Origin of the sequence: Paraburkholderia graminis (genome assembly GCF_003330785.1) — a bacterium.
In the GTDB taxonomy this organism is placed as follows: domain Bacteria; phylum Pseudomonadota; class Gammaproteobacteria; order Burkholderiales; family Burkholderiaceae; genus Paraburkholderia; species Paraburkholderia graminis.
In genome coordinates this window covers 2645978-2703648 of the sequence record NZ_CP024934.1, presented here as the reverse complement: position 1 = coordinate 2703648, position 57671 = coordinate 2645978, and the positions used below count along the sequence as shown (strand labels likewise).

Here is a 57671-nt window from a genome sequence, read left to right as displayed (position 1 = left end):
CAATGCGCCAGCGCAGCGGGAACGTGATGTCGTTCAATGCATCACCTGCAAATAGCGTTCGCCGAAGCTCGCCTGCTTCTCGGCCATCTTGCCGAAGTCGACCGGTTTTGCGCGCGCATAGTCGCTGGCCGGCAGAAACTTCGCGGCGGTTTGCGCGCTCATCGCATTCGCGCGCACGGGACGCAGATACGCATCGGCCCACAGTTTCTGGCCTTCGTCGGAGAGCACGAAATCCAGCACCTTCTTGCCGTTCGCTTCGTGCGGCGCGCCCTTCACGAGGCTCATCACATACGGCACCGAGATCGTGCCTTCTTTCGGAATCACGAATTCGACGTTTGCATGGTCTTTATATTTCGCGCGATAGGCGTCGAAATCGTAGTCGAGCAGAATCGGAATTTCGCCGGACATGACGCGCGCGTAGGCCGTTTGCTTCGGCACGATCGGCGCGTTGGCCTTCAATTTGCGGAACCAGTCGAGGCCCGGCTCGAAGTTATCCAGCGTGCCGCCGAGCGCCTGATTCACCGCGACCGCGCCTGCATAGCCGACGAACGCGCTCGACGGATCGAGGTAGCCGATCATGCCTTTGTACTCGGGCTTGAGCAGGTCGGCCCACGAGCGCGGCACCGGCTTGCCTTCGAGCGCGTCCTTGTTGACGAAGAAGCCGAGCGTGCCCGAGTGAATCGTGAACCAGTAGCCTTGCGGGTCTTTCAGGTTCGCGGGAATGTCGTCCCAATGCGCGGGCTTGTACGGCTCGACCACGCCCTTGTCCTTCGCCTGGAATGCCGACGATACGCCGAGATACACGACGTCCGCGACGGGGCTTTTCTGCTCGGCCATCAACTGAGCAATCGACTGGCCCGAGTTCTTGTTGTCGAACGGCACGCGAATGCCGGTCTTTTGCTGAATGGCCTTGATCTGGCTGGCCCAGTCGGCCCATTCCGGCGGACAGTTGTAGCAGATTGCGGTTTCGTCGGCGCGGGCTGTTTGCGGCGCGATGATGGCAAGCGCGGCGAGTGCGGCGCTTGCCAGCACGCCGCCGGCGGCGAATACGGTGGACTGCGCGAGGCGGCGCATCAGCGAGCTTGGCGGCGATGCAAGTCGAAGGGGAGAGCGGATCACTGTAGTTATCCTCACGAAAAAAGATGGCGGGTGGTTGGATCGCCTGTTTTCAGGCAGTTGTTATTCAGGACGCTAGATGAAAGCGCGTATTCGTTTGCGGCGCGGCGGTGTCGTTACGGTTCGAAATCGCGGCGATGGTCGCGCCTTCGCGCAGACTGTGCGGCAGCGTCAGCGCGAGCGGCGCATCGCTCATGCCTTCGTCGCTGCTCGTGACGCGCGCGAGCAAGCGACGCCACGCCGCGCAGCCGATCTCACGGTTCGGCGCGCAGACGCTCGCGAGCGGCGGCGACAGCAGTTCGCCCATCGCGAGGCCGTCGAAACCGAGAATCGACATATCGCGCGGAATCTGCAGACGCGCGCGGCCCAGGCCGCGCATCACGACCATCGCGAGCAGATCGTTGCTGCAGAAAAGCGCGCTCGGGCGATTCGCGCCGTGCGTCAGATGCGCGAGCACCGAGGGCGCGAGTTCGTCCGCGTTGAAGTCGACTTCGAGCGCGGGGGCGGGCATGAGGCCGGCTTGCTGCATCGCCTGTGCATAGCCGAGGTGACGTTGACGCGCGCGGTCCGACGCGGCGAGCGTGCCGGCGAGCATCAGGATGCGGCGATGGCCGTGAGCGATCAGCATGCGCACGCCTTCGTACGCGGCCAGACGGTTGTCGACGGACACCGACGGACGCCGCACCGTGTCGTTGTGCATCAGCACATAGAGGAGGCCGTCGCGATCGAGTTCGTCGAGAAGCGGATGCGTGTCGGCGTCGGTGACTGTGAGGATCAACCCTTCCACGCGATGTTCGCGCAGCGTTTCGATCGCGCGTCGTTCGCGGTCGGCGTCGTATTGCGTGGTCATCAGCATGAGCCGGTAGCCGTGCGCCGCCGCGAGTTCGTCGATGCCCTGCAGGCATTCGGCGAACACCGGATTCGCGAGCGTCGGCACGATCACGCCGATCAGGCGCGTGCGCTCGCCGCGCAACTGACGTCCGAGCGGGTTGGGCCGGAAGCGCAGCGCGTCGATGGACTGCCGGACCTTGTCGAGCGTGACGGGATTCACGGTGTGCGGCGCGTTGATCGCGCGCGAGACCGTCGCGATGGAAAAGCCCGCGTGCGCAGCGACATCCTTGATCGTCGGGGTCATGGTTTCCGCTCGGTGGTGTCCGTTCGATGTAAACGTTTTCGGTGCCGATTATCGGGAACGTTTGTGACCGGGGGATGACTTCGGCGCGGCGGGGGAGTGGAGGGTTGTGAGGTGGCGGCTGGCGCGGTTGATTAGCCCGTTGGTTGGCCCGGCGGCCAATGGTAGAATGCGCGTCCACGCGGTTTTGCCTCCCTCGCCGGGATGATGAAATTGGTAAACATAGCGGACTTAAAATCCGCCGCCTAACGGCTTGCCGGTTCGAGTCCGGTTCCCGGCACCAGAGAACCAGGGCTTTCGGCGCGTGCGTCTCCGATTCAATTGACGCCGCCGCCACTTCAGCACTTCACCCATCTCCTCACGGCGGATTCGCCCATACTCCTTACACAATCTTTCCTGTGTGGTAGAGTTTTCGCTGCGGTCGAAGCGATGCTCATCTGCAGCGAAGGCGATTAATTCATTAATTGAGAATCCGCGAGAGAGATTTATCGATCATGCATAACCTGAATTGGAAGAGCGACACGGACTTCGAGATGGGTGGCTACATCTTGCGCATGAATTATGAGCACGGTGGCAGCAAATTGAAGTCCGAGGGAAATGAGTTCCTTCTCATGAAGGCAAAAAACTTCCTCGGGCACTACACATCGCTTCGTCCGGAAGAATGCCGAAAAGTACTTGAATTAGGCGTTTATCAGGGCGGCTCCTTCGTCTTTCTGGATCAGCTTTTAAAGCCCGAAAAGATCTCGGCTCTCGAGTTATCGACTACTCCCATCCCCGCGCTCGATGAATACGTCGAGAAGAATGCCGGCCGCGCCAGGCTTTACTACGGTACATCGCAAGACGACGTAGCTAAACTCCATCAAATCGTCGACGAAGATTTCGGCGGTGAACTGGACCTGGTGGTAGACGACGCTTCGCACTTTTACGAGCAGACGAAAACGTCGTTCAAGACGCTTTTCCCATTGGTTCGCCCTGGCGGTCTTTACATCATTGAAGATTGGAACTGGTCGTTTCAGGATGCATTTCAGGCATCCGATAATGGCTGGTTCCCCGTTCCGTCTCCGGCGAATCTGATGGTCGATCTGCTGGAAGACATGACCCGCAACCGCATGATTGCCGGGGTCGAAGTTCATCGCGAATTGTGGAAGATTCGCAGATCAGACGTTAATACCGGCGAAGTCTTTGCATCGCAAGGACGCAGAGGACGGTCGATAGGACTCTTGTGACAGCGATTCGCCGTGCCAACTGCTATTCGTTTGGCGCGGCTAAATCACAAACTCCGCACAAACCACCGCACAGAGCACCGCACAGAGCACCGCACAGAGCACCGCACTAACCGCCGATACGTTTCCCGCGTTGCCGGCGCCTGCTTGTGCCTGATTGGTGCCAGCCGGACAACACCGTGATCCCATCCGCGGGTCTACCGCGCCACACCACGTCGGCCTACGATGACTTCGTGGCGCTCATCGCCGCTCACGGCATCCGCCAGGCGCGAGCGTTCACCACAGCGTCCACTTCTTCCGTTCCTTGCCAACTTCGTCGCGCATGGGCAGGGCGCGCTATTTGAGAGGCACATCATGTTTTCACCAAAGAACACTGCAATCGCCATGCTCGTCGTCGCGGCTGCGCATGTCGGCGTGGCCGGTGCGGCGGCGCCCGAAGCCGTCGTGGCGCCGCTGATGGAAAAGGCGCTCGACGATTATCCCGGCAAGGAAGCGCTGATGATCACCGTGACCTATCCGCCGGGTTCCGTCGATCCCGTTCATCGGCATCATGCGCACGCCTTCGTCTATGTGCTGGAGGGATCGATTGTGATGCAGGTCAAGGGCGGCAAGGAAGTCACGCTCACGCCTGGGCAGACCTTCTACGAAGGGCCGAACGATGTCCATACCGTCGGGCGCAACGCAAGCCAGACGCAACCCGCGAAGTTCATCGTGCTTCTTCTGAAGGACAAGGGCGCGCCTGTTCTGGTGCCGGAGAAGTAAGCGCGTTCGTCATACGTCGATAGTCCAATTGTGCGACTGTGCGCAAACCGCGTCAGATTCACAGCGCACCAGCCAGCCACAGCGCGACGTTGACCGAATAGCGGTGAACGTCGCGCAACGCTTGCGGCTCGCTCTGCATCGTGTTTCCAGGAGGCTCGCTCACAAAGCTCGGGCAACCGAGTCGCGCATCCCAGTTGTAGTCCGCAAAATGATGAAAGGTACTTTGCGCGACTGCCGGACCTCCGCGGACCGAAGGTTCGAATGCGACTGCAAGATTGAAACTCTTGCCCGTTGCTTTGCTCTTGCCTCGTGCGATCACTCGGGCGGGTTCGTCCTCAGGAGCCTCGACGGCGCCTTCATGCGGATGTGCCGGCAGGAACCGGATTGCGCCGCCGGGAGAATCGGGGTCCGCCAACACGGGATGTGTGGGGCCCACGATCGTGATTTCCTGGAAGTCTCCGTTTCTGCCCGAGTGAAAATTGGGCCACGAGATGTGGGTCGAGAACGGGTCGTCGGCCACATGTCGCGATGGGTCGGGGTGCCGATTGCGCGTGTGAAAATGGTGCGCCTTGCCCACTCCGCCTAACGTGCAGAGTGAACTGCCCACATCCATGTGATCCCTCGTGACCAGCAGGCCGCGGCCCGCGCGTCGGAATCGCGTGATTCCCTCGCAATCTTCCGAGGTTAGACCGTCGCCTTCGTCGACGGCAAACAACCACAACTCGTCGAACTCGCTCTCATCGAGACGCGAAAGAATCGGGTCCGGCTCCCCGAGCCGCTCGCGGTCGCGAGCAACGACATTGAAGGCCACGCGCCCTTCGGGATCTCGATACGTCCGCAGCAATTCCGCGAGGCGGCTGAATCGCGCAATCGACCAGTCGTTGCTGCTGGGCAGGATGGTCGTTTGAAGCAGGATCTGGATGGTACGCATGATGGTGAATGAGTATGTCGGGACGAGGCGACCAATCGTAGCGCGGAACTGGCCGCCAGGTAGGCGTTAGATGAAGGCGGCTCTGAAATGCGTGCGCCCGGGCGTGAGCCGCCCGGGCAGGATTCGACGCGCACGCCAGTAATGTTTCAGGCTCCGGCCTGCGAGTGACGCAGCCATTCGTCCAGGCCGATGCGGCCCAAGCGCGCGTCGCCCAACGGCACCAGCGACTGGTCGTCGACCAGGCCGCCGAAGTATCGGGCCTCCGGGTCTCTCACGACCTCGCGCGGATCGCCGGCGGCCTTCAGATAGCGGGCGATGATTTCGTTGAACGGCGCTTTTTCCGGGCCGGCAATCTCGACGATGCCGTTGCGCGGCGCCGCAAGCGCCACGTCGGCCACGATCGCGGCAACGTCGTCAGCCGCGATGGGCTGAAACAGGCCGGGCGAGACCCTGATGACGTTTCCATCCGCACCCGACTCGGCGATGCCGCCGAGGAACTCCAGGAACTGTGTCGAGCGGATCACGGTGTAGGGGATGCCGGATTTCACGATCAGCTTTTCCTGCGCGACCTTGGCGCGGAAATAGCCGTTCTCCGGCGTCCGCTCGATTCCGACGATGGAGAGCGCGACATGATGCTGGACGCCCGCCGCTGCCTCAGCCGCAAGAAGATTGCGGGTGGAAACCTCGAAGAACTCCAGCACGGCCTTGTCTTCGAACGACGGTGAATTGGCGAGGTCGATCACCACCTGCGCGCCGGCCACCGCTTCGTTGAGTCCCTCTCCGGTGATGCTGTTGATACCGCTTCTGGGCGATGCAGCGACGACCTCGTGGCCGTTCTCGCGCAGAATGGCGACAGCCTTCGAGCCGATCAGGCCGGTGCCTCCGATCACGACGATTTTCATGATTGCTGTCCTTTATCGATCACTCGACACCCCATTCGGGTTCGAATGCAGTTGATGAAAGATCAGGGACGGTTCGCTGCCCTGAGCACGCGCTACGCTCGTTGAATCACACCACGATCATAGGCGGGCCCTGCCTGCTGCGGTAGGCATGCATGGAGACACATGGCGTTGCCGGCCCGGCACCAATCAGGGAACGGATCGGCATGGGATCACGACCGAACGAAACCTGTAGAAGCGGTGTTTGCGGAGGCAGGCTTGTCTGAAAAATCCCAAACTCTGCACAAACGACCCCCGTAACCACTCCAGACACTCGGGAATGCCTGCACTTGAGCCGCTGCCTTCGCGCGTCGTAGAATCGTCGCACATCGGTTTGGGGGTCCAGCAATGTGCCTGGCTTCTCGTTGCGATTTCAGTCGAACCACCGCGCGCCGTCCGGCGCTTTCGCGCTCCGCCTGCCGGGTTGAGGCGAGCGTTTGCCGTGCAGCCGTCGTCGGCGTCGCGCCATGACCCCGCTGATTTCCGTCAAAAAGCTCAGCAAGAGCTTTCCCGGCGTGCGGGCGCTTCACGACGTCCAGTTCGAACTGATGGCGGGCGAAGTCCACGCGCTGATGGGCGAGAACGGCGCCGGCAAATCGACGCTGATGAAAATCCTCGCCGGCGTGTACACGCGCGATTCCGGCGAAATCCTGGTTGGCGGCGAGCCGGCCGAATTCCTGAGCCCGCGCGACGCGCAAGCCGCGGGCGTCGGCATCATTCATCAGGAACTCCAACTGATGAATCACCTCACGGTCGCGCAGAACATCTTCATCGGCCGTGAGCCGCGCGGGCGGCTCGGCCTCTTTCTCGACGAAGACAAACTCAACATCGCGGCGCGCGAAATTCTGTCGCGCATGCATGTGAATCTCGATCCGCGCGCGATGGTCGGCGAGCTGACCGTCGCGAGCCAGCAGATGGTGGAGATCGCCAAGGCGTTGTCGTTCGACTCGCGCGTGCTCATCATGGACGAGCCCACGTCCGCGCTCAACGACGCCGAAATCGCCGAGCTGTTTCGCATCATTCGCGAACTGAAATCGCGGGGCGTCGGCATCGTCTACATCTCGCACAAGATGGACGAACTGAAGCAGATCGCCGACCGCGTCACCGTGCTGCGCGACGGCGAATATGTCGCCACCGTCGACGCCGCGAACACCACCGTCGAGGCGATCATCGGCATGATGGTCGGACGCACCTTGAGCGACGCAACGCCCGCCGCGCGCGATGCGGCGCAAGGCGAGACCGCGCTCGAAGTCAGGCATCTGAATGCCGGGCCGCTCGTGCGCGATGTGAGCTTCACGTTGCGCCAGGGCGAGATACTCGGCTTTGCCGGTTTGATGGGCGCGGGCCGCACCGAGGTCGCGCGCGCGGTGTTCGGCGCGGACCCCGTCGAGTCCGGCGAAATCTTCGTGAAAGGCGCGAAAGCGTCGATTAAAAATCCAAGCGATGCAGTCGCGCACGGCATCGGCTATCTCTCCGAAGACCGCAAGCGCTTCGGGCTTGCAACGGGCATGGACGTCGAGTCGAACATCGTCATGTCGAACCTGCGCAATTTCCTGTCCCTCAACTTCTTTTTGCGCCGCGCGCGGATGCGCCGCCGCGCGAGTCATTTCATCAATCTGCTGGCAATCCGCACGCCGTCGGCGAGTCAGGAAGTGCGGCTCCTGTCCGGCGGCAACCAGCAGAAGATCGTCATCGCGAAGTGGCTGGAGCGTGACTGCGACGTGCTGTTCTTCGACGAACCCACGCGCGGCATCGATGTCGGCGCAAAAAGCGAGATCTACAAACTGCTGCGCTCGCTCGCGGAAGAGGGCAAGGCGATCGTGATGATTTCGTCGGAGCTGCCGGAGATTCTGCGCATGAGCGACCGCATCGTCGTGATGTGCGAGGGCCGCATTACCGGCGAACTCAGCGCGAAAGAAGCGACGCAGGAGCGCATCATGCATCTGGCCACGCAGCGCCAAACCCTGAAAGCGGCGTGAGCCGCGAGAGGACGCTATGACAGTGCAATCCGATTCCTCCGCGCTCACCGGCGCGCGGCGCCTGAGCGGCCTGAAGGCCCGCATCTTCTCGCCGACGGCGTTGCAAAAGATGCTCGCCTTCGCGAGCCTCATTCTGCTGCTGGTGTTTTTCAGCTTCGCGTCGCCGGCATTCATGCAGATGGACAACATCCTCGGCATTCTGCAGGCGACGGCGGTCAACGGCGTGCTCGCCATTGCGTCGACCTTCGTCATTATCACGGGCGGCATCGATCTGTCGGTCGGCACGTTGATGACCTTTACCGCGGTGATTTGCGGCGTCTTTCTCACGTATTGGCATCTGCCGATGTGGCTCGGCGTGCTCGCGGCCATCGGCACGGGCGCGATCTGCGGGACGATCTCCGGCACGCTCACCGCGAAGATGAAAATCCCGCCGTTCATCGCGACGCTCGGCATGATGCTGCTGCTCAAGGGACTGTCGCTCGTGGTGTCGGCGGACAAGCCGATCTATTTCACCGACACCGAAAACTTCTACATGATTTCGCAGGACTCGCTGATCGGCTATTTCGTGCCGAGCCTGCCGATTCCGAACGCGGTGCTGATCCTGTTCTTCCTCGCGATCGCCAGCTCGATCACGCTCAATCGCACGGCGCTCGGACGCTACACGTTCGCGCTCGGCAGCAACGAAGAAGCGGTGCGGCTGTCAGGCGTGAACGTCGATCGCTGGAAGATCGCCATTTATGGCCTTGGCGGCGCGATTTGCGGCATCGCGGGTCTGCTCATCGCGTCGCGTCTAAACTCGGCGCAGCCGGCGCTCGGCCAGGGTTACGAGCTCGAAGCGATCGCGGCGGTGGTGATCGGCGGCACGTCCCTGTCGGGCGGCTCGGGGACGATACTCGGCACCATCATCGGCGCATTCATCATGAGCGTGCTGACCAATGGCTTGCGCATCATGTCGGTCGCTCAGGAATGGCAGATCGTGGTGACGGGCCTCATCATCATTCTCGCGGTCTACGCCGACATCCTGCGGCGCAGAAAACGCTGAACTCGCGCCGGACAATATCAACAAGGGAGGCGCGATAACGCTTCCCCGACGACTGTAGAAGAAGAAGGTCCACACCTTAGGAGGAGAGAGTCCATGTTGAATCGGAAAGCATTCGGCGTCGTGGTCGGCTTGAGCGCGCTCATCGGCGGGGCGAATCTCGCTCATGCCGACGACGTTTATATCCCGCTCATTTCGAAGGGTTTCCAGCATCAGTTCTGGCAGGCCGTCAAAGCCGGCGCGGAGCAGGGCGCGAAGGAACACAAGGTCAGAATCACGTTCGAAGGCCCGGAAACCGAGGCGATGGTCGACAAGCAGATCGACATGCTGTCGGCCGCGCTCGCGAAAAAACCGCAAGCCATCGGCATTGCCGCGCTCGATAGCAAGGCGGCCATTCCGCTCCTGAGACGCGCGCAGTCGGCGAAGATTCCGGTGATCGCATTCGACTCCGGCGTGGACAGCGACATCCCGCTCACGACCTGCTCGACCGACAATCTCGCCGCCGCCGCGCTCGCCGCCGACAAGATGGCCGACGCCATCGGCAATGCGGGCGATGTCGGCGTGATCGTGCACGATCAGACGAGCCGCACGGGCATCGACCGGCGCGACGGCTTCGTGAACCAGATGAAGAGCAAGCATCCGAATGTGAAGATCGTGTCCGTGCAATACGGCGGCGGCGACCACCTGAAGTCCGCGGAAATCGCCAAGGCGATGATTCAGGCGAACCCGAACCTGAAGGGCATTTTCGGCGCGAACGAAGGCTCCGCGGAAGGCGCGGCAATCGGCGTCAAGGAGTCGGGCAAGAAGCTCGTGCTGATCGGCTACGACTCGGGCAAGGAGCAGAAGGACGACATCAACTCAGGGCTGATGGCGGGCGCGATCACGCAGAACCCGATCGGCATCGGCAAATGCGTGGTGGATTCCGCGGTCAAGGCGCTCAAAGGCGAAAAGCTGCCGAAGAAAGTCGACACCGGCTTTTACTGGTACGACAAGAGCAACATGAACGATCCAAAGATCGCGGCGGTGCTCTACGATTGATCGTCGCCCGAATGCAGCCGTCGAGGAGCGTGTGACATGACCACCAGCACCACGATCACTACCATCACCCGGCTGTCGGTGCGGGACATTCGCTTTCCGACCTCGCGCTCGCTCGACGGCTCCGACGCAATGAACGCCGCGCCCGATTATTCGGCCACTTACGTGACGCTCGAAACGGACGCGCCGCAAGCGCTCGTGGGTCATGGCCTGACGTTCACGATCGGGCGCGGCAATGAAATCTGCGTGAGGGCGGTGGAGGCGCTCGCGCCGCTCGTCGTCGGTAAAACGCTCGAGGACATTGCCGCGAACATGGGCGCGTTCTGGCGCGCACTGACGTCGGACAGCCAGTTGCGCTGGATCGGTCCGGACAAGGGCGCGATCCATCTGGCCACCGCGGCGGTCGTCAATGCCGTGTGGGACCTGTGGGCGAAAGCGGAAGGCAAGCCGGTGTGGAAGCTGCTCGTCGACATGAGCCCCGAAGAACTCGTGCGCTGTCTCGACTTTCGCTATGTGACCGACGTCATCACGCCGCACGAGGCGATCGCGATGCTGCATCGTCACGCGGCAACCAAGGCCGTGCGCGAGAAGGAAATGCTCGCGCAAGGCTACCCGGCTTACACGACCTCGGCGGGCTGGCTCGGCTACGACGACGACAAGATTCGCCGCCTCGCGCGCGAAGGCGTCGCGCAGGGCTGGACGCATTTCAAGCAGAAGGTCGGCGGCAATCTGGATGAAGACATGCGCCGCGCCCGCATTTTGCGCGAGGAAATCGGCCCCGGCCGCAAGCTGATGATGGACGCGAACCAGGTGTGGGACGTCGATGAAGCCATCGCCAACATGCGGCATCTCGCGCAATTCGATCCGTGGTGGATCGAGGAGCCGACGAGCCCCGACGACATTCTCGGTCACGCGGCGATTCGCGCGCGGCTCGCACCGATCGGCGTAGCGACCGGCGAGCACTGTCATAACCGCGTGATGTTCAAGCAGTTGCTGCAGGCGCATGCGATCGACTTTTGCCAGGTCGACAGTTGCCGGCTGGGCGGTCTGAACGAAGTAATCGTCGTGCTGCTGATGGCGGCGAAGTTCGGCGTGCCGGTGTGTCCGCACGCGGGCGGCGTCGGTTTATGCGAGTACGTCCAGCATATTTCGCTGTTCGACTATATTTGCGTGTCGGCGTCGCTGGAGAACCGCGTGCTCGAATACGTGGATCATTTGCACGAGCATTTCGTCGATCCTGTTGTGATCCGCAACGGCCGTTATATGCCGCCGCAGCGTCCGGGCTACAGCATCGAGATTCACGCGGACTCGCTCGATCAGCATGATTTTCCTGGCGGCGCCGCCTGGCGCATCTGATGCACGCGAGGCAAGCGAAGAGACGGCCGTGTAAACTCGCCGTTTAGCGACCTGCTTGCGAAGTATTCGACACGCAGGCCGCCCACGCCAGGCCACGACCATGCATCATCATTTGAAATACCTGAGCGGCTATCCGCCCGCGCTGCTCGACAAAGTCACCAAGCTCATCGCCGACGATCAACTCGGCGCATACCTCGCTGCCCGCTATCCGAATACGCATGACGTGCAAACCGACCGTGCGCTCTACACGTATTGCGCGGAATTGAAGCGCGAGCATTTGCGCAGCGCGGAGCAGATCGACAAGGTCACGTACGACAGCAAGCTCGATGTGATGCGCCACGCGTTGGGTCTGCACACGAGCATCTCGCGTGTGCAGGGCGGCAAGCTGAAGGCGAAGAAGGAAATCCGCATCGCGTCGTTATTCAAAAACGCGGCGCCGGAGTTTCTGAAGATGATCGTGGTGCACGAACTCGCGCATCTGAAGGAAAGCGATCACAACAAGGCGTTTTACCGCCTCTGCGAGTTCATGCAGCCGGGCTACCATCAGTTCGAATTCGATCTGCGGCTTCACCTCACGCATCGCGCGTTGGCGAAGGCGCAGACCTGATGCGTCAGGCCGCGACGGCCTCGAGCGCCGACGCCTTCAACAACACGGGAATCGACTTCGAAGTCGGCGTGCCCGCGCCGTCCGCAACCGACGACAGCGGCACGAGCGGATTCGTCTCCGGATAGTAAGCGCCGAGGCAGCCGCGTGGAATGTCGTATTCGACCAGCAAAAAGCCATCCGCGTGACGCTCGATGCCGTCGGCCCACACGCTCGTGATGTCCACGCGCTGTCCGGCCGCGAAACCCAGCATCGCGATGTCGTCCTTGTTGGCGAACAGCACGCGCCGCTGTCCGTACACGCCGCGATAGCGGTCGTCGAGCCCGTAAATCGTCGTGTTGTACTGATCGTGCGAACGCGTCGTCATCAGCGTCATCAGGCGCTCGCCATGCTGCTCGCGCGCGCGATGAATCGGCGTGTCGAGCGCGATGGCATGCACGAGGAACTGCGCCTTGCCGCTCGGCGTTTTCCAGATCCGTTCACGCGATGCGACGCCGAGATGGAAGCCGCCCGGCCGCTTCAGACGCTCGTTGTAATCGTCAAAGCCGTCGATCACTTTCGCGATGCCGTCGCGAATCAGCGCGTAGTCCGCGGCATGCGCGAGCCAGTCGACCTTGTCGCTGCCGAGCGTCGCGTGCGCCATGCGCGCGACGATCGCGATTTCGGAGAGCAGATTTTCTGAAGCCGGCTTATTCATGCCGTACGAGATGTGCACCATGCTCATCGAATCCTCGACGCTCACGCCTTGCGCGACGCCGTTCTGCAAGTCGATCTCGGTGCGGCCGAGCGTCGGCAGAATCAGCGCATCGCGGCCATGCACGAGATGGCTGCGGTTCAGCTTCGTCGTGATGTGCACGGTGAGATCGCACGAACGCATCGCTTCCCACGTGCGCGGCGTGTCCGGCGTCGCAATCGAGAAGTTGCCGCCGAGACCGATAAACACTTTCACCTTGCGATCGAGCATCGCCTGAATCGTGTTGACGACATCGAGCCCATGCTCGCGCGGCGGCTCGAAACCGTACACCTCGCCGAGCCGGTCGAGAAACGCCTGCGTGGGCTTTTCCTCGATGCCGACAGTGCGGTCGCCCTGCACGTTCGAATGGCCGCGCACCGGGCACAGCCCCGCGCCGCGCCGGCCGATATTGCCGCGCATCATCATCAGGTTCGACAGCAGTTGCACTGTCGCCACCGAATTCTTGTGCTGCGTGAGACCCATGCCCCACGTCGAGATCACCGCGCGGCCTTTCGCGTAGATGTCGGCGAGCTTCAGCACGTCTTCGTACGGCACGCCCGATTCCGCGACGATGGTGTCCCAGCGCTCAGTGCGCAAGTCTTGTGCGAACGCCTCGAAGCCGACCGTGTGTTCGGCGAGGAACGCGACGTCGAGCACGCGAGCCAGACTGGACGCCTGCGCTTCGTCATCGAGTTCGATCACGCGCTTGGCCACGCCCTTGATGAGCGCGAAGTCGCCGCCGACCTTCGGGCGGATAAACACCGAGCTGATTTTCGTGCTGCCCATCGTCAGCATTTCCACCGGATGCTGCGGGCTCGCGAAACGCTCCAGCCCGCGCTCCTTCAGCGGATTGATCGACACGATGGTCGCGCCGCGCTTTGCGCACTCGCGCAGTTCGCCGAGCATCCGCGGATGGTTGGTCGCCGGGTTCTGGCCGAAGATCAGCAGCGTGTCCGCGTGTTCGAAGTCGTCGAGCGTGACCGTGCCTTTGCCGATGCCGACCGTGTGCGGCAAGCCGCGGCTCGTCGCTTCGTGGCACATGTTCGAGCAGTCGGGGAAATTGTTGGTGCCGTACATGCGCACGAACAACTGGTAGAGAAACGCAGCTTCGTTGCTTGCGCGGCCCGACGTGTAGAACGCGGCCTGGTCCGGATCCTCGAGGCGCTTCAGATGGCTCGCGATCAGATCGAACGCTTCGTCCCAGCCGATCGGCACGTAACGGTCGCTCATCGCGTCGTAGACGAGCGGGTCGGTCAGGCGGCCGTGCTGTTCGAGCTCGAAGTCGGACTGCGTCATCAGTTCGGCGACCGTATGCTCCGCGAAGAACGCGGGCGTCACGCGCTTGCTGGTCGCCTCGGCGGCGACCGCCTTCACGCCGTTCTCGCAGAACTCGAACGTGGACGCATGCTCGCGGTCGGGCCACGCGCAGCCCGGACAGTCGAAGCCGTCCGGCTGATTCTGCTTGAGCAGCGTGCGGTAATTGCCGCCCGTGACCTTTTCCTTGATCAGGTTGATGGCGACGTACTTGAGCGCGCCCCAGCCGGCCGCCGGGTGCGTGTACGGCTCGATGCGGGCGCCGCTGGTGTCGGCGCCTGATTTATTGCGGATGTCGGTGTTCTTCATGATGTTGCCGCGCGTGGTCTTGTCATGGCTTTTCGGGCCGATGTTCCAAGACTACTGTGTTCCAATCGCAGTGCAGCATACAGAAAAACAAAAAGGGAAGGGATACAGTTCTTGCGTTTTGTCATAGACTGGCGCGCGAGATATCCGTTTTCCTTGAGCCACGTCCTTGAAACTCTACGAAAAGCTCGCCGACGAAATCACCCAGTCCGTGCGCCGCGGCGTATTCGCGGCGGGAGAGCGGATTCCGTCCGTGCGGCAGGCGAGCCAGCAGCATGGCGTGAGCATCAAGACGGTGCTGCATGCGTATGCGTTGCTGGAAAGCCGGGGCATCGTCGAAACGCGTCCGCAGTCCGGTTATTTCGTGCGCGAAGCGGCGCTGAATGCGTTCCGGCCCGAAACGCGGCGCGCGGACAGCAAAGCCGCGCCGCCTGTCGCGCCGGTTGCCGCCGAAGTCGACGTGAGCCGTCTCGTGCTTTCCACGCTGCGCAGCATCCGCGCGCACGACGCCGTGCCGTTCGGCTCGCCATATCCCGACCCGTCGCTGTTTCCGTGGCGGCGCATCAATCAGTATGCGAACGCGATTGCGCGCCGTCAGGCGAGCTGGAATCTGATCGACGATCTGCCGCCCGGCAACCCCGAACTGATCCGGCAGATTGCGCGCCGTTATGCCGAGAACGGCATGCCCGTCGATCCCGGCGAGATCGTCATCACGCTCGGCGCCACCGAGGCAATCAACCTCAGCCTGCAGGCGATCGCCAAACCGGGCGACACGGTGGCCGTCGAATCGCCGACTTACTACGCGATGCTGCACGCCATCGAGCGGATGGGCATGCGCGCGATCGAGGTGGCGACGCATCCCGTCGACGGCATCGACATCGACGCGCTCGCGCAGGTGATCGCGAGACAGAAGATCGCCGCCTGCATGGTGATGCCGAACTTCCAGAATCCGCTCGGTTTTCAGATGCCGGACGCGCGCAAGCGGCAACTCGTCGAACTGCTCGCCGCGCACCAGATTCCGGTCATCGAAAACGATGTGTATCAGGAGCTGTATTTCGGCGAGTCGCGGCCGTCCACATTGAAGAGCTTCGACACGCAGGGGCTCGTGCTGCATTGCGCGTCGTTCTCTAAAAGCCTGACGGCGTCGTACCGGATAGGCTGGGCGCTGCCGGGCCGTTATCGCGCGCAGGTCGAGAAGCTCAAGTTTCTGAATACGCTGACGACGCCTTCGGTGCCGCAGGTCGCCGTCGCCGATTATTTGCGGCAGGACGGCTACGACCGGCATCTGCGTCACGTTCGCAAGGTTTATCGGCAGCAGGCGAGCATCATGAGCGCGATGGTGCAGCGGTTCTTTCCGGCGGGCACGCGCATCTCCGCGCCGCAGGGCGGCTATGTGCTGTGGGTGGAGTTGCCCGAGCGCGTCGATTCGATGAAGCTGTATCGGGCGGCGCTCGCGCGCGGCATCACGGTCGGGCCCGGCATGATGTTTTCGACGCGCAACGATTTTCGCCATTTCATCCGGCTCAACTACAGCTATCCGTGGACGGCTGACAGCGAGGCGGCGTTAAAGACACTCGGCGAACTGATCACGCAGATGACGTGAAGCGCCGGCATCGCTCGCACGAAAAGCAAGGCGGCCGGCGGATAAAACACAAGGAGACATGAATGGACGAAGAGGGAATCGATCCGGTGCTGCTCGCCGTGCTCGCGCAGCTTTGGCGCGCGCAAAGTGAACGGCCCGCGCGGCAGACGCCGGGCGGCTCGTGGTCGCTCGCGAGGCTGTCGAAGCAGGCAAACGTGCCGATGAGCGCGCTGCGGCGGCAGTTGACGGCGCTCGTTGACAGCGGCCTCGTGGAGACGATGTTCGATGAGGAGGGCGCCGGCACTGCGCGTCTTACGGAGACCGGCCGCGAGTTGTGCGCGGAGCTGTTCGGCGAGAGCGGAGCGGCGGAAGATGCCGCGCCTGATCCAGACACGCCGCCGAGCCTTCACTGAAGCGACGCACGGCGCAGCGCGTGACTACGTTCGTCCCAACATCGCGACGCCGCAGAACCAGTCGCCGCCATGCGGCGTCTGGTGGTTCCACTGGCTGCCGTTCTGCTTGATGACGCTCGCGCACTGCTCGCCGATCACGATGCCGGGATGCGCGGCCGTGCATTGAAGCATCGTGGGATCGACGCTCGAAGCACCCATCCGCACGCCCGCAATCACCTGCTCCAACTCGCCGATACGCGCCGCGTACCACGTCCCCAAACACGCGGCGTCGCGGCAATTCGCCTCGCGCCACGCCCACTTGCTGTCGCTGTCGGCGATGAAGCCGCGCCGGTCGCTCACCGTGCGCCGCGCTTTCCAGTAGAGTCGGCCCAACGTATCGTCGAGGCGCGACAGCGCGGGATCGTTGCAGATGATCTTTTCGGCGAGCGAGCGTCCCTTGCTGCAATCGAAGCTCGCGGCTTGAGCGGACGGATGCGCGATCAGCAGCGCGGCGATCAGAAGAGGGCGGACGATTTTCATGACGGTTCACGCGATGCAGGGTTTCTCATGCAACGGATGATCGTCCGATCGCGCGTCATGCGGACGCCGGAAAAAGCAGCGGTTAGCGCAAGTGATTACCAGATATTGCCTTGCGCGACGCGTGCGGCGCCGCGATAGTGGAAGGCACGGCAAATCGAAGCGCCGCCTGCGGGAATCCTGTGCATTCGACGGGTATACCCTGGTGCGCTGCTTACACAATCTTGCCGATGTTGGGTAGGGGGGCGCATATATGAACCGCGAAGCGACATCACGCATGGAGGCAGGAGCGACGCCCGATAGTTGCCGATACCGGCCGGATCTGGCCGAAGAGGTGCTGGCGTCGGAGCGCAGCGTATTGCGGCTCATCACCCGCAATACGCCGTTGCCGGAATTACTGGACGAGGTGTGTCACCGCGCGGAAGCGCTGCTCGGTTCGGGCGCGGCATGCTCGATCCTGTTGCTCGACGAAGACGGCCTGCATGTGCGCATGGGCGGCGCGCCGTCGCTGCCCGCGCACTTCAGCGCGGCAATCGACGGTGTGGCGATCGGCCCGTGCGCGGGCTCGTGCGGCACGGCCATGTACGAGCGGCGGCTCGTGGTCGTCGAGGACATCGAGACGGACCCGCTGTGGGCGGACTTCCGCGCGCTCGCGTTGCCGCTCGGCCTGCGCGCGTGCTGGTCGGTGCCGTTCGAAAACGACGCGGGCGCCGTGCTCGGCGCGTTCGCCGTCTATCATCGCGAGCCGCGCCGGCCGACCGCTCAGGAAGAGACGATGCTGCGCGACATCGGCCGCAGCGTCGGGCTCGCCGTGCATCAGGACGCGATGGCGCAACGTCTCGCGAACAGCGAGGAGCATCATCGGCTCGTCGTCGATCATCTGATCGAAGGCATCGTCGTGCAGTCGCGCGAAGGCGTCGTGCTCGCCTGCAATCCGAGCGCGCAGCGCATGCTGCGCACCGGGCCGCAAATCGTCGGGCGCAGCATTCGCACGGTGATGGTGCGCGGCTTTCACGAGGACGGCTCGCCCGTGAAGGAAGATGAGCGGCCCACCAGCCAGGTGCTCGCGACCGGCAAGCCGATGCTCGGCGTCACGCTCGCCGTCGAACTGGTGAGCGGCGAAGTCATCTGGATCACCGAAAACGTGGTGCCGATCCTGAAGCCGGGCCAAAGCAAGCCCGACTCCGTGCTGATTTCCTTCACCGATATTGGCCCCGTGCGCGAGGCGCAGCGCCAGCTCAAATTCCTCGCGACCCGCGATTCGCTCACCGGCCTCTACAACCGCGCGTATCTGACCGAGCGGATGAACAGCCTGTTCGCGCCTGGTGCGCCGAACGGCAGCGGCGAATTCGCGAACGTCGCGGTGCTGTTCGTCGATCTCGACGGTTTCAAGAAGGTCAACGACACGGCCGGTCACGAGGCCGGCGACGCGTTGCTGAAGAGCGTCGCGCAGCGGCTCGCCGGCTGCGTCGGCCCCGACGACACGCTCGCGCGCGTGGGCGGCGACGAGTTCGTGATCGTGGTCGGCGCGAGCGATTGCAGCGACCGGCTGATCGCGCTCGCCCGTCATATCCTCGACGAAATCGCGGTGCCGTTCGCGGTGGCGGACAACGAGTACTACCTGGGCGCGTCGATTGGCATCAGCCGCTTTCCCGAAGACGGCCAGGATGCGCCGACGCTGATGCGCAACGCCGACTCGGCCATGTATCACGCGAAGCAGCGCGGCCGCAACAATTTCCAGTTCTTCACCGCCGAGCTCAATCAGCAACTGCAGCGCCGCTTTGTGATCGAGCAGTCGCTGCGGCGCGCGCTCGCCGGCGGCGAACTGAGCCTCGTGTATCAGCCGATCGTCGATAGCCACGCGGGCCGCACCATCGGCGCCGAGGCGCTCCTGCGCTGGTACAACAGCGAGCTCGGCAACGTGTCGCCTGCCGAGTTCATTCCAGTCGCGGAAGACGCGGGCCTGATCGCCGAGATCGGCGAATGGGTGCTCGCGCACGCGTGCGAGCAGGCCGCGCGCTGGCGGCGCACGCTCGCGCCCGACCTGATCGTCGCGGTGAACCTGTCGCCGCGCCAGTTCAACGACGGCCTCGTCGAGCGGATCAGGCGCTGTCTCGACCAGTCCGGGCTCGACCCGGCGGCGCTCGAACTCGAAATCACCGAGCGGCTTCTGATGAGCGACAGCGACACCGTGCTGCCGATGTTGCAGACACTGAGCGCGACGGGCGTGCGTATTTCCGTCGACGACTTCGGCACCGGCTATTCGTCGCTGTCGTATCTGAAGCGCTTTCCGCTGCATAACCTGAAGATCGACCGGTCGTTCGTCGCGGGCTTGCCGGATCATCGCGATTCGATCGCGATCACCCAGGCGGTGGTGGCGATGGCGCATTCGCTCGGCATGAACGTCACCGCGGAAGGCGTGGAAACGCCCGAGCAGGCGGCGTTTCTGCGCTCGATCGATTGCGACAAGCAGCAGGGCTATCTGTACAGCCGGCCGGTCGGCGCGAGCGCTTATGCGCGGGCGTTGGCGGATGCGTATGCGGCGACGTGAGAGGTGACAAGCGCGGTGACGTGAGCGGTGACGTGAGCGGTGACATGAGCTGTGACATGAGCGCGGCGGCGACTGGGCGTAAGATGCAACGACCCGCACGCGAGCCGCAAGGAGAGTCGTCATGGCACAGCACTTCGACGCAGTTGTGATCGGCACCGGACAAGGCGGCCCGCCGCTCGCCGTGCGTCTTGCCGAAAGCGGCCGGCGCACGGCGGTCATCGAACGCGCGGCGTTCGGCGGGACGTGCGTGAACGTCGGCTGCACGCCGACCAAGGCTTATGTGGCGAGCGCACGCGCGGCCCACGTCGCGCGCCACGCGGCGCGGCTCGGCGTGCTGGTGAGCGGTTCGGTCAACGTCGATCTGTCGGCGGTGAAGGCGCGCAAGGACAAGATCATCGGGCAGTCGCGCGACGGCGTCGAACAATGGCTGCGCGGCACCGAGAATGTGACGGTCTTCAACGGCCATGCGCGCTTCACGGGCGCGCATACGGTTTCCGTCAGCGGACCGGACGGCGCGCTGCTGCATGAAATCAGCGCCGACGAAATTTTCCTCAATACCGGCACGCGCGCTGTGGTGCCGCGGCTCGAAGGCATCGAGCGAATCCGCTATTACACCAACTCCAGTCTGCTCGAGCTTACCGAGTTGCCGAGCCGGCTCGTGATCGTCGGCGGCAGTTATATCGCGCTCGAATTCGCGCAGGTGTTTCGCCGCTTCGGCAGCGAAGTGATCGTGCTGGTGCGCGGCGAGCGGGTGCTCACGCGTGAGGACGCCGATCTTGCCGAGTCCGTGCAGCAGGTGCTGGCTCGCGAAGGCGTTGAGTTCCGCTTCGGCGTGCAGCCTTCGCGCGTCGAGCCGCATCCGCATCGCGAGAATGAAGTGTGTATCGGCTTCGAGCAGAACGTGCCGGCGCTCGAGGCGTCGCATCTGCTGTTCGCGACCGGCCGCGAACCGAATACCGACGACCTCGGCTTGGCCGCCGCCGGCATCGAGACCGACCGGCACGGCACGATTCCCGTCGACGGCCAACTGCGCACCAACGTGCCGGGCGTGTGGGCGATCGGCGACATCAACGGACGCGGCGCGTTCACGCATACGTCCTACGACGACTACCAGATCGTCGCGGCCAATCTACTCGACGGCGGCGCGCGCACGGTCGACACGCGCATCATGGCGTATGCGGTATTCGTCGATCCGCCGCTTGCGCGCGTCGGGCTTTCCGAGGACGACGTGCGCAAGAGCGGCCGCGACGCGCTGATCGCGACGATGCCGATGTCGCGCGTCGGCCGCGCGCGCGAACGCGGCGAAACCGACGGCTTCATGAAGGTGCTCGTCGATGCGCGCAGCAAGCAGATTCTCGGCGCGGCGATCCACGGCATAGAAGGCGACGAGGCGATCCATACGTTCATCGACATCATGACGGCGGGCGCGCCGTATCCGACCTTGCAATACGCGATGCATATCCATCCGACCATCAGCGAATTGATCCCTACGCTGCTCGACGGTCTGAAGCCTTTGAAATAGCTCGGCTCGAAAGAGGCGGATTGCAAGAGGCCGATCGCAAGACGTGGATCGACAACGCGTTGCGGCATCGCGGATAATCGCGAGCGGCGCGGGCCGTGCGTGCGATGTATGCGCGGTCCGCATTCAGCCTGCATTGGACCCGCATTCAACCCGCATTTAACCCGCATTCACTCGAGGAACCGCCGATGGGCAAGGGACGCGTCGAAGCCTTCAGCGATGGCGTGATCGCCATCATCATCACGATCATGGTGCTGGAAATCAAAGTACCGGACGGCTTCGACCTCGCCGCGCTGCGGCCGCTCCTGCCGGTGTTCTGCGCCTATGTGCTGAGCTTCATTTACGTCGGCATCTACTGGAACAATCATCACCATCTGTTCCATGCCGTGACGAAGGTCAGCGGCGGCGTGCTGTGGGCCAATCTGCATCTGCTGTTCTGGCTGTCGCTGCTGCCCGCGGTCACGCATTGGGTCGGCGAGAACCATCTGGCTTCGTGGCCGACCGCGCTATACGGCGTCGTGCTGTTCATGTCGGCGATCGCCTATTTCATTCTGACGCGCTTGCTCATCCGTCAGCACGGCCTCGACTCGGCGCTTGCGAAGGCGGTCGGCAACGACTTCAAGGGCAGGGTGTCGGTCGCGATCTATCTGGCGGGCATCGTGACGGCGTTCGTTGAGCCGTTGATTTCGGCGGCGCTTTATACGCTCGCTGCTGCGTGGTGGCTCGTGCCGGATCGGCGGATTGAGCACGTGCTGGAAGGTTGAGCGTGCTGGCGCTCAAGCTTGCGCTCGTGCCGGCGTTCCTCGCCGCGCTGACGATGGCGGCGCGCTTGTGGGGGCCGTCGGTGGCGGGCTGGCTCGCGGGCCTGCCGGTCGTCGCCGGACCGATCGTGCTGCTGCTTGCGCTCGCGCGAGGGCCGTCGTTCGCGGCGCAGGCGTCGGTGGCGTCGATTGCGGCGATCGCCGCGTCGGAAGCCTTCAACTTTGCGTATGCGTGGAGTTGCCGCCGTTTCTCGTGGCCGCTTGCGTTGGTCGCGGGCATGAGCGGGTGGTTCGTGGCGGCGATGTTGTTGACGCGACTGCCCGCGTCGCTCGCGTGGGCAGTCGCCGTGGCTTGCGTGGCGGTCGCGGTTTCGCAATGCGGCTTGCCGCGCGCGACGGGGCAGGTGCCGGCCACGCGCGCCGGCTTCGGCGAGCTCGTACTGCGCATGGTCGCGGGCGCGCTGTTGACGCTTGCGGTGACGAGCCTTGCAGCGTCGATGGGCGCGACGTGGAGCGGCTTGCTTTCCGTGTTTCCGTTGCTTGGGATGGTGCTCGCCGTGTCGGCGCAGCGCGAGCATGGACCCGATTTTGTCGCGTTGCTGATGCGCGGCATGGTGGTCGGGCGCGGCTCGTTCGCCGCATTCTTCGCTGTGACCGCGGTGCTGCTGCCGCGCTATGGCGTGTGGTTGAGCTTCGCGTGTGCGTCGGCGGTGTGCATCGTCGTGCACGGCGCGACGCGGCGCATGCTGGATGCGAGGCGGCCCGCGCAAGAGGTGTCGCGTGAAGCTTCGTTGCGGCAGCCAGTGGATTGATTGCGCGGGCGCTGGCGCTGGCGAGTCGCCGTCTGCGCGCGCATCGTTTGCGGTTTGCGAACAAGCCCGAGCTTCACGGATACTGTTGTCATGACTTCAGCCACACCCCATCCGCCGCCAGCCCGCATCGGGCTCATCTCCGACACGCATAACCTCGTGCGGCCCGAAGCGCTCGCGTATCTCGCGGGTTGCGACGCGATCATCCACGCGGGCGACATCTGCAACGAAGCGGTGCTTGACGCGCTCGCGCAAATCGCACCGCTCACCGTGGTGCGCGGCAATAACGACGTAGGCGAGTGGGCCGCATCGCTGCCGACGCATGCGACGCTCGCCGTGCAGCAGGTCACGATCCTCGTCGTGCACGATATCGCCGACGTGCCGGCCGATCCGCGTAAAGAAGGTATCGGCGTGGTGGTGACCGGACACTCTCACAAGCCGTCGATCAGCGAGCGCGACGGCGTGCTGTTCGTCAATCCCGGCAGCGCAGGCCCGCGGCGCTTCAGGCTGCCGGTTTCGGCCGGCATCCTCACGATCGAAGGCGCGCGGGCCGAGGCACGCGTCGATCCGCTGCTGAAATGAAAACGGGCCGGCAAAATGCCGGCCCGTCCTGTACTACTTGCACTACTTGCGATGCTCTCAACAAGCGCCGCAGTTCGCCCTTAAATCACGCACGCGCCGTAGCGGTCGCGGCGTAGCCTTCGTCCATCTCTTCCGCTTCGCGTTCGCCGCGCAGCACGGCGTGCGCTTCCGCGCGCGTCGCCACGCACGGGCCCGAGCCGAGCAGCGGCTTGCGTGCCGTTTCGCGCAGCGCGACAACCGACACGATGCCGATCAGCGACGCGCCCATCAGGTAGTACGCGGGCATCATCAGATTGCCGGTGCGGTCGACGAGCCATGCGGTCACGAGCGGCGTCGTACCGCCGAACAGCGACACCGAAACATTGAAGCCGATGGCGAGCGCGCCATAACGGATCTTCGTCGGGAACAGCGCCGGCAGCGCCGACGGCATCACGCCCGTAAAGCACGACAGCAGCACGCCGAGAATCATCAGCCCGCTGAACACCGGCAGCAGCGTGCCCATGCGGATCAGCAGCAGCGCCGGAATCGACAGCGCGAAGAGACCCACGCAGCCGAACAGCATCACCGGCTTGCGGCCGATCGCATCCGACAGACGGCCGGCTGCGAGCGTCGCCGGCATCATCAGCACCATCACGAGCAGCACGATGAAGAGACCGTGCGACTCGTTGAAGTGCAGCGTGGCCGACAGATAGCTCGGCAGATACGAGAGCGCCATGTAGTCGGTGACGTTGAAGATCAGCACGAGGCCGACGCACAACAGCAGCGGCTTCCATTGCTGCACGAGCAGATTGCCCAGCGACTGCTTCGGCAGCGCCTTGTCTTCGGCTTCGCGTTGCTCGGCCTGCTTCTTGAACGCGGGCGTTTCCTCGAGCTTCATGCGGATGTAAAGACCCACGAGCCCGAGCGGACCGGCGATCAGGAACGGCACACGCCAGCCCCACGACAGCAGCGCCTCGTTCGACAGCGTAGCCGTCAGAACGGCGACCGTGCCCGCGCCGAGCACGTAGCCGATCAGCGTGCCGAACTCGAGGAAGCTGCCCATGAAGCCGCGGCGCTTGTCCGTCGAAAATTCGGCGATGAAGGTCGCTGCGCCGCCGTATTCGCCGCCCGTCGAAAAGCCTTGCACGAGACGCGCGACGAGCAGCAAGGCCGGCGCGAGAATGCCGATCGACCCGTAGCTCGGAATCAGCCCGATCGCGAAGGTGCCGAGCGCCATCATGATCATGGTCATTGCCAACACGCGTTGACGGCCGATGCGGTCGCCGAGCGGACCGAACACCATGCCGCCGACGGGCCGCACGAGGAACGCCGCGGCGAACGTGCCGAAGGTCGCGATCAACTGGGCGGACGGGCTCGACGACGGGAAGAACACTTTGCCGAGCGTCACAGCGATGTAGCTGTAGACGCCGAAATCGAACCATTCCATTGCGTTGCCGAGCGCCATGGCGCCGACGGCACGCTTGAGGAGAGACTTGTCGACGACGGTGATGTCGTCGAGAGAGAGGCGTTGTTCTTGTTTGTGGTGTCGCCAGAAGCCGTTGCTGGAAGCGGTCAAGGTAAAAACTCCGATGACTGCGACGAAACTCATGATGCGTTCCGCCACGGTTGCTGGAAAGTGCAGTTTCGCAAACGGGGCAAGGCCTCTTCGCCGCGACGGCGAAAGAGCGGGCGCGCGTAAAAAGAAACGCGACGCGCAGCCAGGGCCGCAAAAGCAGCAAACGCCCGTGCCTCGCGAGCCTGGTCGCGAAAAAACACTCGTCTAGATTGTGCTGACTATTGCGCCTGCCTGGCCGTGAAGGGGGCAAGCGCATGAGGACGCGGGTGGCTGAAGCCGGACCGCACGCCACTGGAAGGCTTGAAACGAAAAAGGCCGGTGCTTTATTCGCCGCCTGGTTTGCCTCTGGGGATGACCTCAGGACAGCTTCAGGGCAATGTCAAACGACGATACGACCGACAAGCCTTCTTGTATAAAAACTGTTCCATCGCGATGGACACGCGCAGTGCAAGCACTTGGTGTCGCAAGGTCAGAGAACGCGAATGAAGGTGAATTGCTGTTGGAACGATGCACATGTTAGCACGATGACAGAGGATCGTGCAAACCCGGTTTTGGCCGGGAGCCTTGGCGCAGGCGCGCAATCCCTTGCCCGGTGGGGGATTCCGGCGATCGCAGCGGTCTCCAGAAGGGGCTTAAAACGGTTCGAAAATGTACCGTTTGGGGAGTTTTGGGGGTGGCGCGCCGATGGTTTCGGCGCGAGTTCCAATGCGAAAAAAATCCGCGCACGATGGCGCGGATTTCGTCGCTGCGGTTACCGCTGCGAGAGGACCCTGATGCTGATAGAGAAACTCAGCGCTCAGCGTTCACCCGCGCTCAACCCGCGTTCACTCGCTCGCCGGCGGCACATAACCCTGCGCTGTATCCGCGCCTTCGCCGAAGAAGAACTTTTCGGTCTGCTTCATCAGATACTGGCGCGCGCGCGGATCGGCCATATTCAGACGATTCTCGTTGATCAGCATGGTTTGCTGCTTCAACCAGGCTTGCCACGCCTCCTTCGAAATGCTTTCGTAGATCCGCTTGCCGAGTTCGCCCGGCAGCGGCGGGAAATCGAGGCCTTCGGCTTCCTTGCCGAGCTTCGCGCATTGAACCATACGAGTCATGCTGTGCTTCTCCTGTGTCGACGGGAGTCGGGTGCTTGAGCCCTTACTCCGGTCCCATGAAAAAGGGGTTAGTGAATTCGATTGAACGGGCAGTCGCTGCTGGCGACCGCTCAGAGCTGTTTCATCAGCACGAGCGATTTGCGCTGCCAGTTGTACAGCCGGCGACGGTCTTCGGGCAGGTCGTCGACCGTGACCTTGACGAAGCCGCGCTTGAGGAACCAGTGTTCGGTGCGCGTGGTGAGCACGAAGATGCGCGTGAGGCCACGGGCACGCGCGCGCTGCTCGATACGCTTGAGCAGGCGCTCGCCGTCGCCGGTGCCTTGCGCTTCGGGCGCGACCGTCAGACACGCCATTTCGCCGATGCGTTCGTGCGTGTACGGATACAGCGCCGCGCAGCCGAACAGCACGCCATCGTGCTCGATGACCGAGAAATGGTCGATGTCGCGTTCGATCTGATGCCGCCCGCGCCGCACCAGCGTGCCGTCCGATTCGAGCGGCTCGATCAGCGCAAGAATGCCGCCGACGTCGTCCGGTGTCGCTTCGCGCAGGCTTTCGAGATTCTCGTACGAGATCATTGTGCCGACGCCGTCGTGCAGGAACAGTTCGAGCAGCAGGCTGCCGTCGAGCGCGTAAGGGATGATGTGCGCCCGCGCCACGCCGCCGCGGCATGCACGGATCGAGTGCTTCAGATAGAAGCCCGCGTCGCCGGTGACTTCGCCGCTTTCGTGCAGCTTGTAGGCGTCGTCGAGCGACAGTTCGCGGATCAGTTCGGTGCCGTCTTCGCCTGCCTGCATGAGGCCGGGCGTTTCGGTGAGGAACACGATCTTGTCCGCGCGCAACGCGATGGCCGCCGCGGAGGCGACGTCTTCCATGGCGAGATTGAAGGCCTCGCCGGTCGGCGAAAAACCGAGCGGCGACAGCAGCACGAGCTTGCGGCTCGCGAGCGAATGACGGATCGAATCGGCGTCGATCTTGCGCACCACGCCGGTGTGCGCGAAGTCCACGCCGTCCAGAATGCCGACCGGCCGCGCGGTCACGAAGTTGCCCGACACGACGCTGATGTGCGCATGCGCCATCGGCGTATTCGGCAAGCCCTGGCTGATGGCCGCCTCGATGTCCAGGCGCACTTCGCCGGCCGCTTCTTTCGCGGATTCGAGCGCGCGCGCGTCGGTAATGCGCATGCCGTGCGAAAACTCCGACTCGACGCCGTGCAGGCTCATCTGCTCCTCGACTTGCGGACGCGAGCCGTGCACCAGAACGATCTGGATGCCCATCGCCTGCAATAGCGCGATGTCCGACACGAGCGCATTCAGGAGCCCCTGATGCACCACTTCGCCGCCGAAACCGACGACGAACGTCTTGTTCCGGAACGCGTGGATATAAGGGGCGACTGAGCGCATCCAGTCGACGAATTGCGCGTGCTGTGCAAGCTGTTCCGTTGCTCCGTCGGGGGCCGGAACGCTCGCGGGCGCGGGGACGAGGTCGGTTTGGGAATTCATGCCCGGGATTATAATGCGCCCCCATGTCGAATGTACCCAAAAGTCCCGCCGCGGCGAACGAGAATGCGGCGCCGGCCGCCGATCAAACGAAGGCCGGCGACGCCAAGCGCCGCGCCGACCAGGACGCGAACCGCGGCAAGCCGGACGTGCCCCGCAAGGCGCGCGAGCCGCGTAGTGCCGTGTCTGGCGCTGAGGCGTCCGCGAAGGAAAAAAGTCGCGCCGAGCAAGCGGAGCATGCTGAGTCTCGCGGATCGCGAGGGTCTGGCGAAGCAGGCGAGCCGCGTGAAGCACGTGAACCGCGTGCGCCACGCCAGCCGCAAGAATCGCGTGGGCCGCGTCCGCCACGTGAGCCGCAGCAGCAGCGCGCGCCACGTCAGCCGCAGGAAGCCCGTCCGCCGCGGCCGCCACGCGAGCCGCGTGTTGTCCAGCCGAACCCGATTCCGCCGATCACCTTCCCCGAAGCGCTGCCGGTATCCGCCCGCCGCGATGAAATCGCGAAGGCCATCGCCGAAAACCAGGTGGTGATCGTGTCCGGCGAGACCGGGTCGGGCAAGACCACGCAGTTGCCGAAAATCTGCCTCGCGCTCGGGCGCGGTCTCGGCGCGGGCGGCGCCGGCCTGATCGGCCACACGCAGCCGCGCCGCATCGCCGCTTCGGCGACGGGCCGGCGCATCGCCGAGGAACTCGGCACGCCGTTCGGCGAAGTGGTCGGCTACAAGGTGCGCTTCACCGACAATCTGTCGCCGGGTGCATCCGTCAAGCTGATGACGGACGGCATTCTGCTCGCCGAGACGCAGACCGATCCGCTGCTGAAGGCGTACGACACGCTGATCATCGACGAGGCGCATGAGCGCAGCCTGAACATCGATTTCCTGCTCGGCTACCTGAAGGAAATCCTGGCGAAGCGTGCCGATCTGAAGCTGATCGTGACGTCGGCGACGATCGACGCCGACCGCTTTGCGCGCCACTTCGGCAGCGAAGAGAAACCCGCGCCGGTGATCGAAGTGAGCGGGCGGCTGTATCCGGTCGAAGTGCGCTACCGTCCGGTCGCGGAAGAAAGCCCGGCGATCAAGGCGGCGCAGGGCACGTCGGGCTCGTCGGGTACGTCTGGCGCGTCGCGCGGCGACCGGCCGAAAAGCCCGCGCGAATCCGGCAAGGAGCGCGACCGCGATCTGATGGAAGCGATCGTCGACGCCGTCGACGAACTGTGCCGCGAAGGCCCCGGCGACGTGCTCGTCTTCCTGCCGGGCGAGCGCGAAATTCGCGACGCCGCCGAGGCGCTGCGCAAGCACCATCCGCCGCATACGGAAATCCTGCCGCTGTTCGCGCGCCTTTCCGCCGCCGAGCAGGAGCGCGTGTTCCGCACCTCGAACGCGCGCCGCATCGTGCTCGCGACGAACGTCGCGGAAACCTCGCTGACGGTGCCGGGCATTCGCTACGTGGTCGACACGGGCCTCGCGCGCGTGAAGCGTTATTCGTATCGGAACAAGGTCGAGCAGTTGCAGGTCGAGGCGATCTCGCAGGCCGCCGCGAATCAGCGGGCGGGGCGTTGCGGGCGGGTGGCCGACGGCATCTGCATTCGTCTTTACGACGAGAGCGATTATCAGAGCCGCGTGCGCTTTACCGATCCGGAGATTTTGCGCTCGTCGCTGGCGTCGGTGATTCTGCGCATGAAGTCGCTGCATCTGACCGCGATCGAGACGTTTCCGTTTATCGAACCGCCGCCTGGCCGCGCGATCGCCGACGGCTATCAACTGCTGAACGAACTCGGCGCCGTCGACGACGACAATCAGCTCACGCCGCTCGGCCGCGAACTCGCGCGTCTGCCGCTGGACCCGCGCGTCGGCCGGATGATTCTCGCCGCGCGCGATCAGCAGTCGCTCAAGGAAGTGCTGATCATTGCGAGCGCGTTGTCGGTGCAGGACCCGCGCGACCGTCCGATCGAGGCGCAGGAGCAGGCCGACCAGGCGCATCGCCGTTTTGCCGACGAGCGCTCGGAATTCCTGCAGTGGCTGAAAATCTGGAACTGGTTCGACGAAGCCATCGCGCACAAGAAGTCGAACAAGCAGTTGCACGAGGAATGCCGGAAGAACTTTCTGTCGCAATTGCGTCTGCGGGAATGGCGCGACGTGCATTCGCAATTGCTGACGGTCGTGCGCGAACACGGCTGGCGTCTGAACGAAGCCGAGGCGACGTTCGAGCAGATCCATCTTGCGCTGTTGACGGGTCTGCTCGGCAACATCGGTCTGAAAGCCGACGACGAGCCGTATTACCTCGGCGCGCGCGGCATCAAGTTTTATCTGTGGCCGGGCTCGGCGCTCGTGAAGAAGGCGGGCAAGTGGGTGATGGCCGCGGAACTGGTCGAGACGAGCCGTCTGTACGCGCGCTGCATCGCGAGGATCGAGCCTGAGTGGATCGAGAAAATCGGCGCGCATCTGCTGAAGAAATCGCTGTCCGAGCCGCATTGGGAGAAGCGCGCGGCGCAGGTGTCGGCGTTCGAGCGCGCGGTTTTGTATGGGCTGCCGATCTATCACCGGCGCCGCGTGAGCTTCGGCAAGCAGGACCCGGCGCGGGCGCGCGAGCTGTTTATCCGCGGCGCGCTTGTCGAAGGCGAATTCGACACGAAGCTCGGATTTTTCGCGCACAACCGTAAGCTGCTCGCCGACATCGAACAACTGGAACACAAGTCGCGTCGCCAGGACGTGCTCGTCGACGATGAGCTGATTTTCGCGTTCTACGATCAGGCGCTGCCGAAGGGCATTTACACCGGCGCGGCGTTCGAGCGCTGGTATCGCGACGAGGTGAAAAAGAGCGGCCAGGCGGAGGACAAACTGCGCCTGCTGTATCTGTCGCGCGACGATCTGATGCGCCACGAAGCCGCGGGCGTGACGACCGATCTGTTCCCGAAACGGATGACGATGTCGGGCGTCGACATGGCGCTCAGCTATCACTTCGAGCCGGGTTCGCCGCGCGACGGCGTCACGCTCGCCGTGCCGCTTTTCGCGCTGAATCAGGTCGACGCGCGGCGCTGCGAGTGGCTCGTGCCCGGCATGCTGAAGGAGAAGACGCATCTTCTGCTGAAGTCATTGCCGCAGAAGTTGCGGCGCCACTGCGTGCCGCTGCCGGAATACGCGGCCGGTTTCGTCGACCGGCATGCCGCGCCGCGTTTTGCCGCAGGCGGCTTGCTCGAAGCGCTGATCGCCGATGTACGCGAGCAAAAGCAGGTCGCGCTGAAGCAGGCGGATTTCAAGCTCGAAACCTTGCCGCCGCATCTGTTCATGAACTTCAAGGTTATCGACGAACACGGGCGGCAACTCGCGATGGGCCGCAACCTGTCGCAGTTGCGCGCGGAACTCGGCGGGCAGGCGCAGCAGCATTTCCAGAAGATTGCGTCGAGTGCGGCGGGCGCAGCGCTCGCAGACGCTGCGGGCACGCGCGGCCAGGCGGCGGCACCTGCACCGGCCGGTGCGGCGTCGCGCAGCAAGGGCGCAGCGCCGCCGGGGCCGCAGACTGCGACGCAAGGCGCCGGCGGCACCGCGTTGTACGAAAACCTGACGACGTGGAATTTCGGCAAGCTGCCCGAGTTGCTCGAAATTCGCCGCGGCGGACAGACGCTTTTCGGTTATCCGGCTTTAGTGGATCGCGGCACGCATTGTGATGTCGAAGTGTTCGATTCCCCCGATGAGGCGGCGCGGATTCATCGCGCGGGTCTGCGTCGGCTATTCGCTTTGCAGTTGAAGGAACCGATCAAGTATCTCGAGAAAAATCTGCCGGGCTTGCGCGAAATGGCGATGCAGTTCATGACGCGCGGCACGCAGGAAGAGTTGCGCGATCAGTTGATCGACACCGCGCTCGATCGTGCGTGCCTGCAAGATCCGTTGCCGGACGACGACGTCAGCTTCCATACGCGCCGCGATGAAGGGCGCAGCCGGCTCACGTTGCTGGCTCAGGAGATTGCGCGGCTGGTCGGGCAGATTCTCGGCGAATACGCGAGCGTGCTGAAAAAGCTCGTGCAGGCGAAGTCGTTCACGGCGGCGTACGCCGATATCCAGCATCAACTGGACGCGCTAATCGGCAAGCGGTTCGTGGTGGATACGCCGTATTCGCAACTGACGCATTTCCCGCGCTATCTGAAGGGTATTGCGCTGCGGATCGACAAGCTGAAAGCGGACCCCGCGCGCGATGCACGGCAGTTCGCCGAATTCCAACCGTTGTTGCAGAACTATCAGCGCGCGGTCGCGCAGCGCGGCGGCGTGCTGGATGCGCGTCTTGCCGAATTCCGCTGGCTGCTGGAGGAATTGCGCGTTTCGCTGTTCGCGCAGGAGTTGCGCACGCCGATGCCTGTGTCGGTCAAGCGGCTTTATAAGGTTTGGGATTCGATGCAGCGGTGAGGTAGGGCGGCGGTTCTTGAGTTTCCGGAGCGCGATGATTTTCCGGGGCGCGAGGTTTGTGCCGTCGTTCGCATGAGCCGTGAGTGGCTGTGAGCAGGCGTCTTCTTGTAGTGCGATAGTGCGATAGTGCGATAGTTTGGCTCGCCACTGCGTTTTTGCCTCGTTCTTATGTGCGGGGCGGGGGCCGCTGCAACGCGAACTCTCTCGCTTTCACGTCTTCTTCGATGCTGAAAAAGGCGCGTGATGCTTTCCTTGTAGGAGCGCATCACGCGCAAACGTGCCCAAGCCGGAGCGGGGCTTGGGGCTACCTGCACACTACGTTTGCTTTACCCGGCGTCGTGGGTGTCGGACGGCCGTGCTCCGGTTCCACGACGCCCGTTTTTCACCAGTGCATGCCTGCACCCAGCGACGCGCCGAACTGCCCGCGCGAGTCCGTACTGCCTTGCAGCTTGTAGACCCACTTGCCGGTCTCGGACAACTGCGACACGCCGATGGCCAGCGCCGACTGGCCGCCATACGTGCCACCGGCCATCGCGACCATGCCGTGGCCAGGCAGCACAGCCTGGGGCAAACCGGCCATTGCCAGCGCCGATGCCGTGCCGCCATACGAATCGCGTCGGGCCGAGCGGATCTGGTCGTCGGTGTAGTTGTGCGCCTCGCCGACCGCGCCGCTCACGCTTTGCTGCAACTGGTTGACGTTGACCGCGTCCGTACCTTGCACGCCGGCTGCGACATTGGTGATCTGCCGCTCCTGACCGCCCGCGCCGACCGATACCGTATTCGCCCGATTGGCGACTGAGCCTTGGCCCAGCGCGACCGAGTTGTCCGCCTTTGCTGCGGCGGCCGCACCGAGTGCCGTCGAGTTGTTGCCGCTCGCGACCGAGTTCGCGCCGATTGCACTCGCGTTGTTGCCGCTTGCCACCGAATTCGCGCCGATTGCGCTCGCGTTCGTGCCAGTGGCCTGTGCGTTGGCGCCGCCTGCGACCGAGTGCACGCCCGATGAAATGGCGCCCTCGGTGTCGCGATTGCCTTCGCCGCTGAAGAACGGGTTCGCCGCATTGACGACGGCGTTGTTGACGGCACCGCTGATCGCTGCATCGAGTTGCCCGACATTCACGGCGTCGGAAGCGGCGATGCCATCGGCCACGTTGTGGATGGTCGTGCCGCCGCTCGCGGACTCGCCGCCGAGCGTGACGCTGCTTTTGTTCACGCTGCCGTCGGCGTTGCGGTCGTACGTCACGGCGCCGTCCAGCTTCGCGGCGGTCGCGGCACCCTGGTCGCTTACGGCTTTCAACTGCGCGACGTTGACGGCGTCGGTGTCGGCGCTGCCGGCCGCGACGTTGGCGATCTGACGTTCGTTGCCCGCAGAGCCAACGGAGACGGTGTTGGCGCGATCGGCGAGCGAGCCCTGGCCCAATGCGACCGAGTTCGGTGCGAGCGCGCGTGCCTGATAACCGATGGCCGTGGCGTTGTCGCTTGCCGCGTTTGCCTGGTAGCCGAGGGCAGTGGAGCCGTCGTTGGTCGCGCTGGCGAAGCCGCCCACGGCGGTACTGAATTTACCTTGAGCCTGGGCGCTCGTGCCGGCGGCGAAGCTTGCTTCGCCGGTTGCCAGCGCGGAGCTGCCGATCGCGACAGCGTTCGCGCCGGTAGCCGAGGCGTCGTCTGTGCCGTCGTTGGCGCCGTTCGCCTTGAAGTAGCGCGAGGCGTTCGTACTGACGGCTTGCAACTGGCTCACGTTGACGGCGTCGGTTGCCTCGGTTCCGGCGGCGACGTTGGTGACCTGGCGTTCGTTGCCGGCAGACCCAACGGACACGGTGTTGGCGCGATCGGCGAGCGAGCCTTGGCCGAGTGCCACCGAGTTCGTCGCGAGTGCGCTTGCCTGATAACCGACGGCCGTGGCGTTGTCGCTTGCCGCGTTCGCCTGGTAGCCGAGGGCAGTGGAGCCGTCGTTGGTCGCGCTGGCGAACCCGCCGACGGCGGTACTGAATTTGCCTTGAGCCTGGGCGCTCGTGCCGGCGGCGAAGCTTGCTTCGCCGGTTGCCAGCGCGGAGCTGCCGATCGCGACAGCGTTCGCGCCGGTAGCCGAGGCGTCGTCTAAGCCATCGTTAAGGCCGTTGCCGTTGGCCTTGAAGTAGCGTGAGGCGCTTGCAGTGGCTGCCTGCAACTGGCTGACGTTGACTGCATCGGTAGCGTCCGCACCAGCCGCGACGTGCGTCAGGCGGCGCTCGTTATCTTGAGAGCCAACCGATACCTCGCCTTTTGCACTCATACCGGCGATCGTTGCCGGATCGGCGCCTGTGGGGACATAGCCGAGCTTCGTGAGATCCGCGCCCGTCGTTGACTGAGCTCCCAGCGCAACGCTGTTGTCGGTCGAAGCAGTAGCGCCATAGCCAATCGCAACCGAATTCAAGCCCGTTGTCGAGGCCGCATAGCCGAGGGCTGTCGAGTTATCGCCTGCTGCGATTGCTGACGGACCGCCGGCAAACGCGTTGTTGCTTGACGCGGTCGCTGCGTAGCCGAGCGCAACCGAATTCAGAGCGCTGGTGCTTGCCGCATAGCCCAAGGCCGTGGAGTTGTCGGCCGCTGCGATTGCTGACGGACCACCGGCAAACGCGTTGTTACTGGTCGCCGTCGCTGCATAGCCGAGCGCAACGGAATTCGAGGCGCTCGTGCTTGCCGCATAGCCGAGGGCCGTCGAGTTATCGCCCGCTGCCGCTGCCGAAGCACCGCCAGCAAACGTGTTGTTGCTTGACGCAGTCGCTGCATAGCCAAGTGCAACAGAATTCAAGGCGCTGGTGCTTGCGGCATAGCCCAAGGCCGTGGAGTTGTCGCCCGCTGCGATTGCTGACGGACCGCCGGCAAACGCGTTGTTACTGGTCGCCGTGGCTGCATAGCCGAGCGCAACGGAATTCGAGGCGCTCGTGCTTGCCGCATAGCCGAGGGCCGTCGAGTTATCGCCGGTAGCCATTGCCGAGGCGCCGGCAGCAAACGCGTTGTTGCTTGACGCAGTCGCTGCATAGCCAAGTGCAACAGAATTCAAGGCGCTGGTGCTTGCGGCATAGCCCAAGGCCGTGGAGTTATCCCCCGCTGCGTTTGCTGCCGGTCCGCCGGCAAACGCGTTGTTACTGGACGCGGTCGCTGCATACCCAAGCGCAACCGAATTCGAAGCGCTCGTGCTTGCTGCATAACCGAGCGCAACGGAATTCGATGCGCTGGTGCTTGCCGCATAGCCGAGTGCCGTGGAGTTATCTCCCGCTGCGATTGCTGAGGCACCGCCTGCAAACGTGTTGTTTTTCGACGCAGTCGCTGCATAACCGAGCGCAACCGAATTCAATGCGCTGCTGCTTGCCGCATAGCCAAGCGCCGTTGAGTTATCTCCCGCTGCGATTGCTGACGCACCGCCTGCAAACGCGTTGTTTTTCGACGCCGCGGCTGCATAACCGAGCGCAACCGAATTGAGCGCGCTGGTGCTTGCCGCGTAGCCGAGGGCCGTGGAGCTATCGCCCCCAGCCGTTGCTAACGGACCGCCGGCGAACGCATTGTTCCCAGACGCCCTGGCAGCCACGCCCAGCGCGACAGCGCCGGCCATCCCAGCGGTTGCGCCGTAGCCAACCGCGGTCGACACTGTCGCATTTGCCTGCGCAGCGCTGCCTAGAGCGGTACTGCCATCTTTGTCCGCGACGGCTCCAGTACCGGCTGCAACCGAGTCCCTGCCGTTGGCTTGCGAATAAAACCCGGTCGCCACCGAGCGCACACCTGCAGCCACTGAAGCCGTTCCTACGGCCGTGGAGCCGTCGCCGGATGCCGTGGCGACAAGGCCCATCGCGGTCGAGAGGTCGCCGCTTGCCATAGCGCCCATGCCGAGAGCCATGGAGTTCCCGCCAGAAGCGATTGCATTTGCACCCACGGCAATAGCATTGACCTGCAAGGCTTTCGCATTTACACCAACTGCGACCGAGCCGTCTCCCGCTGCATTAGCGCCAACTCCCGCCTCAATCGCATTGACGCCCGTCGCCGCCATTACATTCGCCGCACCCAACACCGCAGCCGCGGCCAGCACTGCCTGCACGACGACTTTCCTGCGCGACGAACCGCGCTTCGTCTTCGCCTTCGACGTCTCGGGCGCCGCTACCCACGTTGCCGTCGTTTCACACCAGATTGATTGATAGCTTTTATTCACTTGGAAAAACTCCGCGCTGTTGTTTCGTGGACGGAGTGGGCGCGATAATCGGAAATGGGTCTCATCGCCCATTATGAGGCGTACAAAAGCCGGCTATGGATAGCAGGATTTATATTGGTTGCCGTTCATCAAGGTCGCTATTTTCAGTTGATTATCACGACCGATCATCTGCGCTCACTCTTGCGTCCTTTGGAATGGCTTGGACGATGAGCCTGCGGGATTCTCCGGCTGTGCGTGATCGGCGCAAATAAGCAAAATCCGAATTACGCGGAATTAATTTTCACGCTCTTAGTTTGCGTCTTTATCTCGCTGGATATTTAATCGACAACGAGATATTTCTCTATCGGTATTAAATTGTTTCCTGATTATTGAGCGTATTCTCACGACAACATTTTCTAGTTAGGACGACACCTTTCGATCTTGCAGATCATGTTTATCGGCGATGCGCTTCGGGTGCGCTCATCCGGCCCTCGATTTTCCCCGCTCTGCAACCCCGATCTGCGTCAACCGCAGGCCACGGCAAACGTTCTACAATGACGGTCGTTCTCCGAAGTGAGTTTTCATGCGTAAATTTTTTCTTCCTGGCGTGACAGCCACGTTCGCCGCAGGCTTCGCTCTCGCCGCCGCGGCAGGCTTTTTTTCTCCCGCAGCCCGCGCCAACAACGTGATCGTGCTGAATTCCGCCGAAGCCACGCTGAGCCTCATCGACGAGACCACCCGCCAGGTAATCGGCACCGTGCCCACGGGCAAGGAACCGCATCATCTGATGGTGACGCCGGATAATTCCTCGCTGATCGTCGCCAATTCGGTGTCGAACAATCTGATGTTCGTCGACCCGAAGACAGGGCAGGTCCAGCGCTGGGTCGAAAATATCGAAGATCCGTATCAGATCGGCTTCTCGCCTGACCGCAAATGGCTCGTCACGACGGGGCTGCGTCTCGACCGTCTCGACATCTATCACTACGACGGTCAGAAGAACCAGATGGCGCTCGCGTCGCGTCTGCCGCTCGCGGTCATGCCGAGCCACATGGCGTTCACGAACGACAGCAAGACGGTCTTCGTCACGCTGCAGGTTTCGGGCGAACTCGCCGCCATCGACCTGGCCACGCAAACGGTCAAGTGGAAGATGAAAGTCGGCAAGGTGCCGGCGGGCCTGTGGATGACGCCGGGCGAAAAGTATCTGCTGGTCGGCATGACCGGCGCGGATTACGTGGCCGTGGTCGACTGGCACACGCAGAAGATCGTCAAGACGATCCACACGGGCAACGGCGCGCACAACTTCCGCTCGCTGGCGGACGGCAAGCATGTCGCGGTGTCGAACCGCGTCGCGAGCACGATCAGCATCATCGACGAAGACTCGCTCACCAACGTCGGCGACATCACCGGTCTGATGCCCGGGCCCGACGACATGGAACTTTCCGCCGACAAGCGCTATCTCTGGGTAACGTTCCGCTTCGCGAAGCACGTCGGCATCATCGATCTGAGCACGCGCAAGCTGATCCAGACGATCGCCGTCGGCCGCTCGCCGCACGGCATCTATTTCTTTAATCGCGCGCCGGTCACAGCGCCCAACGGCGCGTGATAATGGAGCGAGCCATGCCGCGCCACGCCGCACGCGAGGCACGATACGCCCAGTACGCAGCGCAATACCCACGATAGCGAGCGGCAAACACAGAAGTAACCGACCAGCACCATGTTCCATTTGATCTTCTCTTCGCTCGACAACTTCGTCTCCGCCGCGCAGACGTTGCTGTACGTCAACGTGGTGCAGCCGCTGCTGTTCCACTTCGATCTGATGGACTACGACGAAGACACCTACGACAGCCTTTACTGGGTGATCGTGGGCGTCGTCGAGGTGCTGGCCATGTATGCGATCCTGCGGCCGCTCGAGGCGCTGCGTCCGGTCGAGCAGTGGGACAACCGCAAGGCAGTGCGCGTCGACGTGATCTACACGTGGATCGCGAAGCTCGGCATCCTGAACCTGTTTTTCTTCTTCGCGCTGCAGCCGTTTTTCGACAATGTGCAGGCATGGCTGCGCCTGCATAACATCTCCAATATCGAGTTCGACAACCTGTGGCCGGGCGTGACGACGCAGCCGCTCGTCACGTTCGTGATGTACCTGCTCGCGCTCGATTTCGCCGGTTACTGGTATCACCGCTGGCAGCATCGCATCGGCGTGTGGTGGGAGCTGCACGCGGTGCACCACAGCCAGCAGCAAATGTCGCTGTGGGCCGACGACCGCAACCATCTGCTCGACGATTTGCTGCAGGCGTCGTTCTTCGCGGTCATCGCGCTCGTGATCGGCGTGCCGCCGTCGCAGTTCGTCGTGCTGGTCGCGATTACCAATCTCGCGCAGAGCGTGCAGCACGCGAATATCCGCCTGCATTTCGGCTGGCTGGGCGAGCGGCTGCTGGTGAGCCCGACGTTTCATCGGCGCCATCATGCGATCGGTTACGGTCACGAGGGCCTGAAGTACGGCTGCAACTTCGGCGTGCTGTTTCCGTGGTGGGACATGCTGTTTCGCAGCGTGTCGTGGAGCCGCGAGATGGAGCCGACCGGCATCAGCGACCAGTTGCAGGGGCGCGCGTACGGCGAAGGCTTCTGGGCGCAGCACTGGCTCGCTTTCGTGCGCATCGGCCGGCGTCTGAGCGCACGGCGCGGCAATCGGGACGAGGGCGGCGCCACCGCGGTCTGAGCCTGACTGACTTCATTCTTCATTCGTTCTTCAATCGTTCCTCATTCGTTGTCCATCCACCGCCGGTCTCCCCGGCGGCCCGTCGCGTGGTTTATGCTGTCCACGTTTGCGCGCACGGTCTACGTTCAGTGACCGCCGCGCCGCTCCATCATTTCACCGTTGCACTCACCGGCACTGGCTCGCATGAATGACCTTTTGCGCTCGTTCGGGCGCGCGCTCGCAAGCGCGCTCCACCCGCGCATGCTCTGGCTGACCTTCATGCCGTTCGTCGCGGCGACGGTCGGCTGGGGCGTGATCCTGTGGTTTAGCTGGCAGACGCTGATCGGCACGACCCGCGGCTGGCTCGAAGGCTGGTCGTTCACCGTCACGCTTTACCATCTGTTCGACTCGCTCGGTTTTTCCGGGCTGCACGCGGCGATTGCGCCGTTCCTGGTCGTCGCGATGACGATCCCGCTGATCGTCGTCACCGTACTGCTGCTGATCGCCACGCTGTCGATGCCGGCCGTCATCCGCTTCCTGTCGACGCGCCAGTTCCCCGGCCTCGAAATGCGCCGCGGCGGAACGTGGTACGGCAGCCTCGGCCAGGCGCTCTGGACGACGCTGGTATGTCTCGTGCTGCTGATCGTGACGCTGCCGCTGTGGCTCGTGCCGCCGTTTTTCGCGCTGATTCCGCCGTTGCTGTGGGGCTGGCTGACCTACCGCGTGATGACGTACGACGCGCTCGCGCTGCACGCCACGCGCGATGAGCGGCGCGCGCTCGTGCGGCGCTTCCGGTTGCCGCTGCTTTTGATCGGCGTTGCGAGCGGTCTGATGGGTTCGCTTCCGACGCTGCTGTGGGCGTCGTCCGTGTGGCTGCTGGTGCTGTTTCCGGTCATCACCGCGGTGACGATCTGGATTTACGCGTTCATCCTCGTGTTTTCGGCGCTGTGGTTCGGCTACTACTGTCTGCGGGCGCTGCAGCGCATGCGCGCGGACGAGGCCGGCGGCGTGCGGCACGCGGCCCCGGTTCCTTATTGATCAACGAACGAGATAACCAAAGAGGCGGCAATGGCATTTGGCGTCATCATCATCGGCGATGAAATCCTGTCGGGCAGGCGCGTCGACAAGCATTTGCCGAAAGTCATCGAACTGCTCGGCGCGCGCGGCTTGTCGCTTGGCTGGGCGGAGTACATCGGCGACGACCCGCAGCGCATCACGGCCACGCTGCGGCGTACTTTCGACTCGGGCGACATCGTGTTTTCGACGGGCGGCATCGGCGCGACGCCGGACGATCACACGCGTCAATGCGCGGCGGCCGCGCTCGGCGTGCCGCTGCAACTGCATCCGGAAGCGCAGAAGCTGATTCAGGAGCGCATCCGCGACATGTACCCGGCAACGGCCGCGACGCCGCTCGATCTGAACTCGCCGGAGAATCTGCATCGGCTGAATATGGGCACGTATCCGCAAGGCGCGGCGATCATTCCGAACGGCTACAACAAGATTCCGGGCTTCTCGATCCGCGAGCACTATTTCGTGCCGGGCTTCCCGGTCATGGCCTGGCCGATGATCGAATGGGTGTTGGACACGCACTACGCGCATCTGCATCACGCGATGCCGCACGCGGAAAAATCGCTGCTCGTGTTCGAGTTGCCCGAGTCGCGTTTAACGCCGCTGATGGAGAAGATCGAGCACGACTTCCCCGGCGTGCGCGTGTTCAGTCTGCCGAGCGTGGGCGACGCCGAGCGTGGCGGCGTCTATGCGCGGCATCACATCGATCTCGGCGTGAAGGGCGAGCCGGAAGCGGTGGCGGCGGCGTTCGTCAAGCTACGCGAGGGCGTGCATCTGCTCGGCGGCGATATTGTCGAGCACGAGGCGGCGGGAAAGCCTCGCGCGTGATGTCTGCGTTGTTGACGCGCGATTCAACGGTGAGCCGCGCGCGAGTGGCCGGCTAATAGCGGCGGTAATGGCGGGCTAGCGGTCGGTTCGCGACCGGCTGGCTTCCGACCGGCGGTTCACAGGCCCGCAGCTCTGTACCGGACGCTTTACTCCCCGCTTCAATACGCCGCTCCAGCGCCCTCACGCACCCCTTACGCGCCAATCCACGGCAAGCCGCGGAAGCACCAGCCCGACACCGTCTTGCGATGTCCCTGGCCGTCCTTGTCGCCTTCGAAGCCTTCCAGCAGGTCATAAGCCTTCGTGAAGCCCGCCTGCGCTGCGGCGATCGCCGCGAGCTTGGAGCGCGCGGCGCTGCGGCACAAAAACAGCACCGGCGTATCGGGCGACGCCACGTCGCTCAATTGATGCAGGAATTCCTGATTCGGCACGGCGCCCGGATAGCGCGTCCATTCGACGTGCGCATACTGTCCGTCGCCGATCACGGGCCGGCCGACCCAGTCGAGTTCGGCGCGCGTGCGCACATCGACGAGACGCGCGCCCGTGTCGAGCTGCAGCAGTTCGAACGCCTCGGCCGGCGACAGCGCGCCGGCGTAAGGCAACTGGCTTTCGGTGCGGCGTTTGTCCGCCTGCGCATACAACTGTTCGAGGGTAGTCATGCGTTGGTCTCCTTGATCAAGTGACCATTCTAGCGCGGCGCTTTGGGCCCGCGCGGCCACCGGACGACCTGCAATCCGAGGCGACGCGCACGCTGCAACCGCTCGCCCTTTAATGGTGCAAAATGCCGCATATGCACCAAAGTCGTTCCGCGACAGCGGCCACCTCCCACCCGCGCCTCATTTTGGTGCTTCGAGAAACCATCGAATTTTAGGGCTGCATATCCGCCGGTGCGCGAATTCCCCGCCGACGCGCGCACTGTCAGCACGCGCGCCGTCTTGGCGCATACATGGCACAGTTGCTGCTTTAGTCAGGCCGATCGATCAGCAACGGCTAATTTTCACATTCGCTCTTCACAATTGAGGGTGGACGCGCCGGGACGGGTCAGCTAGATTGGGCGGCGGCTGAAATCCGCCGAATTCGTTAATCAGGAGATAGGTTATGAGTAAATCCGTGGCCGACGTCGTTCAACTCGTCAAAGACGAAGACGTCAAGTTTGTCGACTTCCGTTTCACCGACACGCGCGGCAAAGAGCAACACGTTTCGGTGCCGGTGTCGGCATTCGATGAAGACAAGTTCGAAAGCGGCCATGCGTTTGACGGTTCGTCGATTGCCGGTTGGAAGGGCATCGAAGCATCGGACATGTTGCTGGTCCCGGACGCAAACACCGCCTTCATCGACCCGTTCTATGAAGAGTCCACGCTCGTTCTGACCTGCGACGTCGTCGAACCGGCTGACGGCAAGGGCTACGAACGCGACCCGCGTTCGCTGGCAAAGCGCGCCGAAGCCTATCTGAAGAGCTCGGGTCTCGGCGACACGGCATTCTTCGGTCCGGAACCGGAATTCTTCATTTTCGACTCGGTCCGGTGGAACACGGACCAGTCGGGCTGCTTCGTCAAGATCGGTTCGGAAGAAGCACCGTGGTCGTCGTCGAAGGAATTCGAAGGCGGCAACACCGGCCACCGTCCGGGCACGAAGGGCGGCTATTTCCCGGTCGCTCCGGTCGACACGTTCCAGGACATCCGCTCGGAAATGTGTCTGCTGCTCGAACAGATCGGCATTCCGGTCGAAGTGCACCACCACGAAGTCGCGGGCCAGGGCCAGAATGAAATCGGCACCAAGTTCTCGACGCTCGTGCAACGCGCCGACTGGCTGCAGCAGATGAAGTACATCATCCAGAACGTCGCGCACACGTACGGCAAGACGGCTACGTTCATGCCGAAGCCGATCGTCGGCGATAACGGTTCGGGCATGCACGTTCACCAGTCGATCTGGAAAGACGGCCAGAACTTGTTCGCGGGCAACGGCTACGCAGGTCTGTCGGAATTCGCGCTGTTCTACATCGGCGGCATCATCAAGCATGCTCGCGCGCTGAACGCGATCACGAACCCGTCGACGAACTCGTACAAGCGTCTCGTGCCGCACTTCGAAGCACCGGTCAAGCTGGCTTACTCGGCACGCAACCGTTCGGCATCGATCCGCATTCCGCACGTGTCGAACCCGAAGGGCCGCCGTATCGAAACGCGTTTCCCGGACCCGATGGCGAATCCGTACCTGTGCTTCTCCGCGCTGATGATGGCAGGTCTGGACGGCGTGCAGAACAAGATTCATCCGGGCGAAGCTGCCGACAAGAACCTGTACGACCTGCCGCCGGAAGAGGATGCAAAGATCCCGACCGTGTGTGCCGGCCTCGACCAGGCTCTGGACGCGCTCGACGGCGACCGCGAGTTCCTGACGCGCGGTGGGGTGTTCACGGATTCGATGCTCGACGCGTACATCGAACTGAAGACGAACGAGCTGCAGCGTTATCGTCAGTCGGTGCACCCGATCGAATTCGAAATGTACTACTCGCTGTAAGCGGCAATGGCGCTTCGCCCGTCGAATGGCGAAGCGCTTTGTCCGACGCTCGCGATCGGTCACGAAGGGACGGCGGCGCCGTCCCTTTTTCATTCGACCGGACGCAGCGGTTTGCCACCATCTCCTATCGGCCAGACTGCAAGATGGTTCTAAAGAATCTGATCAAGGCGAGAAAAGGGCACGTCGACACGCTGTCCGACGACGCACAGCTCGTCGCGTCCGGACTGTTGCCGGGCTTCGAGGCGTTGCCCACCGTCGTGCTGATACTCGAGAAGCGCACGCTGCGCGTCGCGTTTGCGAACCCGTCGGCGGAGTCGATGCTCGAGCTTTCGCGCCGGCAACTCACGCAGATGGCGTGGCCGGACATCTTCTCGAATGCCGACGAACTGGTCGCCACCATCACGTCGATCGCCGCTCACCGTTTTCACGCGACGCATCTCGATGCCGTGCTCGAGCGGCCCGCTCACGAGCCGCTGCATGTGCATGCGATCGTCGGCTTTCTGGAAAGCGCGCAAGACTACGTGCTGCTCGAACTGTTCGAGAACGAGCGGCATTTGCGCAGCGACCGCGAGGAGCGCATCAACGACCTCACGGCCGTCAACAAACAGTTGATCCGCAATCTCGCGCACGAAATCAAGAATCCGCTCGGCGGGATTCGCGGCGCGGCGCAACTGCTCGAATTCGAACTGGGCGAGCGTCAGCGCGACGAGTTGCGCGAGTACACGCAGGTCATCATCAAGGAATCGGACCGGCTGCAAACGCTGGTCGACCGCTTGCTCGAGCCGCACCGGCATCCGCATATTGTCGGCGACGTGAATATTCACGAAGTGTGCGAGCGCGTGCGTCAGGTGATTCTCGCGGAGTTTCCGCGCGGCCTCACGATCGAGCGCGATTACGACGTCAGCGTGCCGGACCTGCGCGGCGACAAGGAGCAACTGATCCAGGCGCTTCTGAACATCGTGCGCAATGCGGCAGAGGCATTGCGCGAACGCATCTCGCAAGGCGACGCGCGCATCGAATTGCGCACGCGCATTGCACGCAAGATCACGGTGTCGAAACGCTTATGTAAGCTGGCACTGGACTTGCATATCATCGACAACGGCCCCGGCATTCCCGAGGACATTCGTGACCGCATCTTCTATCCGCTCGTATCGGGGCGCGAGGACGGCAGCGGTCTCGGTCTGACGCTCGCGCAGACGTTCGTGCAACAACACGACGGTCTGATCGAAGTGGAAAGCCGGCCCGGCCACACCGAGTTTCAGATTCTGCTGCCGCTCGACTACTGACACGCCTTCGCACACCGCAGGCATCTCAAGACTTCTGACAGACCTATATGAAGCCGATCTGGATAGTAGACGACGATCAATCGATTCGCTGGGTGCTTGAAAAAGCGCTCGCTCGCGAAAACTTCGCGACGCGCAGCTTCGCGAACGTGCGCGAGGCGTCGGCGGCGCTCGATCACGAAAGCCCGCAGGTGCTGGTGTCCGACATCCGGATGCCGGGCGGCTCGGGCCTCGAATTGCTGCAAACCGTGCGTGACAAGGTGCCGGGCTTGCCGGTCATCATCATGACGGCGTTCTCCGATCTGGACAGCGCGGTCGCCGCGTTCCAGGGCGGCGCGTTCGAATATCTCGCGAAGCCGTTCGACATCGACAAAGCGGTCGAGCTGATCCGCCGCGCGGTGGACGAGAGCATGCGCGGCGAACAGACGTGGGACGACCGCGTTGCCGATGCACCCGAAATGCTCGGCCAGGCGCCCGCGATGCAGGACATGTTTCGCGCGATCGGACGTTTGTCCCATTCGGCGGCAACCGTGCTCATTACCGGCGAATCGGGCACCGGAAAGGAACTGGTCGCGCGTGCGTTGCACCGGCATAGCCCACGCGCGAACGGTCCCTTCATTGCGCTGAACACCGCGGCGATTCCAAAAGATCTATTGGAATCCGAACTATTCGGCCATGAGCGCGGCGCCTTCACTGGCGCGCAGGCAATGCGCCAGGGCCGCTTCGAGCAGGCCGAAAACGGCACGCTGTTTCTCGATGAAATCGGCGATATGCCGTTCGATCTGCAGACGCGCCTGTTGCGTGTGCTCTCCGATGGCCAGTTCTATCGGGTCGGCGGCCACAATCCGCTGCGCGCCAACGTGCGCGTGATCGCGGCGACGCACCAGAATCTGGAATCGCGCGTACGTCAGGGGCTTTTCCGCGAGGACTTGTATCACCGGCTCAACGTGATTCGCCTGCGTTTGCCCGCGTTGCGCGAGCGCAGCGAAGACATTCCGCTGCTCACCCGGCATTTTCTGCAGAAGAGCGCGCGCGATCTGGGCGTCGAGCCGAAGCGCGTATCGGAAGAGGCGCTCGCTTATCTGGCTTCGCTGCCGTTTCCGGGCAATGTGCGGCAGTTGGAGAATCTCGCTAACTGGCTCACGGTGATGGCGCCCGCGCAGACCATCGAGATCAAGGACTTGCCGCCGGATCTCGGTCCCGCGCAGGCCGGCGCGACGGATCTTACGACGGGCGGGGGCGGCAGTCCGATCGGTAGCGCGGACGCGAGCCTCGCGGCCACGGCGCCGATCAATGGCGGAAGCGTGGCGACGCATGCGGGCATGCCGGGCGGCCTGCCGGTTGCCACGGTCAGCGCATGGGAAGGCGGCTTGCGCACGGAAGTCGCGCGCTTGCTGCGCGAGAATTCCGCGGACGTGATGGACGAACTCGCACGCCGTTTCGAAGCGGCGGTGATTCGCGAGGCGCTCGACTTCACGCGCGGTCGCAAGGTCGAGGCGGCGGAGCGTCTCGGTATCGGACGCAATACGATTACGCGCAAGATTCAGGAGCTCAATCTCGAGCCTTGATTCGATGACCGCACGGCATGTGTGAAGGCGGCGGGCGGCGGCATGGATATCGCGTCCGGCCGCCGCTTGCGCCTTTATCCGAACATCCAGACATTGAACCGCCGCGCAAACACCGCCGCTTCTCGCGCGGCAAGGCATAATCAACGCTGTTTTTATCCGACAGCTCACGATGCCTCCTGCCTCTTCCGCTACTTCTCCCTGGCCGTTTTCCACCGATCCGTTCCTGTGGCTTGAAGCGCTCGACGACCCCGAAGCACTCGCGTGGGTCGACGAGCAGAACGCCCGCACCCGCGCCGCGTGGTGCAGCGGTGAGCGACTCGACACGCTCACACAATGGCTCGCCGATGCGTATCTGCCGCGCGAACGCCCCGTCATTCCCACTCGATGGAAAGAGTGGGCGTACGACCTGTGGCAGGACGACCGCAATCCCAAAGGGCTGTGGCGGCGCACCACGTGGGCGGCGTGGCGCGGCGGTAAGCCTGAGTGGCAGGACCTGATCGACTTCGACGCGCTAGGGGAAGCCGAAGGCACGCCGTGGGTCTGCGTCGAGTTCGACATTCTTTACCCGGATGGCGATCGCGCGTTGATCACCATGTCGCCAGGCGGCTCCGACGCGGTCGTCGTGCGCGAGTTCGACATCGACGCGCGACGCCTCGTCGACGACGGTTTTGTGATCGCGAAGGCGGGCAAGCATGCGGCGTCGTGGATCGACCGCGATACGCTTTACGTCGGCTGGGACAATGGGAGCGAGAGCCTGACGCGCTCCGGCTATCCGCGCGAAGCGCGGCGCTGGACGCGTGGCACGGCGCTCGCCGACGCGCCCGTGGTGTTCGAGGGCGCGTATGACGACATCGGCGTGCAAGCGCACTACGATCCGGTGGAAAAGCGTCACACGGTAGTGAGCAGCGTCGATTTCTTCGACTCGCACAGGTACTACCTCGACGCGGCGAACGGCGTCCCGCTTGCCGCCGATGCGTGGCGTCGTTACGACGTGCCCTCGCATGTCGCGGTGGGCGGCTGGAACGGCTGGCTGCTGCTCGAGCCGCGCCTCGACTGGCATTACGATGAAGTGACGTATCCGGGCGGCGCGCTGCTGGCGATCCGTGAAGACGCGTTCCTGCGCGGCGAGCGCGAGGTCACGCCGTTGTTCATCCCGACTTCGCAGACGTCCGCCTGCGAATGGACGCACACGCGCAACCAGCTCATCGTGTCGTATCTGGAAGACGTGCAGAACAAGACCTTGCTGTTCACGCCGATGCAATCCGCCGATCACACATGGCAGTGGCAACAGCGTGTCTTCCCGTCGCACGGCGAGGGGCAGGCCGACGTCTCGCCGGTGGAATCGACGTTGAACGACGAAGTGTTCGTCGATACCGACGACTATCTGCAGCCGCCCGCGTACTGGCTTGCCGATCTTGCCCGCGACGATCTCACCGCGTGGGAGTTGGTCCACCGCTGGCCGACGCAGTTCGACGCGACGCGCTATGTGGTGACGCGCGGTGACGCCGTTTCCGCGGACGGCACGCGCGTGCCGTACACGGTGATCGGACCACGCGACGCGCAAGCTGCCGCCGAGCGCATGGATCATGCGGATCGCGCCGAACAGCCTGTCACGCGGCCGTGTCTGCTGACCGGCTATGGCGGCTTCGCGATTCCGTTATTGCCGAGCTATCTCGCGGGGCAGGGCATCGGTTGGCTCGAGCGCGGCGGCGTGTACGTGGTCGCGCACATTCGCGGCGGCGGCGAGTTCGGCACGCCCTGGCACACGGCGGCGCAGACCGAGCATCGGCAACGCGCTTTCGACGATTTCATCGCGGTGGCCGAAGCGCTCGTCGCAAGCGGCGTGACGAGCGCCGCGCAACTCGGCATCCAGGGCGGCAGCAACGGCGGCCTTTTGGTGGCGGCGTGCATGGTGCAGCGCCCGGAACTGTTCGGCGCGGTGGTCTGCGAAGTGCCGCTGCTCGACATGAGCCGCTATCACCTGCTGCATGCCGGCGCGTCGTGGATCGACGAATACGGCGATCCCGACGATCCCGCCGATGCGCGCGTGCTCGCCGCCTACTCGCCGTATCACCGCGTGACGGCGGGCGTGAAGTATCCGCCGGTGATGTTCACGACGTCGACCGCCGACGACCGCGTGCATCCTGGCCATGCCCGCAAGATGGCGGCGCGCATGCAGGCGCTTGGCGTGGATAACGTGTGGTATCGCGAGAATACGGAAGGCGGTCACGGCGGCTCCGACGAACTGGAGCAGGCCGAGCACGACGCGATGGTGTTCGAGTTTTTGTGGGGAACGCTGGCGGTTTCGGCTTGAGCGTGTGTGCGAATGCGAATGCGTCGGGGCGCCTCTATCAACCTAGTTGCGCGACGACCGGCGCGTGGTCCGACGGCTGGTCCCACTTGCGCGGCACCTTGTCGATCTCGCACGAAGCGCACGTTTCGGCCAGCGCCTTCGACAGCAGAATATGGTCGATGCGCAGACCCGCGTTGCGGCGGAAAGCCATCATCCGGTAGTCCCACCACGAATAGATTTTTTCCGGCTGCTCGAACCGACGGAATGCATCGACGAGACCGAGTTCGATCAGCCGCACGAACTCCGCGCGTTCTTCCGGCGACACCAGGTTTTGACCTTCCCAAGCCTTCGGATCGTGTACGTCGCGGTCGTCGGGTGCGATGTTGTAATCGCCGAGCAGCGCGAGCTTCGGATACAGCGCCATCTCGCTTTTGACCCAGTCGTGCAGCGCGGCAAGCCAGCGCAGCTTGTACGCGAACTTGTCGGTGCCGGGTGCCTGGCCGTTCGGAAAATAGGCGGAAATAATGCGCACGCCCTCGACGGTCGCCGCGACCACGCGCTGCTGCAAGTCATCAAAGCCCGGAATGTTTCGCACGACGCTCGCTTCGTCGACGTTGAGCCCCGCGCGCACCAGAATGCCGACGCCGTTGTACGTCTTCTGGCCCGCGAACCAGCTCCGGTAGCCTTTCTCTTCGAGTTCCGCGCGCGGAAACTTTTCGTCGGGCAGCTTCAGTTCCTGAAGGCACAGTACGTCGGTGCCGCTGGTTTCGAGCCAGTCGATCACGTGTTGCTGGCGGACTTTGAGTGAGTTGACGTTCCAGGTGGCGATTTTCACGGGAGATTCTCAAGCTGAATGGCGCAGGAGCCGTAGCTTACCAGCGCCCGCGCGAAGGCGACGATTTTCGCGGCGCTCGCACCTGCACTCACGCCCACACCGCGTGGCGCGCGTCGAAAATAAAAAGCCGATGCGCGCCGCGCGCAGCGTATAGTGGGGTGATATTCACAGTTCGACTCACTCAGGCACCGGCGTGCACCGGAGGGCATCATGGCTCAGGCTTATCCAGATCTTTATAAGGACTTCGAAGTGCATCCGCTGGTTTTCTCGCGGGCGTTCGACAAATTCGACGGTCACAAGCGGCATGCGGAAGGCTACGACGTCGCGGTGCGCGTCTGCCGTCCGGGTGCCATTAGCGGTTCGAAGGCGAGCCGTGTGTTTCGTCTCGTGCTGCCCGCCACGTTCTCCGACTTCGGCGTTGCAAAACGCAGCGCGAGTCAGTACGGCGCGGATATTATCGACGGCAAGATCGAGGGCGCGACGGTTCAGGACCTGTGATTCGCGGTGCGGGTTTTTGCGCGTCGAATGGCATGCCGACACCGTTAGTCGAAGCAATAGTTTGACGTTTTGCCGACGCCCCTATATACTCTTTTTCTCTGACGCGGGGTGGAGCAGTCTGGCAGCTCGTCGGGCTCATAACCCGAAGGTCGTAGGTTCAAATCCTACCCCCGCAACCAGGCATTATTGAAAGCCCGCTGGCGCAAGCCACGCGGGCTTTTTCATTTGCTGTCAGTCATCCGCAATCGCCTCATCACCCCCAATCGCCCACTCCACCGCCGCTTGCGCATGCAACGCCGTCGTATCGAACACGGGCAGCACGGAATCTTCCGCCTTGATCAGCAACGTGATCTCGGTGCAGCCGAGAATTACCGCCTGCGCGCCGCGCGCGGCCAGCGATTCGATCACACCTTGATATATCGCGCGCGACTCGCTCTTCACGTTGCCGTGACACAGCTCATCGTAGATGACGCGGTGCACGTCCGCGCGTTGCGCTTCTTCCGGCACCAGCGTTTCCAGGCCGTAGCGCTCGCGCAGCCGTCCCGTGTAAAAGGTCTGCTCCATCGTATAGCGCGTGCCGAGTAAACCGACTCGTTCGACGCCCGCCGCACGCAGTGCGTTGCCGGTCGGATCGGCGATATGCAGGAACGGCACATGAATGGCGCGCTCGATCGACTCATACACGCGATGCATCGTGTTGGTCGCAAGCATCACGAGCCCGGCGCCGCCGCGTTCGAGTTGACGCGCCGCATCGGCCATCTGTTCGCCGAGCGCGTGCCAGTCGCCCGCGCGCTGATTCGCTTCGATGGGCGCGAAGTCCACTGTCAGCATCAGGCTGCGCGCGTTGTGATGACCGCCGAGGCGCGCCTTCGCGTGACGGTTGAGCAGCCTGTAATACTCGGCGGAAGATTCCCAACTCATGCCGCCGATCACACCTATCGTCTTCATCCGCACGCTCCTCAATGAACAACGCCACAACGTGAACCGAGTATAGGTGCGCCGTGCCGCGGGTTGCCGGTACGGATTGCTCGCCGTCGGCCGGTACGGGGATCCCAATTTAAGCGCCTACAAAACCGGCGCGGCCTTTCTGACGCCGATAGAATCGTCATGAATCACGACGCGAACGCCGACACAAAAAAGGAGCGAGATATGGACCTGATCATCCGCCGCGCGATGCTGCCGCCACGCGTCGCGCCGCAACTCAAGCACGCGGTCGACATCGGCATCGAAGCGGGGCGCATCGTCGCGGTCGAAGCGAATCTGGCCGCCGTCGCGCGCGACGAAATCGACGCGGCCGGCTCGCTCGTCACGCCGCCTTTCGTCGATCCGCATTTCCATATGGACGCAACGCTGTCCTACGGTTTGCCGCGCGTGAACGCGTCGGGCACGCTGCTCGAAGGTATCGCGCTGTGGGGCGAACTGAAGCCGCATCTCACGCAGGAGGCGCTGATCGAACGCGCGATGCAGTACTGCGACTGGGCGGTTGCGCGCGGGCTGCTGGCGATCCGCAGTCACGTCGATGTGTGCGATCCGCGTCTGCTCGCCGTCGAGGCGCTCGTCGAAGTGAAGCGCCGTGTCGCGCCGTATCTGGACCTGCAACTCGTCGCGTTTCCGCAAGACGGCGTACTGCGCAGTGCCGGCGCTTTCGAAAACCTGAAGCGGTCGATTGCAATGGGCGTCGACGTGGTCGGCGGCATTCCGCATTTCGAACGCACGATGGCCGACGGCGCGCAATCCGTGCGCATGTTGTGCGAGTACGCGGCCGAGCAGGGCTTGCGAGTGGACATGCACTGCGACGAATCGGACGATCCGATGTCGCGCCACATCGAAACGCTCGCCGCCGAAACGCAGCGCCTCGGCTTGCATGGGCGCGTCACCGGTTCGCATCTCACGTCGATGCATTCGATGGACAACTACTACGTGAGCAAGCTGTTGCCGCTGATGCGCGAGTCGGGTGTATCGGCGATTGCGAATCCGCTCATCAACATCACGTTGCAGGGACGCAGCGACACGTATCCGAAGCGGCGCGGCATGACGCGCGTGCCGGAGATGATGGCGGCGGGCATCAACGTCGCGTTCGGCCACGATTGCGTGATGGACCCGTGGTATAGCCTCGGCTCGGGCGACATGCTCGAAGTCGCGCACATGGGCTTGCACGTCGCGCAGATGACGGGCGTCGAAGGCATGCACGCGTGCTTCGACGCGGTCACGGTGAACGGCGCGCGCATTCTCGGTCTGGAAGACTACGGTGTCGCGCCGGGCTGCGCCGCCAACCTCGTGCTGCTCGACGCGCGCGATCCGGTGGAAGCGATCCGCCTGCGCGCGGCGCGACTGGCGGTGATCAGCCGCGGCAAGGTGGTGAGCCGCGCACCGGCGGCGCGCGCGGCGTTGTCGCTCGACGGACGTCCTTCGGAAGTGGACTTCAAGCTGCATCGCGACTGACCTGACCGCCGTACGCAGCCAGCAAAAAAGCCGGTGTCCGCATTGTGCGGAACACCGGCTTTTCATCGCATCACAACACCATTCATTCAGTGCGCGGCGGCAGGCGTCATGCCGTTATGCCGCAGCAGCGCGTCGATGTTCGGCTCGCGTCCGCGGAACGCCTTGAACGATTCCATCGCGGGGCGGCTGCCGCCCACTTCGAGAATCTCCTTGCGATAGCGCATGCCGGTTGCCTGATCGAGCACACTGCCGCTCGCCGATTGCGCGGCTTCCTCGAATGCCGCATACGCGTCGGCGGACAGCACCTCGGCCCACTTGTAGCTGTAGTAGCCCGCCGCATAACCGCCCGCGAAAACGTGGCTGAACGTGTTCGGCCAACGCGAGAAGGGCGCTTGCGGCACGACATGAAAACGCTCGTTGATCTCGCTCGCGAGTTGCGTTGCGTTCTTCGTCCCGGTTGCGTCGAAGCCGGTATGCAACTGCATGTCGAACATCGAGAACACGATCTGCCGCAACGTGCCGAGCCCGCTCTGGAAATTCTTCGCGGCAAGCATCTTGTCGAACAGTTCGCGCGGCAGCGGCTGCGCCGTTTCGACGTGCGAGGTCATGTCGGAGAGCACGTCCCACTCCCAGCAGAAGTTCTCCATGAACTGCGACGGCAGTTCGACCGCGTCCCACTCGACGCCGTTGATGCCGGACACGCCGAGTTCATCGACGCGCGTCAGCATGTGATGCAGCCCGTGCCCAAACTCGTGGAAGAGCGTGATGACTTCGTCGTGCGTGAAGCATGCAGGCTTGCCGCCGACCGGCGCCGAAAAGTTGCAGGTCAGATACGCAACCGGCGTTTGCACGCCGCCGTGCGTATGCTTGTGACGGCCGCGCGCGTCGTCCATCCAGGCGCCGCCGCGTTTGCCTTCGCGTGCGTACAGGTCGAGGTAGAACTGCGCGACGAGGCCGCCGTCCTGGTTCTCGACGCGGAAAAAACGCACGTCCGGATGCCACACAGCGGCTTCGTCGCGGCGGATACGCACGCCGAACAAAGTCTCGGTGACTTTAAAAAGGCCCTTGAAAACAGCGTCTTCCGGGAAATACTGCTTCACTTCGTTCTCAGAAAACGAATAGCGCTTCTGACGCAGGCGCTCGGCGGCAAACGTCATGTCCCACGGTTGCAGGTCGCTCAGGCTGAGTTCATTCGCCGCGAATTCGCGCAGTTCCTTCCAGTCCTGCTCCGCATGCGGACGCGCGCGCGTGGCCAGGTCCTCGAGGAAAGTCATGACCTGTTCCGGCGATTCCGCCATTTTCGGCGCGAGCGAGACTTCGGCGAAATTGTTGTAGCCGAGCATGTGCGCTTCTTCCGCGCGCAGTTTCAACTGCTCGGCGAGCACCGCCGTGTTGTCCCACTCGGGCTTGCCGTTGCCGTATTGCGGACCGAGTTCGGACGCGCGCGTCACATACGCGCGGTACATCGCCTCGCGCATCGGACGGTTTTCCGAATACTGCATGACCGGGAAGTACGACGGGAAATGCAGCGTGAATTTGTATCCGGTCTTGCCGTCGCGCTCAGCCGCTTCTTTCGCGGCTTCGATCACGTCTTCGGGCAGGCCGGCGAGTGCCGCTTCGTTGCCGGCTTCGACGACATACGCATAAGCGTTCGTGGCATCGAGCACATGATCGGAAAACGCCTTCGAGAGCGCCGCCTGCTTCTCCTGCAATTCGGCGAAATGCGGCTTCTGGTCCTCGGGCAATTCGGCGCCGGACAGACGGAAATCGCGCAGCGCGTTGCTGAGAATCTTCTGGCGCTCACTGCTGAGCGCGGCGAATTCGTCGCTTGCGTTCAGCGTCTTGTACTTCTCGTACAGCGCAAGATTCTGCCCGACGCTCGACCAGAACTCGGTCACGCGCGGCAGGTTTTCGCCATACACGGCGCGCAGTTCCGGCGTATCGGCAACGGCGTTCAGATGACCGACGACGCTCCATGCGCGCGACAGCGGTTCGGTCGCGCGCTCGACGGGCTCGACGACATCGGCCCACGAAGCGGGTGTAACCGGCAAAGCGGCGCGCTCGACTGCGGCCGCTGCATCGGCGAGCAGCACATCGAGCGCGGGCGTGACGTGTTCGGGGCGGATTTCGCCAAAGCGCGGCAGGTCGGAGAAATCGAGGAGCGGGTTGTCGTGATTCGAGACGGTAGTGGACATGAGGCTTCCTGTCTGACGCGGGTGAACGGTTGATGACTAACGGTTACTTTAACCGGTGCTGGGCGGCGTGCGCGCGGCGGCGCCCCATCGCACCTGACATCCATAGTATTGGGGCAGGCATACAAATTACCAGATGTCGCGGCGCGCGGCGCTTCTGTGCGAAAGCGAACTGTGTCAAACGGCGCCGCGCCGCATGCTGATGCGTCCGTCGCTTGACTGCCGAGTGGCGGCTCAGCACTTCAGTTGACGCTTTCCCCAAGAGGTATCGATGCACCCGCTTTCGCACGCTCTATCGCGCAACGGCAACAATTTCGACCTGGTGCGGCTTGTCGCCGCCGTGGCCGTCGTGTATGGCCATTCGTATCTGCTGCAGGCGCCGGACGGCTCGAGCGACTGGGTCCACAACGCGCTCGGTTTCGACGGCTTCGGCGCGCTCGGCGTCTACGCGTTCTTCCTGTTGAGCGGCATGCTCGTGACCGCGAGCTTCGACCGTCAACGCTCGGCGCCGCGCTTTGCGGTGCTGCGCATCGCGCGGCTGTGGCCGGCAGTGGCGCTCGGCTCGCTCGTGACGGTGTTCATCGTCGGGCCGTTGTTCACGACGCTGCCGCTGCGCGAGTATTTCAGCTCCGGCATGACGTGGGCGAACCTCGACAACTTTTCCACCATCGTGATGAACACCGGCTGGGCGCTGCCCGGCGTGTTCGAACACAACCGCTTTCCCGTCGACGTCAGCAGTCCGCTATGGACGCTTCCGCTGCAAGTGCGCTGCTATCTGATCGTGCTCGCGGCGGGCATGCTCGGTCTGCTGTCGAGCCCGCGCGGCGCATTGCTCGCCGCGGCGCTCGGCATTGCCGCCTTCGTGCTGCGCGTGCATTTGCCGCCGCATCTGACGCCGCATTCGCTTCCGCTCGTGCAGATCGGCTTGCGCGACTTCAGCGAGACGCCCGGCGGCTATTCGTTCTGGCCGGAGCCGTTCTTCATGCTCGGCGTGCTGCTGTATGGCTTGCGCGAGCGGATCGACATTCACGGTCTGATGACGCTCGCGTTGACGATGGTTTTTCTGGTGTTTCGCGATACGGCGGGCGCGCAGCCGTTGTTCTATCTGGCTTTTGTGTATGGCGTGCTGTGGGTCGGCACGACGCCGCTGTTGCGGCGCTTCGTGCCGCGCCATGACTACTCGTACGGCATCTATCTGTATGGCTTCATGGTGCAGCAATGCGTGGCGAATATCGCGCCGCAATTGAGTCATGTGACGGCGGTGCTGATCGCCGCGCCGTTTATCGTGCTGTGCGCCGCGCTGTCGTGGCACTGCGTCGAACGGCCGGTGCTGATGTGGTGCCGCGCTCGCCTCGCGCGCCCGCGTGCGGTGCGTGCCGACGCGAGGCCGGCGAGCGAGCGGGGCGCGCGCGAAACCGTGCGCTGACGGTCACGCAGCAAGCGTTGGATTCGAAGAGTGATGGAGTGAGACTGAGGTGCGAGGAGAAGCAGGGCGGGGACGCAGATGAGCGTGAGTCATAACGAGCCGGACAAAACCTCGATTCACGCCGATATGAAAGCAGCAGTCAAACCGGGGTTGCGTAGCGAGTTGAAAGCGCGGGGCTGGCAGTTGCCCAGCGCTTTCCTTTTTACCTTCAGGCCTTCTTCGCTGCCTCGCGCTCCGCGGCTTCAATCGTATTCACGAGCAGCATCGTGATGGTCATCGGACCGACGCCGCCCGGCACCGGCGTGATGTAGCCGGCCACTTCCTTGACGCCCGCGAAATCGACGTCGCCGCACAGCTTGCCGGCCTCGTCGCGATTCATGCCGACGTCGATCACGGCCGCGCCCGGCTTCACCATGTCGGCGGTGACGAGGTTGCGCAGGCCGGTGGCCGCGACCACGATGTCGGCATTGCGCGTGTGCGCGGCGAGATCGCGCGTCTTGCTGTGGCAGATCGTGACCGTCGCGCCCGCTTCGAGCAGCAGCAGCGCCATCGGCTTGCCGACGATGTTCGAGCGGCCGATCACCACCGCGTTCGCGCCTTGCAGCGGAATCTCATAGGCGGCGAGCATCTTCATCACGCCGTACGGCGTGCACGGACGGAACAACGGCTTGCCGGTCAGCAACGCGCCCGCATTGGCGACGTGAAAGCCGTCCACGTCCTTCTCCGGCGCGATCGCCTCGATCACCTTGTGGCTGTCGATATGCGGCGGCAGCGGCAGTTGCACGAGAATGCCGTGGATCAGCGGGTCGCGATTGAGTTCGTCGATACGCTCGAGCAGTTCGGCTTCCGACAGATCCGCCGGATAACGGTCGAGCGACGAGCCCAGACCATTGTCGTGGCACGCCTTGACCTTGTTGCGCACGTAGACTTCGCTGGCCGGATTGTCGCCGACGAGCACGACAGCGAGCCCCGGCTGATGGCCGCGGGCGGTCAGCGCGGCGGCGCGTGCGGCGACGTCGGCGCGCAGTGTCTTGGAGAGGGCGAGGCCGTCGATCAGTTTGGCAGTCATGGTCGGTCGAGAGGGGCAGTATGGAAAGCGGAGCAGCGCGTGCCGCGCGCGATGGCGTTTTTCAGCAGCAACGGGTCGGCACATGAAAAGCGCGCGACGCTAATCGGAGATAGGCGTCGCTGCAAAGTCCGTCATTATACCGGCGTGCGCGCGGGCAAGCCGACGACGTCCGCGTTAGCGGACGGCTCGCGCCGAGGCGAGCAGACAGAAGAGATAGCGGAGAAGAGCCGGACTGGGCAGTCCGGCCGATGACGAATGCCACACGGCGCGCCGCGGCAACTGCCGGACGCGCCGCCGACGCTTGCCAGTATTTATTGCGCCGGTTGCGGTTTGTTCGACAGCGCGAGTCGCAGCAGATCGGCGACCGTGTTCACATTGAGCTTTTCCATGATGTTCGCGCGATGCGCCTCGACCGTCTTGATGCTGATGCCGAGGTCGTCGGCGATCTGCTTGTTGAGGCGGCCCGCGATGATGCGCTCCAGCACCTGATGCTCGCGCGCGGTCAGCTTGCCCAGGCGCTCGGCGGCGGCGCGCTGCTGCTGCACGCTGGTGCTTTCGCTGCGCGCCTTGTCGAGCATGCGCTCGACCAGCTTGCGCAGTTCGGCTTCGTCGAACGGCTTTTCGATGAAGTCCATCGCGCCTTTTTTCATCGTGGACACGGCCATCGGCACATCGCCATGACCCGTCACGAAGATGATCGGCAGCGACGCGTTGTCGGCGATCAGGCGTTCCTGCAGTTCCAGTCCGCTCATGCCGGACATCCGCACATCGAGAATCAGGCAGGCAATCTGGCCCGGATGCTGATGCGGCTGCCATGCGTCGATAAACTGCTCGGCGCTGGAGAAGCACTGCACGCGGTAGCCGTTCGCCTCCAGCAGCCAGCGCAGCGAATCTCGCACGGCCTCGTCGTCGTCGACGACAAAGACAGTTTCCTGTGTGGTGACTGGGCTGTTCATAGCTCTCCCGTAACGGTTTGTGGTGTCGGCGCCTCTGACCCGCCGTTGCTCGGGCCGTCAGGCTCTCCAATAGGCAGACTGCAATGGAACGTGGCGCCTGTG

The 57671-nt window shown here is 63.5% G+C and carries 44 protein-coding genes, 2 tRNA genes and 1 pseudogene (2 of these 47 running past the window's edge); 28 read left to right on the top strand and 19 right to left on the bottom strand.

Going from position 1 to position 57671, the window contains the following annotated elements; all coding sequences use genetic code 11:
• The 3 genes from CUJ91_RS11960 to CUJ91_RS11950 all read right to left on the bottom strand — a co-directional run.
• On the bottom strand, positions 1-37 hold the 5' end (the start) of the coding sequence (locus CUJ91_RS11960) for an ABC transporter permease (protein WP_006052464.1). The gene continues 788 nt to the left of window position 1, outside the view; the window shows 37 of its 825 coding nt (coding positions 1-37); it begins with the start codon at positions 35-37; its stop codon lies beyond the left edge, outside the window.
• Complete coding sequence (locus CUJ91_RS11955) at positions 34-1074, bottom strand: ABC transporter substrate-binding protein (RefSeq protein WP_374710191.1); 1041 nt, start codon at positions 1072-1074, stop codon at positions 34-36. Before CUJ91_RS11955 ends, CUJ91_RS11960 begins: the two co-directional genes overlap by 4 nt.
• 109 nt (positions 1075-1183) lie before the next feature.
• Positions 1184-2251, bottom strand: a complete 1068-nt coding sequence (locus CUJ91_RS11950) for a LacI family DNA-binding transcriptional regulator (protein WP_114156258.1) — start codon at positions 2249-2251, stop codon at positions 1184-1186.
• A gap of 195 nt (positions 2252-2446) precedes the next feature.
• Between CUJ91_RS11950 and CUJ91_RS11945 the strand changes: the two genes are divergently transcribed.
• The 3 genes from CUJ91_RS11945 to CUJ91_RS11935 all read left to right on the top strand — a co-directional run bounded on the left by CUJ91_RS11945 (position 2447) and on the right by CUJ91_RS11935 (position 4233).
• Positions 2447-2531, top strand: a tRNA-Leu gene (locus CUJ91_RS11945).
• A 250-nt stretch (positions 2532-2781) separates the two neighbouring features.
• Positions 2782-3474 (top strand): class I SAM-dependent methyltransferase, encoded by a 693-nt coding sequence (locus tag CUJ91_RS11940; RefSeq protein ID WP_244230938.1) that lies wholly within the window; start codon positions 2782-2784, stop codon positions 3472-3474.
• 351 nt (positions 3475-3825) lie between these two features.
• Entirely contained in the window at positions 3826-4233 is a 408-nt protein-coding gene (locus tag CUJ91_RS11935; RefSeq protein ID WP_006051216.1) for a cupin domain-containing protein, read from the top strand.
• Positions 4234-4291: 58 nt separating this feature from the next.
• Here CUJ91_RS11935 and CUJ91_RS11930 read toward each other — a convergent pair whose 3' ends face one another.
• Together CUJ91_RS11930 and CUJ91_RS11925 are read right to left on the bottom strand one after the other, a co-directional pair.
• Positions 4292-5164 carry a hypothetical protein gene (locus tag CUJ91_RS11930; protein WP_114156257.1) on the bottom strand — a complete coding sequence of 291 codons (873 nt, stop codon included), beginning with the start codon at positions 5162-5164 and terminating at the stop codon, positions 4292-4294.
• A gap of 146 nt (positions 5165-5310) precedes the next feature.
• On the bottom strand, positions 5311-6066 hold the full coding sequence (locus tag CUJ91_RS11925; RefSeq protein ID WP_114156256.1) for an SDR family oxidoreductase: 756 nt from the start codon (positions 6064-6066) through the stop codon (positions 5311-5313).
• A gap of 503 nt (positions 6067-6569) precedes the next feature.
• On the opposite strand from CUJ91_RS11925, the gene CUJ91_RS11920 reads away from it, so the two are divergent.
• From CUJ91_RS11920 to CUJ91_RS11900, 5 genes are all read left to right on the top strand, one after another.
• Complete coding sequence (locus tag CUJ91_RS11920) at positions 6570-8081, top strand: sugar ABC transporter ATP-binding protein (RefSeq protein ID WP_029967549.1); 1512 nt, start codon at positions 6570-6572, stop codon at positions 8079-8081.
• Between the two features lie 16 nt (positions 8082-8097).
• Positions 8098-9123, top strand: coding sequence for an ABC transporter permease (locus tag CUJ91_RS11915; protein ID WP_006051220.1), 1026 nt, complete (start codon positions 8098-8100; stop codon positions 9121-9123).
• 93 nt (positions 9124-9216) lie between these two features.
• Complete coding sequence (locus CUJ91_RS11910; RefSeq protein WP_006051221.1) at positions 9217-10158, top strand: ABC transporter substrate-binding protein; 942 nt, start codon at positions 9217-9219, stop codon at positions 10156-10158.
• Positions 10159-10212: 54 nt separating this feature from the next.
• Positions 10213-11511, top strand: coding sequence for an L-fuconate dehydratase (locus tag CUJ91_RS11905; RefSeq protein ID WP_044021750.1), 1299 nt, complete (start codon positions 10213-10215; stop codon positions 11509-11511).
• Between the two features lie 100 nt (positions 11512-11611).
• The gene (locus CUJ91_RS11900; RefSeq protein ID WP_029967545.1) at positions 11612-12118 is read left to right on the top strand and encodes a M48 metallopeptidase family protein; all 507 of its coding nucleotides are present in this window, start codon (positions 11612-11614) and stop codon (positions 12116-12118) included.
• Between the two features lie 4 nt (positions 12119-12122).
• Here CUJ91_RS11900 and CUJ91_RS11895 read toward each other — a convergent pair whose 3' ends face one another.
• A complete protein-coding gene (locus CUJ91_RS11895; protein WP_114156255.1) occupies positions 12123-14471 on the bottom strand; it encodes an FdhF/YdeP family oxidoreductase in 2349 nt (782 codons plus the stop codon).
• A 166-nt stretch (positions 14472-14637) separates the two neighbouring features.
• On the opposite strand from CUJ91_RS11895, the gene CUJ91_RS11890 reads away from it, so the two are divergent.
• Positions 14638-16071 carry an aminotransferase-like domain-containing protein gene (locus CUJ91_RS11890; protein ID WP_053858460.1) on the top strand — a complete coding sequence of 478 codons (1434 nt, stop codon included), beginning with the start codon at positions 14638-14640 and terminating at the stop codon, positions 16069-16071.
• 62 nt (positions 16072-16133) lie between these two features.
• The gene (locus CUJ91_RS11885; protein WP_006051226.1) at positions 16134-16463 is read left to right on the top strand and encodes a helix-turn-helix domain-containing protein; all 330 of its coding nucleotides are present in this window, start codon (positions 16134-16136) and stop codon (positions 16461-16463) included.
• Positions 16464-16487: 24 nt separating this feature from the next.
• Here CUJ91_RS11885 and CUJ91_RS11880 read toward each other — a convergent pair whose 3' ends face one another.
• Positions 16488-16982: a lysozyme inhibitor LprI family protein gene (locus CUJ91_RS11880; protein WP_053858458.1), complete on the bottom strand. Its 495-nt coding sequence runs from the start codon at positions 16980-16982 to the stop codon at positions 16488-16490.
• A gap of 250 nt (positions 16983-17232) precedes the next feature.
• Here CUJ91_RS11880 and CUJ91_RS11875 point away from each other — a divergent pair, with 250 nt between their 5' ends.
• The 5 genes from CUJ91_RS11875 (at position 17233) to CUJ91_RS11855 (ending at position 23201) form a co-directional block, all read left to right on the top strand.
• Positions 17233-19530 (top strand): putative bifunctional diguanylate cyclase/phosphodiesterase, encoded by a 2298-nt coding sequence (locus CUJ91_RS11875; RefSeq protein ID WP_006051228.1) that lies wholly within the window; start codon positions 17233-17235, stop codon positions 19528-19530.
• 121 nt (positions 19531-19651) lie between these two features.
• A complete protein-coding gene (locus CUJ91_RS11870) occupies positions 19652-21052 on the top strand; it encodes an FAD-containing oxidoreductase (RefSeq protein WP_006051229.1) in 1401 nt (466 codons plus the stop codon).
• 185 nt (positions 21053-21237) lie between these two features.
• Positions 21238-21813, top strand: coding sequence for a TMEM175 family protein (locus CUJ91_RS11865; protein WP_029967532.1), 576 nt, complete (start codon positions 21238-21240; stop codon positions 21811-21813).
• A 2-nt stretch (positions 21814-21815) separates the two neighbouring features.
• The gene (locus CUJ91_RS11860) at positions 21816-22622 is read left to right on the top strand and encodes a hypothetical protein (protein WP_029967530.1); all 807 of its coding nucleotides are present in this window, start codon (positions 21816-21818) and stop codon (positions 22620-22622) included.
• 90 nt (positions 22623-22712) lie between these two features.
• Entirely contained in the window at positions 22713-23201 is a 489-nt protein-coding gene (locus tag CUJ91_RS11855; protein WP_114156254.1) for a metallophosphoesterase family protein, read from the top strand.
• Between the two features lie 85 nt (positions 23202-23286).
• On the opposite strand, the gene proP is transcribed toward CUJ91_RS11855, so the two are convergent.
• The 3 genes from proP to argA form a co-directional block, all read right to left on the bottom strand.
• Positions 23287-24789 carry a glycine betaine/L-proline transporter ProP gene (gene proP, locus CUJ91_RS11850; protein WP_029967528.1) on the bottom strand — a complete coding sequence of 501 codons (1503 nt, stop codon included), beginning with the start codon at positions 24787-24789 and terminating at the stop codon, positions 23287-23289.
• A 791-nt stretch (positions 24790-25580) separates the two neighbouring features.
• Entirely contained in the window at positions 25581-25856 is a 276-nt protein-coding gene (locus CUJ91_RS11845) for an oxidative damage protection protein (protein WP_006051234.1), read from the bottom strand.
• A gap of 110 nt (positions 25857-25966) precedes the next feature.
• Positions 25967-27355 (bottom strand): amino-acid N-acetyltransferase, encoded by a 1389-nt coding sequence (gene argA / locus CUJ91_RS11840; RefSeq protein WP_114156253.1) that lies wholly within the window; start codon positions 27353-27355, stop codon positions 25967-25969.
• A gap of 23 nt (positions 27356-27378) precedes the next feature.
• Between argA and hrpA the strand changes: the two genes are divergently transcribed.
• Complete coding sequence (gene hrpA / locus CUJ91_RS11835; protein ID WP_114156252.1) at positions 27379-31746, top strand: ATP-dependent RNA helicase HrpA; 4368 nt, start codon at positions 27379-27381, stop codon at positions 31744-31746.
• 382 nt (positions 31747-32128) lie between these two features.
• Here the strand turns inward: hrpA and CUJ91_RS34825 are convergent, their stop codons facing one another.
• Positions 32129-35008, bottom strand: a complete 2880-nt coding sequence (locus CUJ91_RS34825; RefSeq protein WP_374710192.1) for a YadA-like family protein — start codon at positions 35006-35008, stop codon at positions 32129-32131.
• A 207-nt stretch (positions 35009-35215) separates the two neighbouring features.
• Positions 35216-35998, bottom strand: a pseudogene (locus CUJ91_RS34820) (ESPR-type extended signal peptide-containing protein); the annotation flags it as partial.
• Between the two features lie 490 nt (positions 35999-36488).
• On the opposite strand from CUJ91_RS34820, the gene CUJ91_RS11805 reads away from it, so the two are divergent.
• The 4 genes from CUJ91_RS11805 (at position 36489) to CUJ91_RS11790 (ending at position 40496) form a co-directional block, all read left to right on the top strand.
• Positions 36489-37508, top strand: a complete 1020-nt coding sequence (locus CUJ91_RS11805) for a YVTN family beta-propeller repeat protein (protein WP_006051238.1) — start codon at positions 36489-36491, stop codon at positions 37506-37508.
• 111 nt (positions 37509-37619) lie between these two features.
• Positions 37620-38621, top strand: coding sequence for a sterol desaturase family protein (locus tag CUJ91_RS11800; RefSeq protein WP_114156251.1), 1002 nt, complete (start codon positions 37620-37622; stop codon positions 38619-38621).
• Positions 38622-38804: 183 nt separating this feature from the next.
• The gene (locus tag CUJ91_RS11795) at positions 38805-39638 is read left to right on the top strand and encodes an EI24 domain-containing protein (RefSeq protein WP_114156250.1); all 834 of its coding nucleotides are present in this window, start codon (positions 38805-38807) and stop codon (positions 39636-39638) included.
• Positions 39639-39668: 30 nt separating this feature from the next.
• Positions 39669-40496: a competence/damage-inducible protein A gene (locus CUJ91_RS11790; protein ID WP_029967522.1), complete on the top strand. Its 828-nt coding sequence runs from the start codon at positions 39669-39671 to the stop codon at positions 40494-40496.
• Between the two features lie 191 nt (positions 40497-40687).
• On the opposite strand, the gene CUJ91_RS11785 is transcribed toward CUJ91_RS11790, so the two are convergent.
• Positions 40688-41152 (bottom strand): rhodanese-like domain-containing protein, encoded by a 465-nt coding sequence (locus CUJ91_RS11785; RefSeq protein ID WP_006051242.1) that lies wholly within the window; start codon positions 41150-41152, stop codon positions 40688-40690.
• Positions 41153-41591: 439 nt separating this feature from the next.
• Between CUJ91_RS11785 and glnA the strand changes: the two genes are divergently transcribed.
• The 4 genes from glnA to CUJ91_RS11765 all read left to right on the top strand — a co-directional run bounded on the left by glnA (position 41592) and on the right by CUJ91_RS11765 (position 48172).
• A complete protein-coding gene (glnA, locus tag CUJ91_RS11780) occupies positions 41592-43007 on the top strand; it encodes a type I glutamate--ammonia ligase (RefSeq protein ID WP_006051243.1) in 1416 nt (471 codons plus the stop codon).
• Between the two features lie 143 nt (positions 43008-43150).
• A complete protein-coding gene (gene glnL / locus CUJ91_RS11775; protein ID WP_006051244.1) occupies positions 43151-44293 on the top strand; it encodes a nitrogen regulation protein NR(II) in 1143 nt (380 codons plus the stop codon).
• 47 nt (positions 44294-44340) lie between these two features.
• The gene (gene ntrC, locus CUJ91_RS11770; protein ID WP_029967520.1) at positions 44341-45858 is read left to right on the top strand and encodes a nitrogen regulation protein NR(I); all 1518 of its coding nucleotides are present in this window, start codon (positions 44341-44343) and stop codon (positions 45856-45858) included.
• 169 nt (positions 45859-46027) lie between these two features.
• Complete coding sequence (locus CUJ91_RS11765; RefSeq protein ID WP_114156249.1) at positions 46028-48172, top strand: prolyl oligopeptidase family serine peptidase; 2145 nt, start codon at positions 46028-46030, stop codon at positions 48170-48172.
• 37 nt (positions 48173-48209) lie between these two features.
• Here CUJ91_RS11765 and xth read toward each other — a convergent pair whose 3' ends face one another.
• Positions 48210-48986, bottom strand: a complete 777-nt coding sequence (xth, locus tag CUJ91_RS11760) for an exodeoxyribonuclease III (protein ID WP_114156248.1) — start codon at positions 48984-48986, stop codon at positions 48210-48212.
• A 210-nt stretch (positions 48987-49196) separates the two neighbouring features.
• Here xth and CUJ91_RS11755 point away from each other — a divergent pair, with 210 nt between their 5' ends.
• Together CUJ91_RS11755 and CUJ91_RS11750 are read left to right on the top strand one after the other, a co-directional pair.
• Positions 49197-49484 carry a hypothetical protein gene (locus CUJ91_RS11755; RefSeq protein WP_006051248.1) on the top strand — a complete coding sequence of 96 codons (288 nt, stop codon included), beginning with the start codon at positions 49197-49199 and terminating at the stop codon, positions 49482-49484.
• A 102-nt stretch (positions 49485-49586) separates the two neighbouring features.
• Positions 49587-49663: transfer RNA gene (locus tag CUJ91_RS11750), tRNA-Met, on the top strand.
• 52 nt (positions 49664-49715) lie between these two features.
• Here CUJ91_RS11750 and CUJ91_RS11745 read toward each other — a convergent pair.
• Positions 49716-50432 carry an aspartate/glutamate racemase family protein gene (locus tag CUJ91_RS11745; RefSeq protein WP_114156247.1) on the bottom strand — a complete coding sequence of 239 codons (717 nt, stop codon included), beginning with the start codon at positions 50430-50432 and terminating at the stop codon, positions 49716-49718.
• A gap of 201 nt (positions 50433-50633) precedes the next feature.
• Here CUJ91_RS11745 and CUJ91_RS11740 point away from each other — a divergent pair, with 201 nt between their 5' ends.
• Positions 50634-51926, top strand: a complete 1293-nt coding sequence (locus CUJ91_RS11740; RefSeq protein WP_114156246.1) for an amidohydrolase family protein — start codon at positions 50634-50636, stop codon at positions 51924-51926.
• 86 nt (positions 51927-52012) lie between these two features.
• Here CUJ91_RS11740 and CUJ91_RS11735 read toward each other — a convergent pair whose 3' ends face one another.
• Positions 52013-54121 (bottom strand): M3 family metallopeptidase, encoded by a 2109-nt coding sequence (locus CUJ91_RS11735; RefSeq protein WP_114156245.1) that lies wholly within the window; start codon positions 54119-54121, stop codon positions 52013-52015.
• Between the two features lie 268 nt (positions 54122-54389).
• Here CUJ91_RS11735 and CUJ91_RS11730 point away from each other — a divergent pair, with 268 nt between their 5' ends.
• A complete protein-coding gene (locus CUJ91_RS11730) occupies positions 54390-55544 on the top strand; it encodes an acyltransferase family protein (RefSeq protein ID WP_114156244.1) in 1155 nt (384 codons plus the stop codon).
• Between the two features lie 208 nt (positions 55545-55752).
• Here the strand turns inward: CUJ91_RS11730 and folD are convergent, their stop codons facing one another.
• The 3 genes from folD to fixL all read right to left on the bottom strand — a co-directional run.
• Positions 55753-56613, bottom strand: a complete 861-nt coding sequence (gene folD / locus CUJ91_RS11725; protein ID WP_006051253.1) for a bifunctional methylenetetrahydrofolate dehydrogenase/methenyltetrahydrofolate cyclohydrolase FolD — start codon at positions 56611-56613, stop codon at positions 55753-55755.
• A 311-nt stretch (positions 56614-56924) separates the two neighbouring features.
• Entirely contained in the window at positions 56925-57569 is a 645-nt protein-coding gene (fixJ, locus tag CUJ91_RS11720; RefSeq protein WP_006051254.1) for an oxygen response regulator transcription factor FixJ, read from the bottom strand.
• A protein-coding gene (gene fixL / locus CUJ91_RS11715) for an oxygen sensor histidine kinase FixL (protein ID WP_006051255.1) crosses the window boundary here: on the bottom strand, positions 57566-57671 show its end. Its footprint extends 2411 nt past the window's final position; the window shows 106 of its 2517 coding nt (coding positions 2412-2517); its start codon lies off the right edge, out of view — the gene reads right to left on this strand; it ends in the stop codon at positions 57566-57568. The genes fixJ and fixL overlap by 4 nt, the downstream gene beginning before the upstream one ends.

Coding starts and splice junctions, on each gene's coding strand:
- CUJ91_RS11955 (WP_374710191.1), bottom strand. CDS start 1,074: ATGCGCCGCCTCGCGCAGTCCACCGTATTCGCCGCCGGCGGCGTGCTG.
- CUJ91_RS11735 (WP_114156245.1), bottom strand. CDS start 54,121: ATGTCCACTACCGTCTCGAATCACGACAACCCGCTCCTCGATTTCTCC.
- proP (WP_029967528.1), bottom strand. CDS start 24,789: ATGAGTTTCGTCGCAGTCATCGGAGTTTTTACCTTGACCGCTTCCAGC.
- CUJ91_RS11895 (WP_114156255.1), bottom strand. CDS start 14,471: ATGAAGAACACCGACATCCGCAATAAATCAGGCGCCGACACCAGCGGC.
- hrpA (WP_114156252.1), top strand. CDS start 27,379: ATGTCGAATGTACCCAAAAGTCCCGCCGCGGCGAACGAGAATGCGGCG.
- CUJ91_RS11755 (WP_006051248.1), top strand. CDS start 49,197: ATGGCTCAGGCTTATCCAGATCTTTATAAGGACTTCGAAGTGCATCCG.
- CUJ91_RS11730 (WP_114156244.1), top strand. CDS start 54,390: ATGCACCCGCTTTCGCACGCTCTATCGCGCAACGGCAACAATTTCGAC.
- argA (WP_114156253.1), bottom strand. CDS start 27,355: ATGAATTCCCAAACCGACCTCGTCCCCGCGCCCGCGAGCGTTCCGGCC.
- glnL (WP_006051244.1), top strand. CDS start 43,151: ATGGTTCTAAAGAATCTGATCAAGGCGAGAAAAGGGCACGTCGACACG.
- CUJ91_RS11930 (WP_114156257.1), bottom strand. CDS start 5,164: ATGCGTACCATCCAGATCCTGCTTCAAACGACCATCCTGCCCAGCAGC.
- CUJ91_RS11920 (WP_029967549.1), top strand. CDS start 6,570: ATGACCCCGCTGATTTCCGTCAAAAAGCTCAGCAAGAGCTTTCCCGGC.
- CUJ91_RS11805 (WP_006051238.1), top strand. CDS start 36,489: ATGCGTAAATTTTTTCTTCCTGGCGTGACAGCCACGTTCGCCGCAGGC.
- CUJ91_RS11940 (WP_244230938.1), top strand. CDS start 2,782: ATGGGTGGCTACATCTTGCGCATGAATTATGAGCACGGTGGCAGCAAA.
- CUJ91_RS11900 (WP_029967545.1), top strand. CDS start 11,612: ATGCATCATCATTTGAAATACCTGAGCGGCTATCCGCCCGCGCTGCTC.
- CUJ91_RS11875 (WP_006051228.1), top strand. CDS start 17,233: ATGAACCGCGAAGCGACATCACGCATGGAGGCAGGAGCGACGCCCGAT.
- CUJ91_RS11865 (WP_029967532.1), top strand. CDS start 21,238: ATGGGCAAGGGACGCGTCGAAGCCTTCAGCGATGGCGTGATCGCCATC.
- CUJ91_RS11910 (WP_006051221.1), top strand. CDS start 9,217: ATGTTGAATCGGAAAGCATTCGGCGTCGTGGTCGGCTTGAGCGCGCTC.
- CUJ91_RS11740 (WP_114156246.1), top strand. CDS start 50,634: ATGGACCTGATCATCCGCCGCGCGATGCTGCCGCCACGCGTCGCGCCG.
- CUJ91_RS11845 (WP_006051234.1), bottom strand. CDS start 25,856: ATGACTCGTATGGTTCAATGCGCGAAGCTCGGCAAGGAAGCCGAAGGC.
- CUJ91_RS11950 (WP_114156258.1), bottom strand. CDS start 2,251: ATGACCCCGACGATCAAGGATGTCGCTGCGCACGCGGGCTTTTCCATC.
- CUJ91_RS11800 (WP_114156251.1), top strand. CDS start 37,620: ATGTTCCATTTGATCTTCTCTTCGCTCGACAACTTCGTCTCCGCCGCG.
- CUJ91_RS11745 (WP_114156247.1), bottom strand. CDS start 50,432: ATGAAGACGATAGGTGTGATCGGCGGCATGAGTTGGGAATCTTCCGCC.
- ntrC (WP_029967520.1), top strand. CDS start 44,341: ATGAAGCCGATCTGGATAGTAGACGACGATCAATCGATTCGCTGGGTG.
- CUJ91_RS11785 (WP_006051242.1), bottom strand. CDS start 41,152: ATGACTACCCTCGAACAGTTGTATGCGCAGGCGGACAAACGCCGCACC.
- CUJ91_RS11795 (WP_114156250.1), top strand. CDS start 38,805: ATGAATGACCTTTTGCGCTCGTTCGGGCGCGCGCTCGCAAGCGCGCTC.
- CUJ91_RS11790 (WP_029967522.1), top strand. CDS start 39,669: ATGGCATTTGGCGTCATCATCATCGGCGATGAAATCCTGTCGGGCAGG.
- glnA (WP_006051243.1), top strand. CDS start 41,592: ATGAGTAAATCCGTGGCCGACGTCGTTCAACTCGTCAAAGACGAAGAC.
- CUJ91_RS11885 (WP_006051226.1), top strand. CDS start 16,134: ATGGACGAAGAGGGAATCGATCCGGTGCTGCTCGCCGTGCTCGCGCAG.
- CUJ91_RS11915 (WP_006051220.1), top strand. CDS start 8,098: ATGACAGTGCAATCCGATTCCTCCGCGCTCACCGGCGCGCGGCGCCTG.
- CUJ91_RS11880 (WP_053858458.1), bottom strand. CDS start 16,982: ATGAAAATCGTCCGCCCTCTTCTGATCGCCGCGCTGCTGATCGCGCAT.
- folD (WP_006051253.1), bottom strand. CDS start 56,613: ATGACTGCCAAACTGATCGACGGCCTCGCCCTCTCCAAGACACTGCGC.
- CUJ91_RS11935 (WP_006051216.1), top strand. CDS start 3,826: ATGTTTTCACCAAAGAACACTGCAATCGCCATGCTCGTCGTCGCGGCT.
- CUJ91_RS11870 (WP_006051229.1), top strand. CDS start 19,652: ATGGCACAGCACTTCGACGCAGTTGTGATCGGCACCGGACAAGGCGGC.
- CUJ91_RS11855 (WP_114156254.1), top strand. CDS start 22,713: ATGACTTCAGCCACACCCCATCCGCCGCCAGCCCGCATCGGGCTCATC.
- CUJ91_RS11765 (WP_114156249.1), top strand. CDS start 46,028: ATGCCTCCTGCCTCTTCCGCTACTTCTCCCTGGCCGTTTTCCACCGAT.
- CUJ91_RS11925 (WP_114156256.1), bottom strand. CDS start 6,066: ATGAAAATCGTCGTGATCGGAGGCACCGGCCTGATCGGCTCGAAGGCT.
- fixJ (WP_006051254.1), bottom strand. CDS start 57,569: ATGAACAGCCCAGTCACCACACAGGAAACTGTCTTTGTCGTCGACGAC.